The organism is Roseateles sp. P5_E8 (assembly GCF_054177665.1).
The window spans coordinates 54331-108836 of record NZ_JBGCUM010000004.1 but is presented as its reverse complement, the minus strand read 5'-3'; the positions used below and the strand labels follow the sequence as shown (position 1 = coordinate 108836).

Sequence of the window (54506 nt, the reverse complement as noted above, 5' to 3'; positions counted from 1 at the left end):
CCCTCGATCTTCATGCGGTTGACGAGGATGAGCTGGGGCGCCGCCATCGGGATGGGTTGGCCGTCGTAGCCGGAGATCATGCCGCACATGGCGATGCGGCTGAAGGCGTTGGCGCGCAGCAGCACGGCGTCCAGGATCATGCCGCCGACGTTCTCGAAGTAGCCGTCGATGCCGCTCGGGCACTCGGCCTTCAGCGCAGCGGAAAGGGACCGCACGTCGGCATGCTGCTTGTAATCGATGCAGGCGTCGAAGCCCAGTTCCTCGACAACATAACGGCACTTGTCCGCGCCGCCGGCCAGGCCCACCGCGCGGCAGCCGCGCGCCTTGGCGAGCTGGCCCACCACCGAGCCGACCGCACCGCTGGCGGCGCTGACGACGACCGTCTCGCCGGCCTTGGGATTGATGATCTTCACCAGGCCGTACCAGGCCGTCACGCCGGGCATGCCGACGGGGCCGAGATAGGCGGACAGGGGGATGTGGGTGGTGTCGACCTTCTGCAGCACGCCGCGCTGGTTGGCGTCGACGGTCTGGAACTCCTGCCAGCCGCCCATGCCGACGACTTTGTCGCCGACGGTGAAATGCGCGTTCTTCGACTCGACGACTTCACCGACCGTGCCGCCGATCATGACCTCGTCCAGCGGCTGCGACGCCGCGTAGCTCTTGCTCTCGTTCATGCGGCCGCGCATGTACGGGTCCAGGCTGAGGAAGTGGTTGCGCACGCGAACCTGGCCGTCGGCCAGGGGGCTCAGTTCTGCCTCGACGAGGCGGAAGTTGTCGGGCGTGACCTCGCCCTTGGGGCGGGCGGCGAGGACGATCTGGCGATTGGTCTGGGTCATGGCGGCTGCCTGTTTACACAACAGCCGGCATTGAAGCACCGCGAGCCGGGACGCGCGCGTCCCTGGGGCGACAGCGTTCTAGGGGCGCGGCTTCAGGCCACGTCTTTGATGGGGTAATTGGTGCAGCCCAGCTTCGCGGAGATGTCGCGACTGGCGGCCTGCAGCATCTTGACGTACTCCGGCGCCTTGGCGACGTCGAAGCGGAAGGTCGGGAAGGACACGCTCATGCCGGCGATGGGCTGGCCCAGGCGGTCGAAGATGGGCACGCCCAGGCAGCGGATGTGGTCGTCGAATTCCTCGCGGTCCTCGCCGAAGCCCTGCGCCTTGACCGTCGCCAGCTCGGCCAGGAAGGCCGGGCGCTCGGTGATGGTCTTGTCGCGAAAGCGCTTGAACTCGGCGCCGTCCAGGATGCGATCGCGGCGCTCGGGGTGTTCCCAGGCCAGCAGCACCTTGCCGATGGCCGTGCAGTGCAGCGGCGCACGGCGACCGACGCGCGAGTACATGCCCAGCATGTGGCGCGAGTCCACCTTGTGGATGTAGATGATCTCGCTGTCGATGAGGCTGCCCAGGTGGACCGTCTCGCCGGTGGCGTCGGCCAGCATCTGCATGGGGTGCTTGGCCAGGTCCACCAGGTCGGGCGAGGGCAGGGCCTTGGCACCGATCTCGAACATGCGCATGGCCAGGCCGTAGCGTTCGCTATCGGCCTCCTGGCGTACATAGCCCAGGCTTTTCATCGTCTGCAGGAAGCGGTAGACCGTTGCTTTGGGCATGGCCAGGCGCACGGACAGGTCCGTGATACCGATATCACTGCGTTCGCCCAGCGCATTCAGGATGGCGAACACCTTGAGTACCGCCGCAACCGATTCGGGTTGCTTTGAATCGCCAATGTCTTCGTCCATCGTTTTGATTCTTTCGGGCGCTTGTTTCGGGATTTCCAGAGGCGGATTCTGACTCAGGCCAGCCGTGGCCCTGCGGCAGTGCGGATTTGCTCAACAAGTCGATTGGGGTCGGCCGGTCGCAATGCGGTGGTGTCGTAGGCGTCCTCCGGCCGCCAGCCGACATCGGCCGACAGCCCTTGCTGCAGATCCACCGGGCGGCCGTTCAGGCGGCTGCCGCGGTCGACGAAGGTGCTGCCCTTGAGGACGCGTATCAGTTGCTGGGGCTGGATGCCGGCCGGCAGCTCCCAGCTGTTGGACTCGCTGACGATGCGCGACTGCATTCCTATGCCCAGCGAATAGCCGAAGTCCTCGGCGCGGTCGGCGCTGAACAGGTTGGCCACCACATGCACGCGGCCGAAGCGCACCCGTGGCGTGCGCTCCTTGCAGCCGTTGAAGTGGTTGTGGTGCAGCGTCACGCGCAGCTTGCCGTCGTCGCTGGTGCGGGTGTCGCTGCTGCCGATCAGCATGGTCTTGTCATGGGCCTGGAGGCGGCACCAGGACACGGTGACGAGGTCGCTGCCGTTGGTGATGTCGAGCAGGCCGTCGTGGTGCTGCACGCGCTGGCCCAGGCGGATGGGTTCGAGCTTGTCGGGGTGGCGGCCGTCGTCGAACAGGCAGTGGTCCACCCACACGCGGTCGGCGCCGCGCAGGGACAGCGCGTCGTATTCCGAGTTCCACTCGCCGTGCCCGTTGTCGCGCGGCTCCCAGGCGGGGAAGTGGTCGTATGCGTCGGAGAAGCGCAAGTCGCGGATGACGATGTTGCTGACCTTCTCCAGCAGCACCATGCCGTGCTCGAAGCCTGCGCCGGGTGCGGCGCCCAGCAGCGTCGTGTTGGAGGGCAGGCGCACGATGGACACCTCGGCCTGGCGCTTCTCCGAGCGCTTGCGGGCGTCTTCCAGCGGGCCCTTGGGGTCGTCGCGGCCCCAGGTGGCGGGATCGAACGCGCGGTCGAAGGCGTCGAAGCTGAACTCGGGGTCGCGGAAGGCCTCGACGCCGCCCGGGCAGAGGTCGATCAGCTTGTGGATGCGGATGATTTTGGGCTTGTCGCCCAGGCGCAGCGCTGCGTTCAGGCCGGCGCGGTCGTGCACGTCGAAGATGTGCTCGGGAATGGCCTTGGCGCCGCCGGTCGTGGCGCCGACAGCGGCCCAGCCCAGGGGGCTTTCCGTGGCGGGCGGCGTGGTGGTGGCGCAGCCGGTCAATGCCGGCAGGGTGGCGAGGGCGAGGAGGTCGCGGCGGGTGATGCTCATGGCTGGCGGTTGTTGAATTCGGTCAGGCGGGTGGCATCAGGCGGGCGGCGCGAGGTGCTGGCCGACCAGTTGCCCACATGCGCGCCGATCTCGCTGTCGCGCACGACGGCCATGCCGTCGGGGCTGGTGCCGGCGACCCAGGTGCCGGCCTTCACGCCGGCGTCCCAGGCGCGGCCCAGCGCCGTGCTGCCGGGAGCGATGCCGGGCTCGCCGACGATGCGGCTGTGCGTGACCAGGAAGCCTTGGGTCGAGGTGGGCAGGGTGCTGGGTGCGAGGATGATGCCGCCGTTGCCGGGCTTGCGGCGGTTGGCGCGGGTCAGGATGGTGCTGTGGTCGATGACCAGCGTGGCGCTGCCGAAGATGAAGTCCACGTCGCCGGCGATGAGGCTGTGGCGGATCAGCTGGCGGGCCGGTTGGTTCGGATTCGGACGCTTGACGTAGAGCGTGTCCTGGTGGCTCAGCAAACGCACGGTGTCGAGCTGGATGCGGTCGCCGGTCAGCGTCAGCGCCACGGCCTGCGCGCCGCCGCCTTCGCCCACGCCGGCCGGGTAGGCCTCGCCGCGGCGCACGCCGTCCATTGCATCGTTGGCGACGGTCAATGAGATGAGCTGCACGTCGTTGCTCTGCACCAGCATGCTGGTGCTGCCGCTGGTGCCGATGGTCGCCTTGCCCAGTTCGGGAAAGCAGGGGTGGGCGGGCTCGTTCTCGCCCTTGGGCTTGCCGGAGAAGCGGTTGTCCACCAGCACGACGGCGGCGGCGTCCAGGGCCGAGCCGATCAGCGACAGCGGTGCCTTGTCCTTGATGCACAGGGGGCCGCGGTAGGTGCCGGGCTGGATGTGGATGACCCAGCGTTTGGCTCCGTCAGCGGGCACCTTGTCGATGGCGGCCTGGACGGACTCGCCAGGTTTGACGACGAAGTCTGGCGGCGCGGCGCTGAGGTCGGCCAGCGGTGCCGGCTGCCAGTCGCCGAGGTAGGCGGCGATGGTGTGGGCCGCCGCCTGCACGGCGTTCAGTTGCGGGCGGGTCTGCGCCTGGCTCACGCACGTGGCCAGTCCGAGGGCCAGCGCGAGCAGGAGCTTCACAGGTCGGCCAAGTAGAGCGCGGGCTCGACGCCGTTCGCGCGCTCCTTGTCGCAGCTGAACAGCACCTGCTTGTTGTCCGGCGTGAAGCTGGGATGGGGGTGCGTGACCTGGCGGTCGTCCTTGTAGACGTCCCAGCCGCTGTCGTGCCTTGCGATGGTGCGGGTCGTGCCGGCCTTCAGGTCGAACAGGTGCAGGTAGGGGTCGCCCACCAGCATCGCGTTGCTGGCCGTGCTGTCATGGCTGACCTTGCCCACGCCATCGCCGACGATCAGCGTGCCGTCGTGGTTGCTCATCAGGTGCGAGCACTGCGGCATGGCCGTCAGCAGCTTGTTCTCCAGCGTGACCGGGTCCAGGCTGTAGATCCAGCGCTCGGGCGACTTCTCGTTGTAGCTGACGTAGATCATGGCGCTGCCATCCGGCACCCAGAACTCGTGCGTGCAGCTTTCGCCGTCCAGGTGTTCCTTGCCGCAGCGGCGGTTCGTGCCGTTCTCGTCGATGAACCACATGCGTGCGTCGATGAGGTCGTGCGGGCCTTCGTGGCAGTAGGCGACAGTGTTGTCGTCGAAGGGGCGGTACTGCGGGTGGCCCAGCCAGCCGCGCTGCTCCAGGATGACGGTGCGTTTGCCCGTCGCCAGGTCGACGCTGAACAGGCGGCACAGCGGCCGCTTGTGGAACATCTCGTTGAACTTCTGCCAGGTGTTCAGCGGGAACCAGTCGTCGGCCGCGATCTCGATGCCGACGATCTTGGTGCAGGCGCTGTTGCTCACCCAGGTGCCATAGCCCACCCAGGCGTCGGGCACGACGTAGAGGACTTCCTCCTGCAGTGTGGCCAGGTCCAGGCGGATGAACTTGCGCTTGTCACGCACGAAGTAGAGGTGCTTGTCGTCGGGGCTCAAGAAGCCGCCGAAGGTGTTCTCGCCCATGCCGTCGGTGAGCTGCACGCAGCGCTGGGTGTCGAGGTCCAGCAGGTGGTAGTTCCAGTTCGGGCTGGGGTTGGGGCCGAACTCGCCGCCGAAGATCAGCTTGCGGCCATCGTTCGTGAAGCACTTCTGATAGAAGTAGTTGCGATGGCAGGTGACATCGGGCGGCGTCAGGCGCGTGACGCGGGCGCCGGTGTCGGGGTCCTCACGGGTGAGGAATTCAAATTTGCGTTCAGTACTTTTCATCAGTGGATCCTCTGCAACAGGGCGTTGCCTTCATCGACGAGGCGGTGGGCCGCCTCGGCGTCGGTGGACTTGTTGTAGGCGACGGTCTCGAAGACCTCGCGCATGAATTTATGGAAGCGGGCGTGCTCGAACAAGGGCGCTGGGCGGATGAGCCGGCCGGCGTCGCGCTGGGCCTGGATCTGGGCGTGCGCAGCGAGTTCGAGCGGAGGCAGGCCGCCGGCCCTCTGCAGCACGGCGAGCGCACTCCTGGCGCTCGGCAGGCCGCGGGTGCGGCCAAGAATACGCGCGGCCTCGGCGTCGGTCAGCAGGAAGTTCATCAGCTTGGCGGCCAGCTCGGCCTGCTTGCTGTTGCGGCCAACGGCGTACATGACCGTGGGCCGGCCGAACAGGCCGCTGTCCTTGGCGCCGGCAAGCATTGGGAAGGGTCCCAGCGCCAGCTTCTCGCCCGGCGCCAGTGTGGAGCTGCGCAGGCCGATGATGGAGTCCCAGGTGTAGGTGCCCGCCCAGTGGCCGGCCACCCAGTCGGGCTGCTGCTCGGTGGGTTTCTCGGCACCGCCCAGGCTGGCGCGCAGCGGCAGCGGCGTGGCCACATGCTGAGCGATGAGGCGCTTGTAGAACTGCACCCATTCCAGCGTGGCGGCGGGGCTCATCGCCACTCGCGGCCTGGCGGGATCGACGAAGGGCATGCCGTGCTTCTGCTGGATGTAGCTCTGCGACAGCAGGATCATGTCGTAGAGCTCGCCGTCCATCGGGTAGGCGCCATCGCCCAGGCGGGCGCGGAAGGTGGGGCCGGTGGCGAAGAACTCGTCCCAGGTCTCGGGCAGCTTGATGCCGGCGCGGCCGAAGGCGGTCTGGTTCCACAGCAAGACGCGGGCGGTGAACGACGTGGGCAGCGCGTTGAGCTTGCCTTGCACACGGCCGTAAGCGAGGTCGTCCTCGGTGAACTGGTCGAGCGCCAGGTGCTGGGTCAGGCCGTTCAGATCGGTGAAGCCGTTGCCGCGCTTGCTAAACATGGCCATCCACGCCCAGTTGATCTGCATGAGGTCGGGCTCGGAGCGGCCGGCGATCTGCGTGGTCAGGCGCTCCAGATAGCCGGCGAAGCCCATGTACTCGGCCTTCACGCGCACGCCGTAGCGCTGCTCGAAGACCTTCAGCGCGGCCAGCGTGGCCTGGTGGCGGCCGGCACCACCCCACCAGGCGAAGCGCAGCACGGGCTGGCTCTGCGCATGGACGAAGGGCGCGGCCAGCGCGCTGGCGCTGGCGATGACGGCGCGGCGGCTCAGGCTCATGCCAGCAGGCTCGGGCCGTCGTCGCCCACGGCGAACAGATGGGCATGGCTCATCTGGAAGTGGAAGGTCAGCGAGGTACCGCGTCGCAACGTGGTCAGGGCGATGCCTTCTTCGGCCGGGACGCGCGCGCTGAAGGCCACGCCGCCGACATCGAAGTAGGTGAAGACTTCGGCGCCCATGTTCTCGCAGAACTTCAGCGTGCCCTGCACGGCGATGCTGCCCGGCTTGGCCGAGAGGCCGATGTGCTCGGGGCGCAGGCCGAACTGCACGCCGCCATTGGCCGTGGCCCTGAAGCGGCGGGCGGGCAAGGGCAGGCTCACATTGCCCAGCGTGACGGTGCCGTCGTTCAGCGTCGCGTTGGCGATGTTCATCTCCGGCGAGCCGATGAAGCTGGCGACGAAGGCATTGGCCGGGCGGTCGTACAGCGCGGTGGGCGTGTCGACCTGCTGGATGACGCCAGCCTTGAGCACGCAGATGCGTTCGCCCATGGTCATGGCTTCGGTCTGGTCGTGCGTGACGTAGATGGTGGTGGCCGGCTGGCCGGCGTCGCGCAGGGACCGGTGCAGCTCGGTCAGGCGCACGCGCATCGCCGCGCGCAGCTTGGCGTCGAGGTTGGACAGCGGCTCGTCGAACAGGAAGACCTCGGGCTTCTTGACGATGGCGCGGCCCACGGCCACGCGCTGGGCCTGGCCGCCGGACAGCTGCTTGGGGTAGCGCGTCAGCAGATGCTCCATCTCCAGCAGCTTGGCGGCATGCAGCACGCGTTGCTGCAGCTCCGCCTTCGGGGTCTTGGCCAACTTCAGCCCGAAGGCCAGGTTGTCGTAGACCGTCATGTGCGGGTAGAGGGCGTAGTTCTGGAACACCATCGCGATGCCGCGTGCCTTGGGCGGCAAGTCGTTGACGGTGCGGCCGCCGATCTCCAGCTCGCCGCCGCTGATGGACTCCAGGCCGGCGACCATGCGCAGCAGCGTGGACTTGGCACAGCCCGAGGGGCCGACAAAGACCATGAACTCACCGTCGCGCACGTCGAGGTCGACGCCGTGCACGGCCTTGAAACCATTGGGGTAGGTCTTTTCGATCTTGCGCAGGGATACCGCAGCCATATCTCAGCCTTTGACGCCACTGGACGTGGCGCCTTCGATGAAATGCTTCTGGGCGACGAAGAAGACCGTGATGGACGGGATCAGCGCGACGACCGAGATCGCGATGACATTGGCCCATTCGACCTCCTCGGTGGCGCCAATGCTCATCTTGAGCGCCAGGCTGACCGGGTATTTCTCGACCGAGGCGAGGTAGATCAGCGGGCCCATGAAGTCGTTCATCGTCCAGATGAACTGGAAGACGATGACGCTGATGATGGCGGGCTTGAGCAGCGGCACGATGATGTGCCAGAGCAGTTGCAGCGCGTTGCAGCCGTCGATCAGCGCGGCCTCTTCCATGTCGCGCGGGATGCCGCGCAGGAACTGCACGAGCATGAAGACGAAGAAGGTGTCGGTGGCGAAGGCCGACGGGACGATCAGCGGCAGATAGCTGTCCAGCCAACCCAGCTCGCGGAAGACGAGGTACTGCGGCAGGCGCAGCACGATCAGCGGCAGCATCATCGTGCCGACCATGATGCTGAACAGGATCTTCTTGCCCCAGAACTCGAAGCGCGCAAAGGCATAGGCCACCAGCACGCAGGAGATCACCGTGACGATGATGCGCGGGATGGTGATGAGGAAGCTGTTCAGGAAGTAGGTCGCGAACGTGTATTCGGTGCTGGTCTTCCAGCCCTTGGCGTAGGCATCGAACGAGAATTTGGACGGCCAGAAGCCGGCCGACGTGAAGATCTCGCTGTTGCTCTTGAAGGACGCGCCCACCAACCACAGCAGCGGGTAGAGCATGACGATGGCCGTGGCCGCCAGCAGCAGATAGCGCAGCCAGGGCGTGCGGCCGTCGCTGCCGACCGCCGGCTCATGGATCGCGACGGCCGCGCTCATTTCGTGGCTTCCTTCTCGCCGGCGTAGAAGACCCAGAACTTGCTGCTCCAGAACGAGATCGCAGCGAGGCCGGCCACCAGCGCGAACAGCACCCAGCTCAGTGCGGCGCCATAGCCCAGGTTGAAGAAGCGGAAGCTCTGGTCGTAGATGTACAGCGCCAGCACATAGGTGGAATGCAGCGGGCCGCCCTCGGTGATGAGGTAGGGGCCGTTGAACTCCTGGAAGGCATGCACCATCTGCATGATCAGGTTGAAGAAGATGACCGGCGTGATGAGGGGCACGGTGATCTTCCAGAACTGCTGGCCGGGGCTGGCGCCGTCGATCTCGGCGGCTTCGTAGAGCGACTTGGAGACGTTCTGCAGCGCGGCCAGGAAGATGACGCAGGCCGAGCCGAACTGCCAGGTGAAGAGCAGCACGATGGTCCACATCGAGTAGTGCTCATCGGCCAGCCAGGGGATGGGCTCGAAACCGAGCTTGCCCAGGATGATGTTGACCAGGCCGTACTTGGCGAACACGAAGCGCCACAGCACCGCCACGGCGATGGAGCCACCCAGGATGGACGGGATGTAGAAGGCCGCGCGGAAGGCGTTGATGCCCTTGAGCTTGAAGTTCAGCACCTGGGCCACGACCAGCGCGGAGCCCACGCGCAGCGGCACGGCCAGCAGCGCGAAGGTGAGCGTGACGCCCAGCGACTTCCTGAACAGAGGATCGCCCGTGAGCATCTCCTCGTAGTTGCGCATGCCGATCCACTCGGGTGGGTCGATCAGGTCGTACTGCGTGAAGCTGAGCGCAAAGCTCATCACGAAGGGGAAGAGCTTGAACAACAGCACGCCCAGCACGAATGGCAGGACGAACATGAAGCCAAGTCTCTTGTTCTCGTACATCGCCCGGTGTCTCCTCCGAGGCTTGGTTCTCGGGCCCGCATCGCCGCGCGGGCCTCATACTGCAGCTGCTTTTTAGCGCGCCAGCCAGCCGCCGTCGACAGCGATGGTGTAGCCGTTGACGTAGTCGGACGCCGTCGACGCCAGGAACACGACCGGGCCGGCCAGGTCTTCGGGCTTGCCCCAGCGGCCGGCCGGGATGCGCTCGAGGATGGCGCTGTTGCGTTGCTCGTCGGCGCGCAGAGCGGCGGTGTTGTTGGTGGCCATGTAGCCCGGGGCGATGGCGTTCACATTGATACCGTGCGCGGCCCACTCGTTGGCCATCAGGCGCGTGATGCCCATGACGCCGCTCTTGCTGGCCGTGTACGAGGGCACGCGCACGCCGCCCTGGAAGCTCAGCATCGACGCGATGTTGATGATCTTGCCGCCCTTGCCCTGGGCAATGAAGGCCTTGGCCACGGCCTGCGACAGGAAGAACACCGACTTCAGGTTCAGGTCCATGACGTCGTCCCAGTCCGCCTCGGAGAACTTGATGGCGTCCTCGCGGCGAATGATGCCGGCGTTGTTGACCAGGATGTGCACCTCGCCATTCAGCGCCTTGGCCTGGGCGACCAGGTCGGGGATGCAGCTGATGTCGCCCAGGTTGGCGCGCAGGTCCAGGAAGCGGCGGCCCAGGGCCTCGACGCCGGCCTTGGTCTCGTCAGGCTCGGAGACGTTGACGCCGACGACGTCGGCACCGGCTTGCGCCAGCGCCAGCGCCATGCCCTGGCCGAGGCCCGTGTTGCAGCCGGTCACGATGGCCGTCTTGCCGGCCAGATTGAAGTTCTGAAGAACCATGTCTTTGTCCAAGGTGCGTACGCACCAGTTGCGTCGAAGGAACACGACCTGACCGAATCACCCCCGCCGTGAACTTGTAGCGGAATGTGAAGGAGTCTTTCGGAGCGTTGCCGTGTTTGGATCGTTAGAGTTGAAACGCGGTTCCAAATTTCGGTTGAACGAAGCTTAGGTCACACGTCAGGTGTTGCGGAATCATGGTTTCTATTTAGTGAACCACTGTTCCGATTTTGCCATCTTCCGCCTATCATCGTCCACAAGCCACCCCCAAGAACACAGACGTGAGCCGCTTTTTCCTCATGATGAACATCGCGCAAAACGACGGCGCGACCTTGTCTGGCAAGTTTTTCCCTCGCTGCGGCGCCTGCTTGTAGGCGTCGAGGCACCGTCGGCGCTCGCACTGCAGCGAAGCCGGCTTAAGAAATTGAAGGGCGCCCTGCGTACGCCCCCGGTAACCCGCCCTACCCAAGACCCCCAGAGCTGCCAGCGCAGATGCGCCCAGGCGGCCTTGCACCAGGAGACTTTCATGCCCGCATTCCGTCCGTCCCACCGCCTGGCCCTGCGTCCGGTGGCCCTGGCCGTCACCCTCATTGCTGCGCCTGCCTGGGCCCAAGAGGCTGCAGCGCCCGCCGCTCAACTCGAGACCGTCACGGTCACCGGCATTCGCGCCTCTCTGGAAAGCGCGCTCAACGCCAAGCGCCAGGACAAGGGCATCGTCGATGTCATCAAGGCCGAGGACATGGGCAAGTTCCCGGACACCAACCTCGCCGAGTCCCTGCAGCGCATCCCGGGCGTCGTCATTGACCGCGATGCCGGCGAAGGCCGCAACATCACCGTGCGCGGCCTGGGCGGCGACTTCGCCCGCACCCGCATCAACGGCATCGAGGCCCTGGCCACCACCGGCGGCACCGACAGCTCCGGCGGCGCCAACCGCACCCGCGCCTTCGACTTCAACGTCTTCGCGGCCGACCTCTTCAACTCGCTGACCGTGCGCAAGAGCAGCTCGGCCGATGTGGATGAAGGCTCGCTGGGCGCCACCATCGACCTGCAGACCGCGCGCCCCTTCGACTTGAAGAAGTTCGCGGCCGCCGTGTCGGTCAAGGGCACCTACAACCAGCTCGCCGGCACGACCACGCCCAAGGCGGCGTTCCTGATCTCCAACACCTTCGCCGACAAGAAGATCGGTGTGCTGCTCTCAGGTGCCTACTCGGAGCGCAAGGTCTATGAAGAGGGCTTCAGCACCGTGCGTTGGGACAACGGTCCCTCGTCGAACACGACCACTGCCGGCGTGTCGACCACGGGCTGGTGCCCGCCGCAGGGCTACGTCCTGCCTGCTGGTACGGCCCTGCCGACCGGCTCCACTGCCACCACCTGCGGCCCGGCCGCCCAAGGCGTGGCCCGCCTGCCCAACACGCCGGAGAACCTGGCGGCCTTCAACACGGCGTCGCTGGCCACCAACTTCCACCCGCGCCTGCCGCGCTATGGCCGCCTCACGCATGACCAGCAACGCCTGGGCCTGACCGGCTCCATCCAGGTCCGTCCGTCCGACACGACGCTGATGACCTTCGACATGCTGTACAGCAAGCTGAAGGCCACCCGCCAGGAAGACTTCCTGGAAGCCATCTCCTTCAGCCGCGCGCTGTCAGCCGGCGGCAAGCAGCAGACCAGCGTGCTGGCGGCCGAATACAACACCGCCGGCCAGATGACCTACGGCAAGTTCAACGGCGTCGACGTCCGCGCCGAGTCGCGCTTCGACAAGCTCAGCACCGAGTTCAGCCAGCCCACGCTGACCATCGAGCAGGAAGTCGGCGAGTCCGTCAAGGTCACGCTGCGCGCCGGCCGTGCCAAGTCGCGCTTCAACAACCCCATCCAGACGACCACCACGCTGGACGCGCCCAATGTTGACGGCTATGTGTACGACGCCCGCGCAAGCAGTGGCGCCAGCGACCGCGCACCGCTGATCAGCTACGGCACCCTCAACCCCAGCGACGCCAGCGGCGGTTTCAAGATCTACGGCGTGCCGGTCGGCTCGACCGCCATCACCAACTTCACGCCCAGCGAAATCCGCATCCGCCCGAACGGCGTGACGAATCGCCAGGACGTGGCCACCGCCGATGTCGCCTGGGAAGCCATCCCTGACGTGCTGACCATCAAGGGCGGCGTCAGCTACAAGCAATTCACGTTCACGAGCTACGACTTCCGTCGCACCGTCGAGACGATGAACACGCTGCCGGCCAGCGTCATCCCCAACAGCCTGGTCACGACGCTGAGCGGCTTCGGCAAGGGCCAGGACCTGCCCGCCGGCTCGGTGACGTCCTGGGTCATCCCCAATCTGGACGCCATCTCCAGCGCCTACGACATCTATTGCAACTGCCTGAAGACCGGCCCTGCCGGCGGCCCGGGCGACTTCCGCCTGACCTCCATCACCAACGGCGCCGGCCGTGGCGGCAACCGCGCCATCACCGAAACCGACAGCGGCACCTGGCTGATGGCCGACTTCGAGACCAAGCTGGGCGGCCTGCCGGTGCGCGGCAACCTCGGCACGCGCTATGTGAAGACGGCCATCGTCGCCAGCGGCTACCTGGCCACCGGGGGCGGCAGCCTCGTCACTGCATCGCGTCAGTACAGCGACTGGCTGCCTTCCATCAACCTGGCGACCAATCTCAGCAAGGACTTCATCGTTCGCGCTGCGGCGGCCAAGGTCATGTCGCGCCCGCCGCTGCAGAACCTGAACCCCGGCGGCACGCTGAGCTCCACCGGCACGCTGAGCTACACCGGCGGCAACCCGGCGCTTGACCCCTTCCGCGCCACCACGCTGGACGCCAGCGCCGAGTGGTACCACTCCAAGAACGCCTTCATCGGCCTGGGCGTTTTCCAGAAGAACATCAAGAGCTATGTGCTGACGCAGGTTCGCAACATCCCGTACAACCAGACGGGGTTGCCGATGTCGTCGTTGCCGACCAACTTCACCGGCGACGAAATCTTTGCGGTCAGCGCGCCGGTCAACACGCCGGGCGGCAAGCTGCAGGGCTTCGAAGTCAATGTGCAGCAGCCCTTCACCTTCCTGCCGGGCTGGGGCAAGAACTTCGGCATGCTGGCCAACTTCACGCAGGTCAAGTCCAAGATGGACTACGTGCTGTCGGCGGCCATCGGTGCACCCACCGTGCGTGAAGACCTGGTCAACCTGTCGCCGCGCTCCTGGAACCTGTCGGTCTACTACGACGACGGCACCTTCAGCGGCCGCGTGTCCAGCTCGGCTCGCTCGGCCTTCCTGACCACCATCCCGGCCGGCAACAACCAGGACGTGGCGGGCAAGAACAAGACCTTCAACGTCGACCTGTCGATGAGCTACAAGATCAACAAGCAGATTGAAGTCACGTTCGAAGCCGCCAACCTGACCAACCAGGCGAACGACCAGTTCATCTCGCGCGCCATGAACAACGTGGTGGTGAACAACTACACCGGCCGCGAGTTCATCGTCGGCGGCCGCTACAAGTTCTAAGGCGGGTCAGCGCCCAGAAGAAAGCAAAGGGCGCAGACCTACGTCTGTGCCCTTTTTCGCTTGCGGAACCCTGCAGGTCTCCGCCCCCAAGAAGTGCCGGCTGCCGCCCATCGCGGCAGGCCAGGCCTCAGCCAACGGAGACAGCATGAAGACATCTCGGACCCTGGCGGTCATCGCCGCCGCATGCCTGGGCAGTGCCGCTGCCTGGGGCGCCGGCGGCCTGCCGGCCGGCACCATCATCACCGGACAGGTCAGCGGCGCCAGCACGACGCTGCTGGGCTTGGACCATCTCTTCGAGGATGAGGCCGGAAGCAACGTCACGGCGTTGGCGGCAACCGACCTGGAGTTCCTCACCGGCGACGCCAATGTCGGCATCGACTTCTTCACCGATGGCCGCGTGCAGGTCTGGAACAACAGCGGTGCGCCGCTCGCCGGCGCCTACACGTTCACCTTCAGCTTTGCCGGCCTGAGCCAGCCCATTGCCAGCTTTGTGCCGCTGGACCTGAGCAGCGTCAACGGGAGCGGCGTCAGCCTGGAGGTCGTCAACCCGCACACCGTCAGCCTCACTCTGACGAACCTGACGTTCACCGGCAACGACTACGCCAGCTTCACGACCCAGCTGAACGTCACCGCCGTGCCCGAGCCGGCCAGCCTTGTGCTGATGGGCGCCGGCCTCGGCCTGCTGGCCCTGCGCCGCACGAAGAGAGTCGCCGCATGAAGGCCGCCCAAGGCCTGAGCGCCATCGCTGCGTTGCTGGCGCTGAGCCTGCCAGCCTTTGCCGTTGACGTCGCGCAGCAGACGGCCCCGGCCGACGGCTGGGGCGCCGGCACTGTCGGCGGCAGCGCCGCCACTCCCGAGCACATCTACACCGTGCACAACCGCGCCGAGCTGCTGAACGCGCTGGCCAACGGCGGCAATGCGGCCAAGATCATCAAGGTGGCCGGCACCATCGACATGACCGAGGGCACGCCCTTCGCTACGACCGCCGACCAGAAAGTGCGCGCCCGTGTGCGCCTGCCCAGCAACACCACGCTGATCGGCGAGGGCCCCGGCGCCGGCTTCGTCAACGCCTGGCTGGACATCACCAGCGTCAGCCAGGTCATCGTGCGCAACCTGCACCTCGTCGCGCCCTGCGATGTCGGCCCCGTCTGGGACCCGACCGACGGCGCGCTTGGCAACTGGAACTCCGCCTACGACGCCATCGGCATCGTCACGGCGACGCAGGTCTGGATCGACCGCAACACCATCACCGACGCACCCTTCACCGACGACACGCTGCCCGTCGAGAACGGCAAGACCAAGCAGTGCCACGACGGCGCCATCGACATCACCAAGGGCGCGGACCTCATCACGGTCTCCTACAACGTCGTCACCGCGCATGACAAGAGCATGCTGATCGGCGGCTCCGACAGCCTGACCAGCGATGCCGGCAAGCTGCGCATCACCATTGCCAACAACGTCTTCAACGGCGTGACCCAGCGCGTGCCGCGCGTGCGCTTCGGCCAGGTCCACGTCTTCAACAACTACTTCGTCGGCAGCAAGACGGCCAGCCCCTACGCGCACTCGTACAGCATCGGCGTGGGCAAGGCGGGCAACATCGTGTCGCAGGCCAATGTCTTCGCCATTGACGGCGCGGCGGGCTGTGACAGCGTCGTCGTCTACGCCAGCTCCGACCACACCGGCGTCTTCCAGGACAGCGGCTCCACCGTCAACGGCGCGCCGCTGGGCGCCTGCACCGTGGCGGCGGGCACGGCCTTCACGCCGGGCTATGTCTTCAAGCCGCGGCCGGTGGCCCTCGTCAAGGCCAACGCGCTGGCCCAGGCCGGCGCCGGCAAGCTGACGACGCAGATCAGTGGCAGCGGCAATGTCTACGACGTGGCAGGCACCAAGGTGCCGGCCGCCAACGAGAGCGGCGTACACACCGACACGCGCCTGTCGCTGTCCTTCGACGCGCCACCCGCCATAGGCACGGCCGGCAAGATCAGCGTCTGGCGCGCCAGCGACGACGTGCTCGTCGACAGCATCGACGTCAGCAACGCGCCGTCCGCCAGCGACACGCAGACGGTGCTCGCACGCAGCAACCTCGAGATCGACGCGCTGGGCCTGGGGGCCATGCCCGACGGCGCCACCTTCGCGCGCTACGTCTGGTACAGGCCGGTCTCGGTCAAGGGCAGCACGGCCTCGGTCAAGCTGCACAGCAACAAGCTGGACTTCGGCACCACCTACTACGTGACCGTGGACGCCGCCGTGCTGGCCGGCACCATCAAGGGCGCGAACTTCGCCGGCATAGCCAAGGCCGACAACTGGAAGTTCACGACCCGCGCGGCGCCGGGCAGCTTCACGCAGGTCAGCGTGGACGACAACGGCTCGGCCGCCCACTTCCGCACGCTGCAGGGCGCGCTGAACTGGGTCATGAAGAACTGCTCGACCAACAGCCCGGCCGCCAACGGCTGCAACACCGTGGCCACGGCCAAGGTCATCACGCTGGGCAACGGCAGCTATCCCGAGCTGAACATCCTGCGCAAGGTGTCCAACCTCAGCATCGTCGGCGAGAGCCGCGACGGCGTGGTGGTGGGCGACGTGAACTTCGAGTCGCTCAACTCGGGCAGCGGCGCCAGCTCGGCCACGGCCGGCACTGCGCTCAGCACCTCGGGCAAGACGGTGGGCCACCGCGTGCTCGGCGGCGGCCGCGCGGCCTTCCTCATCGAGACGGCCGACCTGCTGAAGCTGCAGAACTTCACGCTGAAGAACCCGCACGAGCGCAGCACCAGCTGGGACAACCAGGCCGAGACGATCTACTTCAACACCAGCACCACCGCCGCAGCGGCGCGGCTGGTTGCGAAGCAGATGGCCTTCTTCAGCCAGCAGGACACGCTGCAGCTCAAGGGCTACAACTGGTTCTACCAGTCGCTGATCGCCGGCAATGTCGACTTCATCTGGGGCAGCGTCATGGCCAGCCTGTTCGAGGACTGCGAGATCCGCTCCGTCGTCGACACGGGCGGCAGCTCGCCCGGCTACGTGCTGCAGTCGCGCGCCACGGCTGGCGACAAGGGCTTCGTCTTCCTGAACAGCACGCTGACCGCCGAGCCCGGCGTGCAGGCCTACCTGGCTCGCAGCGGCGGCACCACGGCCACGACCTACACCGACAACATCGCTTTCGTGAACACCAAGATGGGCGCGCACGTCCTGCCTGTGGGCTGGTGCGTCGGCAACGGCACGAGCAAGACCGGCGTGGGTACGGGCAGCTGCGGCAGCAACCCGCCGCCCTGGTCCGGCACGGCCGACGGCGCGGCGACCGATGCGGCCGGCTGGCGCGAGTTCGGCAGCATGGACCTGAATGGTTCGCCGCTGGACGTCAGCGCGCGCCTGGGCCTGGCGTCGGTCAAGGTCAACAACGTGGCGACCAACCTGCAGCTCGCCAAGCCGCTGGCCTCGGCCGCCGGCCTGACGACGCGGGCCGACGTCTTCCAGAAATCGACCATCGCCACCGGCGCGCCCGGCGGCTGGGTGCCCGCACCCTGATTCCCCATTGAAGCGAGTGCGAGGCCGGGCACAGACCCGGCCGGCGCGACCCCACAGAACCAGCCAACAAGTTACCAAGGAGACAAGAACGATGACCCTGCAACGCCAACCCTCGCGCGCCCGACTCAGCCTCTGCGCTGCCGCCGTGCTCACCCTCGTCAACAGCGCCCAGGCGCAGAGCGAGACGCCCACGCCGACGGCGGTCATCGAGCGCATCCAGGTGACAGGCTCGTCCATCAAGCGCCTGGCCGGCGAGACGGCGCTGCCGGTCTCGACGATCAAGTCGGAGGAGCTGGACGCGCGCGGCCACACCGAGCTGAAGGACCTGGTGCTGGAGATGCCGCAGTCGCTGTCGCTGGGCACCAACTCCGGCGCGGCCGGCCCGGTGCTGAACCTGCGCGGCCTGGGCCCCATGCGCACGCTGACGCTGCTGAATGGCCRCCGCATGGCCAACGAGCCGCTGCAGGACCAGTACATCTCGGTCAACGTGATCCCGCGCATGGCGATGCAGCGCGCCGAGACGCTGCGTGACGGTGCCTCGTCCATCTACGGCTCCGACGCCATCGGTGGCGTGCAGAACTTCCTGACCTACAACACCTACAAGGGCGCCAAGATCAAGTTCGAGCAGAACTCGCCCGAGCGCGGCAGCCACGGCGCGACCCATGCGCTGGGCTTGATCGGCGGCATCGGCGACCTGGCCGCCGACGGCTGGAACGTCTACGGCGCGTTCGACTACCAGACCAAGTCAGCCTTGTTCCAGGGCGACCGCCCCGAGCTCTATGACGGCTCGGCGCTGAACCAGTTGGCCCTGCTGCTGGTGCCCAGCAACAAGAACCAGAGCCCTGCCGCCAACTTCGGCTTCACCCCCACCGCCAACGCCAACTTCAGCCCCGCCTATGCCTCCGGCTGCGTGGCGCCGTCCTCGCTGCCGACACTGGGTGCCAACAGCGTCGCGGCGACGCCGACCTACGCGCCCGGCTGCTACCGTGACCCGAACTTCTTCACCGCTGTCACCGACGGCAGCGTGATCAGGAACCTGTACGGCAAGGCGACGATGAACCTGGGCAAGGGCCACCGCGTGAGCGCGGAGCTGGTGCATGCCGACTTCACGGTCCAGAAGTACCGCGGCATGCAACTGCCCAGCTCCAACGAGCCGTTCACCTACTACACGATCCCGTCCACCAGCAAGTTCTACCCCGGCAAGGGCATCACGCCCTTGCCCCTGGTGACTGGCAGCAATACCGGCAGCAACACGCCGACGCAACAGTTCGTTGACGCCACCAAGACCCCCGGCACGGTCACGCCGCTGAACATGAACAACCGGCTGGCCTACTTCCAGTGGGGCCCGGGCGAACTGGGCAATGCCTACCGCAACGACCAGCAGCTCAGCGATCGCCTGGTGCTGAGCGCCGAAGGCACGGTCTTCAACTGGGACTACCGCGTCGGCCTGAACTACGGCCACTCCACGCGCAACACCGCCACCGGCGGCGGCTACATCCTCTACAGCAAGGCACAGGAGGGCTTCACCAACGGCATCCTGAACCCCTTCGGCAAGCAGGACGCCGCCGGCCTCGAATACCTGAAGAGCATCGAGCTGCCCGACTACGTCTACCGCAAGAACGAGGCCTTCAACAAGGCCGTCGACGCGACGCTGACCCGCGAGCTGATGGACCTGGGCGGCGGCCCGCTGACCGTGGCCATCTCCGGCGAACTGCGCCGCGACCAAGCCCGGGTGAGCGCAGCGCCGCTGGACTACGTCGCCAAGCTGCCCAACGGCAGCTACAACATCAGCAGCGCTGGTGTCGTCAACAAGGACGACATCGTCGGCGAGAACCCGACTGGCGTCGCCGCCGGCCTGCATCGCGACATCAAGTCCGCCGTCATCGAGCTGGACGCGCCGCTGACCAAGGTCTGGAGCATCAACGGCGCCGTGCGCTCCGACACCTACAGCGACCTCAAGACCACGACGGTCAACCCCAAGCTGTCGGTGCGCTTCCAGCCCACGGCAGAGGTGATGCTGCGCGCGTCGGCCAACACGGGCTTCCGTGCGCCGTCCATCATGGACATCCAGAACCCGACGCCGGAAGTGCGCCAGGTCGCGATGGACGACCCGGTGCTGTGCCCGAGCCCCACGCCGACCATCTCCGGCACCGGCACACCTGTTGCGGCCTGGGCCTCCAAGGCCAATCTGGTCTGCGCCTTCACCGGCGACTACTGGACGAAGTCGCCCGACAACAGCTTCCTGAAGCCCGAGAAGTCCAAGGGCTGGGCCGTGGGTGGCGCCTTCGAGCCGGTGCGCGGCCTGCTGGTGACGGTGGACTACTGGAGCGTCAAGCTCAAGGACGTGCTGGGTGCGCTGACGCTGGCCGAAGTGCAGCAGCAGCCGGTCAAGTACGGCATCAACATCCTGCGCAAGGCCGATGGCACCATCGACCACATCCTGACCAGCCAGGCCAACCGCGGCGACATGGACATGCGCGGCCTCGACGTCGCCGCCACCTATCAGCTGCGCACCACCGACTTCGGCATCTTCAACTTCAAGCTGGACGGCACCTACTACGACAAGTACGCCTTCTCGGTGGAGAAGGGCGGCGACATGCTGGACAACATCGGTATCCTGACCGGTGACGGCAAGTTCACCGGCCCCAACGCCGGCCTGGCCACCATGCAGCAGATCGTCTACCGCTGGAAGCACACGGCGTCGGTGAACTGGCGTATGGGCAAGCTGTCGACCCAGCTGTCGCAGCGCTACAGCAGCGGCCTGACCGACCTGACCCCGCGCGCCGGCTCCACCTACACCGAGGTCAAGGCCTACAAGCAGTACAACCTGAGCGTGGCCTACACCCTCGGTGACATCAAGCTGATGGTGGGCATCAACAACCTCACCAACGTGAACCCGCCGCTGACGGCCAACACGACCTATGGCGGTGGGTACCTCACCAGCGGTGCTGACGTGCTCGGCCGCACCTACCGCTTCAGCGGCGAGTACACCTTCTAAGCCAACAACCCATGACGGCGCGCAACAGGTCAACCGGCCCTTGCGCGCCCTTTTCGTTTGACGCAGTACACACCATGACCCTCAAGACCCTTGCCCTGTCCACGCTGGCCCTGGCCAGCGCGCTGGCGGGCTTCAACGCCCGTGCCGCCGACCCGGCGCCGTCGGCTTCCGCCGGCATTGCCACCGGTGGCTGGACCCAGACCCAGGGCGGCCGCGGCGGCCGCATCATCAAGGTTACGACGCTGGCGGCCGCCGGCCCCGGCAGCCTCAAGGAAGCCATCGAGGCGACCGGCCCGCGCATCGTCGTCTTCGAGGTCGGTGGCGTCATCGACATGGGCGGCCAGCCGCTCAAGATCACCCAGCCCTTCCTGACGCTGGCCGGCCAGACGGCGCCCGACCCGGGCATCCACATCCTCAAGGCCGAGACGACCATCTCCACGCATGACGTCGTCATCCAGCACCTGAGCTTCCGCCCCGGCGAGTTTGGCCGGCCCAAGAAGGGCGGCGGCGACCAGGACGGCATCTCCGGCATCGGCGGCGCGCACGACGTCATCGTCGACCACTGCAGCTTCTCCTGGGCCACCGACGAGAACCTGTCGGCCAGCGGCCCGCGCTTCGAGGGCAAGACGCCCGAGGACTGGCGCCAGGCCACGTCTCACCGCATGACCTACAGCCACAACCTCATCTACGAGGGGCTGGGCAACTCGGTGCACGAGAAGGGCGAGCACAGCAAGGGCTCGCTGATCCACGACAACACCAGCGGCGTGCTGATCTACGGCAACGTCTATGCCTCCAACCGCCAGCGCAACGCGCTCTTCAAGGGCGGCGCGCAGGGGGCGATGGTCAACAACTACATCTTCAACCCCGGCGACCGCGCGGTGCACTACAACCTGCTCGCCAACGAGTGGACGGGCCAGCCCTGGCAGATCGGCAAGCTCACGCTGGTCGGCAACGCGCTGCGCCACGGCCCGAGCACGGTGGCGGGCACGCCCTTCTTCATGATGCTGGGTCAGGGCGACCTGGAGCTCTTCCTGGCCGACAACATCGCGCAGGACGCGCAGGGCAAGCCGGTCGGGTTGATGGGCAGCAACGCGCAGACGACGGGCAAGGTCATCGCCGTGTCGCAGCCGACGTTGCCGCCCAACCTGCCGGCGCTGCGCCCCGCCGCCGCGCTCGCGCAGGAGCTGCCGCCGCTGGTCGGCGCCCGGCCGTGGGCGCGCGACCCGCTGGACGCGAAGCTGCTGGCCGACCTGGCACAGGGCAAGGGCAAATTGATCGACTCCGAAGTGGAGAACGCGCTGGGCTACCCGCGCCATGCGCAGACCCGCCGTGCCTTCCAGCCCGAGACCTGGAACCTCGACGACATGAGCCCCAAGGCCGGCTGGCCATCCCTCGCCAAACCCTGACATCGCCATGAAGTACCTGCTGCCTTCCCTTCTCGCGACGCTGATCGCCGGCACCGTTGCAGCCCAAACTGCGCCCGCGCCAGCAGCCTCCGCCCCCAAGGCCGGCGAAACCACCGCCAACGTCGCCACCGGCCCGCGCCTCATCCTGGTGGGCGACTCGACGATGGCGCCGCGCAGCGGCTATGGCAACGCGCTGTGTGCGCGTGTCCAGCAGGTCGCCTGCATCAACCTCGCGCGCGGCGGCCGCTCCAGCAAGAGCTTCCGCGCCGAAGGCCTGTGGGACACCGTGCTGGCGCTGTTGAACGAAGGCGGTGCAGCGAAGCAGAAGACGCTGGTGCTGATCCAGTTCGGCCACAACGACCAGCCCGGCAAGCCCGGCCGCTCCACCGACTTCGCCACCGAGTTCAGCCCCAACATGGCCGGCTACGTGAAGGAAGTGAAAGCCGCTGGCGGTGAGGTCGTGCTCGTCACGCCGCTGACGCGCCGCACTTTCAAGGAGGGCGAACTTCCCAACGACCTGCGCCCCTGGGCCGAGTCCATCCTCAAGGTCGGCGCCGAGCAGGGCGTGCAGGTGTTGGACCTGAACGCCGTCAGCCACGCCGCCGTTGCCGCCATGGGCCAGGCGGCCGCCGACACGCTGGCCGAGGCGCCACCGCGCTTCGACCGCACCCACCTAGGCCCCAAGGGCGCAGCGCTGTTCTCGGAGCAGGTGCTGGAGGGCTTGCTGAAGATCAAGCCGGAGTTGGCGGGCGCGAAGACGCTGGCTCCCTAGGGCGACAGGAATTTCCCGCTGTCGGGGAAGTCGCCTGACAGCAACTGCTCATCCGTCAGCGCGGGCCCTTGCCAAATCTGGACGCCAGAGGCACCCAGGCCGAGGGCAAGTTCCTGAAGTGCACGGATTTCCACCTGCGTCAGCCCGCCGGCATGTTCGCCCAGCGGATGGATGACGATCGCGGGGCTCGGCGCCCAGCGCAAACGGCCTTGGACCACGCGTCTGGCGAATGCCTTCAGCAACTGCTCGGCCAGCGTGAAGTCGGACACCAACGAACGCGGATGGGCGAAGGGGTTGTGGACAAGCGTGCCCGCCAGCGCCGCCGCGCTGCGCGCATCGGCACCCACGGCCAGGATGGTGGCTTTCCCGCCTGGTGGTCGTTGAATGGTGATCTCTGGCACCTCATGCACGTTTCGGCCCGTCTTCGGGTCACGCACGAGCACGCGCTCAGGCGACAGCTGGATGTAGAGGCGCTGGGTGAAGAAGTCTTTGAGCATTAAAAGTCTCGCGGCACGTCGCCAGCAACGTTGCGTTTCTTCATTGTTCGCCGTCCAGCCAGCGCTGCGAGCACGGCAAACGCCAGGGCGCCGGCCGGTGTTTCAAGCTCGCTGAAGCGTCGTTCCGCCACGAAGAAGCTGGCAATGGTCAAGGCGAGGATGAGAAAAAGAACGGCGACGAAGAACCAGAGTCCTGGCGTCAGCAGGGAGCCGTACCGGTTCGGCCGGTTCAGCGCCATTCGCCAGCCGACGGTGACAAAGAACGCCGTGAGCACACCGATGACCGCGAGGAAGATCAGCGCAAACGTCTCGCCGGCGCTGCGCAGGGACGCCAGCTTGAAAACGCCGGAGACGAACAGCCCTGCAAGGGCGAGCCCCACGAGCAGCGCAACGACGCCCACGGTGCGCTGAATCCAGAGGCCGCCGGGTTCAGTCGCGAGGGGAGCATTGGGGTTGTTAGACATCGAGGCTCAAGCGTTCGCAAAGAAGAAGGCGTGGTGGCGAGTGATCAGGGCATGGCCTTGCAAGGCACGCCGAAATCGACGTGATAGTGCTCATCGTGCCGCACCCAGGGCTTGCCCTGCATGAAGTTCATGTGTTGCTTCAGATAGGGGCCGCGCGACGTCGCGAAGAGCAGCGGCAGATACGGCTTGTCGACGATAACCAGCGCCAGGCCGACGCCGCGCCCCGCCGCCACGCGGTGCAACTGGTAGAGGTGCTCGGCCATCGCCGCAAAGTCGATGCGGTACTCGCCCCAGCGGCCGCTGTCGTCGAACTCGATGTCGTAGCCGAAGCGCTCGCCCACCGGCGTCGGCAGGGGCACGGACTTGCCGCTCGCGTCGCGCACCGGTACGAAGAAGTCGACCGACAGGCCGTTCTGGTGCGAGCGATGCGGCCTGAACCTCCCACCCGACGGCCAGCCCGTCTCGCCGTAGACGTAGCGCACCTCGGGCGTCTGCTTCGCCAGTTCGGCATAGGCCGCGGTGACGATGCCCGCAACCTGGGCGTGCACATGCGTGCGGCCCAGTGACACGCCGAAGCGGCTGTAGGGCGAGAAGTTGGGCCCGCTGGCCGGCAGGGCGACGCTGGCTTCGATGCGGCCCTTGCTGGTGGTGCCAAAGCATTGGCTGTCGGCCGCTTGGGCCGCTGTGGCGATTGCCATCAATGAGAGGGCCGCGATGCCCAGGCGCTTCACCAAAGCTGCCACCTCGAATTCAGCGACGGCGCTGGCTCTTCCACGCGCGTCAATGCTCCGGCAATGCCGTGTGCTCGGTCAGCGGTGCTGCCAGCTTGGCCCACGGCGGGCGCTGGCCGGCGAACAAGGCGGCCGTGGGCGAGAACGCGGTCGGGTCGTCGAGGCTGCCGGCATAGAGGGTGACCATCTCGGGCGCCGACTCCGGCGTGCCGAAGAGCAGGCTGCCGCAGTCGCTACAGAAGTTGCGCACCGCCGACTGCCCGCTGCCGCCGGTGACGCGCGACTGCTTCACCGGGCCGGTGCAGGCGAAGGAGGGTTTAGGCACGCCGAGCACCGGCACGCCACCGCTGCCGGAGGCACGCTGGCAGTCGCGGCAGTGGCAGACGACGGAGAACAGGACCGGGCCGCTTGACTGGTAGCGGACGGCTCCGCAGAGACATTGGCCGGTCAGCATGGGAGCTTGCGGCATCACGTCTTTGCCGCCGGACGGCGGATCAGCGTGCGCTGGAACCAGGCCTCGTTCATGCGCGCCAGGAAGTTGGCGTTGATGGCGAAGCCGCAGGCGTCGCCCAGCACGGCCTCGGAGCCGCAGCGCGGGCACATGGCCGTCTGCTGCGCGACGGCGGCGCTGTCGTTCATGTTCTCCATCGTCAGACCCGTCCAGCCGACGATCTCGTCGGGCTTGAACATCTCGACGCAGTTGCAGCAGCCGCACTGTTGGCTGGCCTCGATCTGTGCCCAGTTGTTGGAGGTGTAGCGGTAGGCGGCGAGGAGTTCGTTCATGGGGAGTCGCTGGCAGTCGGTTTGCGGCAGTGTGACGCGGCGCCGGCCGGAACACCATCGCGTCTCACCCGGCCTCGCCCGCTCGCGGGGCGGTTCATCCTCAACCTTGTTGGCCGGCCGTGCCGGCCAGCGCAAACGTCGCCGGGCCATGCGCCTGCGCCTGGGCAACAGCGGCCTGCAGCGCGGCGAGCGAGGCGCGGATGGCCTGCACCACGGCCGGCGTCTCGGCCATCGCCGCCTCGTCGAGCTTGGCTCCCAGCAGCGCAATGCTGAGCGACGCCGGCTCGACGATGACGGCCGACATGGTCCGCAGCGTTTCGCGCAGCGCCGCGTCGGCGTGATGGGCGCGCGGCGAGGCGTTCATCACGGCCACGGGCTTGTTCACGAAGGGCTCGAAGCTGACCAGCCAGTCCAGCAGGTTCTTGATGGCGCCGGTCACGCCGTGGGCGTACTCGGGGCTGGCGATCAGCAGCGCGTCGGCCGCCGCGACCTGCATCTGCAGCGCCATCACGCTCATGGGCAGGTCGGCTTCCAGGTCGGGGTTGAACAGCGGCAGGTCGCCGACGAAAGTGCACAGCTGGATCTCGACGCCGGCCGGCGCCAGGCGCTGGAAGGTGCGCAGCAGCGCCGAGTTGAGGGAGGCGGCGCGCAGGCTGCCGGAGATGGCGAGGATCTTCATCTAACGACTCAACGGCGACGTGCACCACTGCTGCTCACAAGGGACGCCGTCATGGTTGCCATCCATTTCGGCGCCTGGGCAGTTCTTCAGGAAGTAGGTAGCCTCGGCGCAGGACGTCATCTGCGAGCAATGGCGGCGGCCATCGCATCGGAAGGTGCTGGCGGGTTCAACGGCCTCGGGCGGCGTAGCAGCCGGCAGCGGCGCAGTGGCGGGGACAGGCGCGCGGAGCTTGGTGTGGGCGAGCAGGGCCACCACGACCAGCGCGGCGATGCCGGCCGACACGGGCAGGCGACTGCGCCGCTTCGCCGGTTTGTCCTGCTGGCGGGGTGACGTGGGGCCCACCGCGAGCCGCATCACCTTGACTGCCTGCGGTTCACCGTTCTTGCCGCGACCGAGTTCGTAGCGGAGCTGCTCCCCCTGTGTGGGCCGACTGCCGTCGCGCTGGAAGGCGCTGATGTGCACGAAGACCTCGGCGCCGCCGTGGGTCGGTGCGATGAAGCCGAAGCCGCGGTCGTCGTGCCAGGTGCGGAGGATGCCGGTCGGTGGCATTGAGAAGTTTGAGATGGTGTGTCGGCGGCGCCGACTATGCCAAACAAGTGCTTCGGCTCAGCCGCCTTGCCGCTTGAGCCATGCCACGGCGGCCGCTTGCTGCGCCAGGTCGAAACGGTGTCCGCTCGGCGTGGCCTGTGTGCCGAATCCGTCGCCGCCAGGCCAGGCGCGGGCCAGCCGGCTCCAGGCCGCCTGCGCCGCATCCCACGGAAACAGCTTGTCCTCCGGCGAGCCGAACAGCAGCAAGGGCCGGGGCGCGATCAGCGCGGCCACATCCGGGTGGTCCAACTCGGCCGCCAGGCCCGGGTGGCCCATGCTGAAGGCTGATTGGCCCTGCAGCGTGTGTTCTCCCGCCCGCAGCAGGCCTTCGCGCGTGCACATCCAATGCGCGGCGACGCAGGCCGAGACTTCGTCGCAGACGGCGGCCAGCTGCCAGGCGCGAAAGGCACCCATCGAGAAGCCCAGCACCGCCACGCGTCGGGCGTCTATCCCGGGTTGTTCGCGCAGCCAGCGGTGGCTGCGCAGGTCGTCGCTGGCAATGACGCCGGCCCAGCTGTGGCCCAGCTGCAGCAGGTGGTTCATCAGCGCCTGCTGGTCGTCCTTGGCAAAGCCGGGCCGGCCGCGTTCGCCCCAGGCGAGGGCGTCGATGGCCAGCACCGCGAAGCCGGCATTCACCAAGGTGTCGCCGACAAACGTGCCGCCGAAGTAGCGCTGCGCCCAGGCCTCGGCCGACGGGTTGGGTGCCAGCGGGCGGATGAGCTTTTCCTTGCCGATGTCGAAGCGCGCGCCGTGGTCGTGCAGCACGAGCACGGCCGGATGCGGACCGGGGCCCTTGGGGCGCAAGAAGAGGGCGGGCACGCGGTCGCCGAGGGCGCCGCGCAGCGTCAGGGAATGGGCGACGTGGCCGCCGCGGTCCAGTTCGGCCAGCATTTCGGTCGCGAAGGTGCTGTCGTCGTCGCCGGGCCGCAGCATGAGCCTGCGCGCCGTGGCCAGGGCCTCGGTGCGCCAGGCGGGGTCAGGCCGCCAGGTGAGACGAGGGCGCCAGCGGCGTTGCAGGGCGGCCAGCGTGTCGTCCAGCGTCTCGGCGCGGGCCAGCAACGGCCAAGCGGCCAGCCCGGCGAGCAAGCGGCGGCGTGCGCTTGTCATGGTCGCCACGGGCTGCCAAGCCGCCGGCGCTGTGACAGAGTCAGGCGATGCGACTGCGCCGCCGTGATGCCTGCCTGTTTCCACTGGCTTTGCCGGCTGGCTGGGCGCAGGCCGACGAGAAGGCACCGCTGCGCATCGGCTGGAGCGACTACCCGCCTTTCCAGTTCCGGAACGCGGCCGGTCAGCCGCAGGGGCTGGACGTGGAGCTGCTGGAGCTGATGGCCCAGGTCTGCGGCGAGCGGCTGCAGTGGTCGCGCCGGCCGTGGGCGCGGCAGATCCCGGATATCGCGCAGGGCGAGCTGGACCTGATGTCGTCGGCCACGCACACGCCGGAGCGGCTGGCGTTTGGCGATTTCACGCAGGCCTATCGCAATGAGCGGGTGGCGCTGTTGGGGCTGGTGGGCGATACCCAGCCGCCACGCCGGCTGGCCGACCTGAAGGGCCGCGCGGTCAAGGTGGGCATGATCCGCGGCGTGTCCTTCCCGCTGGCCGTGCGCCGCGAGCTGGACGACCCCGAGCTGGCCGGCCTGCTGGTGCCGCTGCATGCCAACGACCTGACGCTGTCGGCCTTGCGCGGGCGGCGCGTGGACTACGTCATCGACGACCCCGCCACGCTGCTTTACCGCGCTGCGCGCGAGCCCGGTGAGGCAGTGGAAGTGGTGCTGGAGCTGGCCGTCAGCCCCGTGCATGTGTATGTGAGCCGGCGCACCATCGAGCGCCGGCCGGACCTGATGCAGCGCCTCAACGCCGGCCTGCAGCGTGCACGGCAGCAACCCGAATGGCATCGGGTACTCGCCCGGTACCCGGGGTATTAGCCGCCCACCCATTTCGGCAGTGCCAGCGACAGCATCGGGATGTAGGTCGCCGCCAGCAGCGTGACCAGCAGGGCACCATAGAACGGCGCGATCGAGCGCATGACCTGGCCGACCGACACACCGCCGATCGCGCAACCCACGAACTGCACGCTGCCCACCGGCGGCGTGTTCAGGCCGAGTGCGCAGTTCAGCAGCATGACGACGCCGAACTGCGTCGGGTCCATGCCGGCCTTCATGCAGATGGGCAAAAAGATGGGCGTGCAGATCAGGATGGTGGCCGCCATGTCCAGGAAGGTGCCCAGCACGAACAGCAGCACGTTGACCCACAGGAAGATCAGCCAGGCGTTGTTGCCGCTCATCTGCTCCAGCCATTCGCCGGTCTTCTGCGGCACCTCGTACAGCGCCATGAAGTAGCCGAAGGCCGACGAGATGCCGATCAGCAGCAGCACCACGCCGGTGGTCTTGCAGGCCTTGGCGCAGGCGGTCAGGAAGCCCTTCCAGCTCAAGCTCCGGTAGACGACGCCGGTGACCAGCAGCGCCCAGCAGACGGCGGTGGCGGCCGACTCGGTGGCCGTGAACACGCCGCTCAGGATGCCGCCCAGGATGATGACGATGACCAGCAGCCCCGGCAGCGCCGCCAGGAAGGCCGAGAACACCGCCACCCAGCCGGGGAAGGCGCCGTGAGTCGGGTAGCCGCGCTTGCGGGCGACGGCGTAGGCGGCGACGAGGTTGGACACGGTCAGCAGCACCGCCGGGATCAGGCAGGCGAGGATCAGGTTGAAGACGCTGACTGCCGCAATGCCGGCCGTGGCCAGCACGTAGATGATGAGGTTGTGCGAGGTGGGCATCAGCGCGCCGACGAGGGCTGCATGCGTCGTCACGTTGACCGCGTAGTCGGCGTCGTAGCCCTCGCGCTTCATCAGCGGGATCATCACCGAGCCCATCGCCGACACGTCGGCCAGCGGCGAGCCGGCCACGCCGCCGAACAGCGTGCAGCCCAGCACATTGCTCATCCCTAAGCCGCCGCGCACGTGGCCCACCAGCCGGTTGGCGAAGTTGACGATGCGCTCGGCGATGCCGCCGTGCAGCATCAGCTCGCCCGCGAAGATGAAGAAGGGGATCGCGAGGAAGGAGAAGATCTGCATGCCACCGACCATCTTCTGGAAGACGATGGCCATCGGCAGATCAGCGGCCAGGGCGGTGGCGACGGACGACAGCCCGATGGCGAAGGCGACCGGCACGCCCAGCAGAAGCAGCAGCACGAAGCTGCCGCACATGACCCAAAGTTCCATGCCTTCCACGTCAGACCCCAGCTTCTTCGACCGACACGCCGCGCCACAGCGCGAGCAGATGTTCGATGCAGAACAACACGATGAGCACGCCGGAGATGACCAGCGGCAGATAGTCCAGCCCCTCGGACACGCCCAGCATGGGCTTGGGCTCGGCCCACTTCAGCGTCAGCCACTCCCAGCCGGCCACGGCCATCAGGATGGCGAAGACCAGCACGCAGACATGGATGGCCGCCTCCGCCACGCGCTGCGCGCCCTTGGGCAGCAGCACGACGATGGACTCCATGCCGAGGTGGCCCGCGTCGCGCACGCCCACCGCCACGGCCAGCGCCGTGATGTAGAGCACCAGCATCAGCGCGAAGGGCTCCGTCCACGTCGGTGAGTCGTTGAGCAGGTAGCGGCCGATCACCTGCCATTGCACGCAGACGATGAGCACGACCAGTCCGAGCACGGCCAGGCGCAGCGACCAGCGCGACAGGGCCGCGCAGAGCTTGGTGTAGCCGCTCATTTGATGTCTTGGATAGCCTTGACCAGCTTTTGCAGGTCCGGCGTGCTGGCGAACTTCGCCATCACCGGCTGCATGGCCTGGCGGAAGGGCTCACGGTCGACGACGACGATCTCGGTGCCGGCGGCCTTGACGGCGGCCAGGGCCTTGGCTTCCTGCGCATCCCACAGCTGGCGCTGCACGACGACCGACGCCTTGGCGGCTTCGCGCAGCAGCGCCTGCTGCTCGGGCTTGAGCTTGTCCCAGACCTTCTTGCTGATGAAGAGGGCGTCGGGCGTCATCGCATGCTCGGTGCGGCTGTAGAACTTGGCCGCCTCGAAATGGCGAAAGCCTTCGTAGCTGGGGATGTTGTTCTCGGCCGCGTCGATCAGGCCGGTCTTCAGGCCGGTGTAGACCTCGCCCGGCGGCATCGGCGAGGGGTTCGCACCGAGGGCCGTCATCGCGGCCACGGACAGGTCGCTCTGCTGCACGCGGATCTTCAGGCCCTTGGTGTCGGCCAGCGTGCGCACGGGCTTGCGCGCGTAGATGGAGCGCGAGCCGGAGTCGTACAGCGCCAGGCCCACCATGCCCTGGTGCTCGCAGGCCTTGAGGATCTCTTCGCCCGGTGCGCCGTCATAGGCCTTGCGCATGTGCGCCGTGTCGCGGAACAGGAAGGGCAGGGACGGCACGAGAGTCTTCGGGCACATGGCGGCCAGCGGCGCCAGGTTCACGCGCGTCATCGCGAGAGCCCCGAGCTTGACCTGGTCGATGGTCTCCTTCTCGCTGCCCAGGGCGCCCTTGTTGAAGACCTTGACGGTCAGCGTGCCGCCGCTGCTCTTGGCCAGCGTCTGGCCGAGCTGCCTGACGGCGGCGACGGTGGGGTAGTCGTCGCTGTTGTGGACGTCGGCGGACTTCAGTTCCAGCGCGTGCAGGGCAGGGCTGATGAGCAGTGCTGCGATGAGAGTGAGTCGGGTCTTCATGGTTTGTCTCCTTGCTTATTCGATGGCGCGATAGCGCAGGTTCGAGAACCGCGCCTCGCCGTTGCCGGCAGCGTAGATCGCTGGCCGCAGGCTGGCAAAGCCGCCCGCCGTGTTGTGGTGGTAGCCGCTGACGTCCATCTGCACCGGGAACTTGCTCCACGGCTGGCTGGCATCGGCGCGGCTGAAGAGCGTCAGCACATGGCGGGCGCAGCGCAGCTTGAGTTGCATGCGGCGTGCAATGCCAACGGGCTTGGGCACGGCGCGGATGTCCTGGCCGTAGCGGTGCAGCTGGAAGCTCTTCGCGTTGGCGCCCATGCCGGCGTAGAGCCGCGAGCTGTAGAACATGACGACGCCGGCCTGCACGCCTTCGTCGATGTCCAGGTCGAACTCGACCTCGAAGGCCGGGTCGCCCTGGATGAAGCCTAGCGGCGCGCTGTCGCCGGGGCCTTTGCCGGGCGTGGCGCGCAGATGCAACTTGCCATCGGCCACGCGCACGCGCGGCATCTGGCCGCTGCCACTGAGGAACTGCCAGTGGGGCTTCAGCGTCTTGCCGGCGAAGTCGTCGGACAGCGGCAGGCCGTGCGGCAAGGCCTTGCCCCCGGCAGGCATCGGAAGAGGCACGCCATCGTCCACGTCGACGTGGAACCAGCCATCGGCGCTGAAGCGCGCTGGCGCCAGCAGCATCTGCCGGCCCAGCGTGTGGAAACTGTTCTCGTAGCCGTGGTACAGCATCCACCAGTCACCGCGCGGCCCTTGCACCAGGCTGCCGTGGCCGCGCGACCACCAGCGCTCGCGGGACGACTTGGTGCGCATCAACGGGTTGTGTGGTGCCTGCTCCCAGGGGCCTTCGAGCGTTCGGCTGCGCGCGGCGATGACCATGTGGCCGGTCGGCGGCCCGGCCGTGCCGCCCACGGCCAGCAGCATGTGCCACCAGCCGCCGTGGCGCAGCATCTTGGGGCCCTCGGGCGAGAAGCTCTCGACGTCCCAGTCGTCGGGGTAGCGCCAGGGGTCGTAGATGTGTTCGATGGCCCCGACCGTCTTCAGCCCGTCGGCGCTGAGACGCACGCGGTCACCACCGCTGAGGAACAGCCAGCGCTGGCCGTTTTCATCAGCGACGTGGGTGGGGTCGATGTGCTTGGACAGGCCCATCGCCTGCGGTTTGGACCACGGGCCCTCGATGCGGTCGGCCCAGCTGACAAGGATGTCGTTGGGCTGCGCCTTGACCGGCAGGTAGAGGTAGTAGCGCTTGCCGTGCTTGCACAGGTCAGGCGCCCAGACACTGCCGACGGCCTCGGTCAGCGCGTTGGCGACCGGCTGCCAGTTGACGAGGTCGCGCGAGTGCCAGATCAAGAGGCCCGGCACGGCCTCGAAGCTGGAGTGCGTCAGGTAATAGTCGTCGCCGTCCTTCAGCACCGAAGGGTCGGGGTGGTCGCCGGCCAGGACCGGGTTCAGGTAGCGGCCATCGCCCTGGTCGGCCTTGCGCTGGCCTTCGATGCCCTGAGGCCAGGGCTTGCAGGGCGGCAGATAGGGCAGGCCGGGTTCCGCAGCGCAGTCCGCCGCAGCCCAGGCTGGCAGGGTTTCGGACAGCGCCAGCAGTGCCAGCAGGCTGCGGCGGTCCACGGTCACTTCGAGACCAGCGTGAACAGCGACTGCCAGCCCGCCTTCGGCGCCATGTCGGCCAGGTTCCAGTCGGCCTCGACGAAGGCGCGCTGCGTGGGCTTGCGCGTGGGCAGGCCGCCGGGGTTGTTGTCGGTCTCGTCGTTGATGTGCGTGCCGCGGTCCTCGGCGATGTCGGACAGTTGCTTGAAGTCCAGCGGGTCGCGCGCCCAGGGCCGCGAGCCGACGTACAGCGGCAGCAGCCGCTCCAGCTCGCGCGGCGCCAGCCACTTCAGGCCGGCCGGCAGGTAGGGCTCGCGCGCGGGCACGATCTGCGCGGGGCTGCTGGTGTAGCGGCCGGTCATCGGCAGCGGCTGGCCCTGGCGGTCCTGCGCGAGGTTGTCCTGCTCGAAGAGCTGCACATCGCCCACACCGCCCAGCGTGAACAGCGGCAGGTTGCGTTCGGTGTTCGGGCCGGCGCGGTAGACGTTGCCGGCCAGCGTGATCTTGCCGGTCTGGTAGTCGCGGCCGACCCACTCATGGGCGATCAGGTTGTAGTGAACCGCGCGCCAGCCGGGGTTGTAGATCAGGTTGTTGACCATCGCGCCCCACGCACCGCCCTTGAACAGCGCGTTGCGCTCGCGGTTGGAGGCGTAGACATTGCCCAGCAGCAGCAACTGCGTGACGTTGTCGTGGATGAGGCTGCCCTTGCTGTGCTCGCCCTTGATGTGGACCGACTCGTTCAGACCCTCGTAGATGAGGTTGTGGCTGTAGGTGAGGGCGTGGGAGGTGTGGGCGCGCCAGTCGTCGGGCGTCTTGCCCTCGAAGCGGTGGCCGCTGGCCGAAATGTTCTCGTCCGTCGCCCAGGAGAAGGTGCAGTGGTCGACGATGACGCGCTCGGCGCCATCGCCAGTGGACAGGCCGTCATGGTCGTTGCCGCTGCGCTTGCCGCGGCCGTAGGCGCCGGGGCGGATGCTGATGTGCTGCAGGATCACGTCCTTGGCGAACACCTCCAGCTCGCCCTTCACGAGCGTGATGCCGGGGTCCGGCGCGGTCTGGCCGGCGATGGTGACCTTGCCCTCGCGCAGCTTCACGCTCTTGCCGCCCAGGTCGATGACGCCGCCGACCTCGAAGACGATGACGCGCGGCCCGCGCGCCTCCAGCGCTGCCGTCAGGCTGCCGGGGCCTTCGGCCGCCAGCGTCGTCACGCGGATGATCTTGCCGCCCTGGCCGCCCGTCGTCTGTGCCCAGCCGGCGTGGACGTAGGTGGCGGGGTGCAGCGGGGCGGTGTTCTGGGCGTGGCACAGGCCGGCGGTGACCGCGAGGGCCAAAGTGCAGAGCAGCTTCATTCGGTCAGTTTCCGATCAGGTCTTGCATGGCATCGATGGGGATCAACGCGCCGGGATGCTGGATGACGCGCGCCGCCAGCCGGTTGCCGAAGGCCGCAGCCTCTGCCGGTGCGGCGCCACGCAGGCGGCGGCTCAGGTAGCCGGCCGCAAATGAGTCGCCCGCAGCGGTGGTGTCGACGACGCGCGGCACCACCTCGGCGGCCACCTCCTGCCAGCCGCCGGTGCCCCCTTGGCCGCCGACGATGGCCGGCAGCGCGCCCCGCTTGATGGCGATCTCGTCCACCGGCAGGGCCTGGGCGGCCGTCACCGCAGAGGCCAGGTCGAGCATGCCGTGCAGGGCCTGGTGATCGTCGGCGGTGATGAGGGCGATGGAGGCTGACGCGAAGGCGCGGCCGTACCAGTAGCGCGCATCGGCCAGCGAGTCCCACAGCCGCGGGCGGAAGTTGTTGTCGAAGGCGACGACCTTGCCATTGGCCCGCATGCGCGCCATCAGCGCCAGCACGCGCTCGCGGCCGGCCTGGGGCAGGATGGCCAGGCTGATGCCCGACAGATAGAGCGCGTCCAGCGCCTCGGCCTGCTCTTCCAGCGCCGTCGTGGCCGCGTCGAAATAGGAACGCGCCGCCGCTTGGCCGCGCCAGTAGTGGAAGCGCCGCTCGCCGCCTTCGTCCAGCTCGATCAGGTAGAGCCCCGGCACACGGCCGGGCAGGCGCTGTACCAGGCCGGTCAGCACGCCTTCGGCCTGCCAGCGCTCCAGCATGCCGGTGCTGAGGCTGTCGTCACCCAGGGCCGTCGCGTAATTCACGCGCAGGTCCGGGCCGCCGCAGCGGGCCAGGTAGACGGCGGTGTTCAGCGTGTCGCCGCCAAAGGTCTGGCGCAGGTTGCCGAAGGCCTGCCCTTGCAGTTCCAGCATGCATTCGCCCAGAGCGGCAATGGACACGGGCCGCGTTGCGGCCGAGGTGGAGAGGTTCACGATCAAAAAATGAAACAGCGGTTCAATAAAGATAACTTACCCGGTCCACTCCGGGGCTTCTGGTTTACCCAGGCCCCATGGTGGGGCGGTGAAGCGGTCAGAGCGGGCAGGTGGGATTTCCTCTCACCCTCTCAGGCTGCGCACTTGGTTAGAGTGCCGCCGCTGCCGCAAGAGCGGCTGTCAGGGAGATAAAAGATGAATGCAAATGGYAAGCACTGGGGGCGCTGGTGCGCCGCATGGGTGGCAGTGCTGATCGCCGCGCCAGCGGCTGCGGCCGGCTGCAAACTGAGCGAGCTGGAGATTCCGGTCCGCATCGTCAATCAGCGGCCCGTCGGCACGCTGACCTTGAATGGCACCGAGGTGCCCATGCTGATCGACAGCGGCGCCTTCTTCAGCATGCTGCCGATGTCGACCGCGACACAGCTGGGTCTGCCCCTGCGCAACTTGCCCTTCGGCTTTCGCATCGAAGGCTACACGGGCAGCATCGAGGCGCGGATGACCAAGGTGGAGAAGGTTGGCCTGCGTGGCAACGAACTGCGCAACATCGACTTCATCGTTGGCGGCAACGAGATCGGTTCCGGCATCATGGGCGTGCTGGGGCGCAACTTCCTGTCCATCGCCGACACCGAATACGACCTCGCCCATGGCATCGTGCGCCTCATGTTCCCCAAGGGCGACTGCGACAAGGTGAGCTTTGCCTACTGGGCCGGCGAGGCGCCCGTCATCGAGACGGAGTTGCAGAACAACTACCGCGAGAACAACAACGACATCCGCGTGGCCGTCAAGGTCAACGGCGTGAAGATGCGCGCCATCATGGACACCGGCGCGCCAGGCACGTCCCTCAAGATGCGCTCCGCAAAACGCGCCGGCGTCAAGGAAAGCGATCTCACGGAAGTCGGCAGGGTCGGCGGTGCCGGCGAAGGCCGGGTGCGCTCCTGGACGGCCCAGCTCTCGGCCTTCGAGCTGGGCGGGGAGAAGATCGTCAACAACTTCCTGCAGGTCGACGAGACCGACCACCTGCAAGAGGACATGCTGATCGGCCTGGACTATTTCCTGTCCCATCGCATCTATGTGTCGCGCCTGCAAAGCAAGGTCTATGCGACCTGGAATGGCGGGCCTGTGTTCGCGCGTAGCCCGACGGACGGCCAGTACGACTCGCGCTATGCGGCGCTGCCCGCCGACATCGCGCCCGACGATGCCGGTGCCCTGGCCCGGCGCGGCGAGGCCGCTGCCGCCCGTGGCGAGTTCAGCAAGGCCCTGGCCGACCTGGACCGCGCCTGCGAGCTGGCGCCCAAGGCCGAGGCCAACTTCCTCGCCCGGGCGCGCGTGCATCTGGCGATGCGGGACTTTGCCAAGGCGCGGCTCGACCTCGACCAGGCGCTGAGCCTGCATCCCGGCCTGCACGAGGCCCTCGCCGTGCGCGGATCCATGCGTGCTGCCACAGGCGATCGCGACGGGGCGCTGGCGGACCTGGCGACGCTCGACGCCGGGCTGCCGCCATCCGCCCACCTGCGCGAGCGCATGGCCGATATCTATGTCGCCCTGGACCTCGTGCCCGAGGCGCTGCGCCAGTGGGAGCTGTGGGTACCCACGCATCGCGCCGATGCCGGCCTGGCCAGAGTGCTCAACGAGCGCTGCTGGCTGCGCGCCCGCCTCAACCGCGACCTGAAGCTGGCGCTGGAGGACTGCAAGGCCGCCGTGGACAAGGACGGCGGTGAGTCCGCCTACCGCGACAGCCTGGGCTGGACCTGGCTGCGGCTGGACGATGCCCGCCGCGCCGTCGAGGCCTTTGACGCCGCCATCAAGATCAAGCCAGGCGCCTTCTCGCACTACGGCCGCGCGCTCGCCCGGCAGTGCCTGGGCGAGGCCGACGCCGCCCGGCGCGACCTGGCGGCGGCCCGCCAGCTCGACGCGGACATCGACGGCCGGGTCGGCAAAGCGGGCTTTCCGGTGGCCGCCATGCCCGACTGAAACCTGCCGTTACTCCGCACGCCGCGCCGTCTGCGTGGATGATTGCGCCAGCCCATCTCAGGAGAGTTCTGCATGTCCTTCCTGGACCCGCTGGACCGGCAGTCGCTGGAAGTCAGCATTTCCGAACTGCTCGTCGCCACCGCCGACAGCTACGACACGGCGCTGGACCGGCGCATCACCGACGTGCTGCTGATGCTGCGCAAGCAGTTGCGCATGGACGTGGTCTTCGTCTCCGAGTTCGTCGACGGCGAGCGGGTTTTCCGCTTCGTCCATGGCGGCGAGGCGCTGGGCATCCAGGCCGGCGACGCCGCGCCACTGGAGCAGAGCTACTGCCAGCGCGTCGTGCAGGGCCGCATGCCCGAACTGGTGCCCGACGCGCAGGTGCTGGTTGCAAGCGGCGAACTGTTCGACCCCGGCATCGCCGTCGGCGCCCATCTGAGCACGCCGGTCGTGCTGGAAGACGGCCGCGTCTACGGCACGGTCTGCTGCTTCAGCAGCTCGGCCCAGCCCGACCTGCAGGCCAGCGCGCTGGCCTGCCTGCGCCAATGCGCCCGCCTCGTCGCCCGCAAGGTCGACGTGCAGCAGCGACTGCAGTTCCCGTCCGTCCCGGCCGCCGAGCCGGACTGGTCGGCCACCGAGCCGATGCCGCTTGAGAAAACATGAGGAGGTCCCATGAATGACGGTTTTGGCCATGAAGTACCGCCCCGGCACGCCCAGCAGACGCACCGCCAGGTGTCGCGCTTCCTCGTCGTGATCGGCTCCAACGACGGCGGCGTTGCCCGCCTGTTTCTGGCCGACCACAGCCAGGTCGGTGAGTTCGACGCCGGCAGCGAGGAGGTGGTCGAGCTGATCAAGACGGCGGTCGCCAGCCGTGGCGCCAGCGGCCCCGAGTGGGACCGCGCACTGGGCGGCCACACGGCGGCCGAGCGCGCGAGCGCGACGGTCTACGTGCTGGACGTCTGAGCCTCGTAGGCGGCCGTCAGCTGCTCCAGGTCGCCGCTGTCGCGCATGCGGCGGATCACGTCGGCGATGCGCGGCGCCACGTCCTTGTGGCGCACATGAAGGTAGTGGTACAGGTCAAAGCGCGCCAGGTCGGGTGACACGTCCAGCTCCTTGATGCCCAGGTCGGCCATGGCCGACTGGGCCGACAGCGTCGTGCAGATCGCCACGTCGAGCCGGCCGGCCGTCAGCATGCGAAAGAGCTGCGGCGGGCTTTGCGTCAGCGTCAGCGCCGGGTGGTTCTCGGTCAGGTCCTGCGCATAGACCATGCCGCGGATGGCGCCCACCGAGTAGTGCCGCAGGTCGTCGCGCGACTGCACGCTGGCGGCGCGAGCGGGCATGGAGTAAGCGCGCACGCTGACGCGGTAGTAGGGCGGGTCCACGCGCAGCAGCTGCGGGTAGGTCTGGCCGTAGCTGGCAATGCGCACGAGCTCGCCGTCGGCCTTGTCGCTCAGCGTCATCAGGCTGGCGCGCTGCGGCGGCAGCACGTCGATCTGCAGGCCCAGGCCGGCGCGGCGGTAGATCTCGGTCAGCAGCCGGGCCGCTACCGCGCTGCTGCCGGTCTTGTTGACGGCGGTGACGACGAAGGTCTGCAACGCCAGGGCCGGTGAGGCGGCCAGGCCCGCCAGCGCGGCGGCTACCAGCCGGCGGCGGCTGGCGGATTCTGGAGACGCCGCCATGCGCAGGTTCATGTCTCACCCCATGGCGCGTGATGCGCTCGGTCACGAAGGTAGCGCATAGCGCCGTGGCTGTACAACTCAGCGCAGGTGAATCATGCCTCGGTCGTCAGGCTCAGCGGCCCGTCGGCCATCAGCCGGTACTGGCCGCGGCCCGCCCGCTCGATGTGCAGGCCGAAGTCCTTCTCGGCCAGGCGGCGCTCCAGCAGCAGCAGGCGCACGCCGAGGTTGTCTTGCACCTCGGGCAGGCGCAGGTCGCCGCCGGCCAGGCGCAGCTCGCGGGTGCTGAAGGCCTCGCGGCCGCTGTCGATCTGGTCGCGCACGAGCTTGGCAATGATGGCGCCGGCCACGCCCTTGATGAGGTACTCGTCGTTGACGAAGACGCTGTGGTCGCGCGGGTAGTGGCGCACGCGCAGCGGCGTGCCGGCGGCGGCCTGCACGGCGGCCGGGGGTGCTGTTGCAGGCTCTTCCACCAGTTCCGTCGTGCGCAGCGACGCCAGGCCTTGCGCGAGCTGGGCGCCCACGGCCGTCAGCGCGTCCTCGTCGTCGTAGCTGAAGAACTGGTCGCTCTCGCTCTCCACCAGCAGCGCGCCCACCGTGCGGCCACGCGCGCGCAGCGGCACGGCGAGTTGGCTGCGCGGCGCGGCCAGGCCGGGCAGCGGGATGGTGTCGGCCATGGCGGCCTGCAGGCCGAGCTGCTCGGCCTTGGCACGCCAGGACATGCCGTAGCTGTACATCTGGCTCATGTGGCCGCTGCGGATGGGCACRTTCTCGCGCAACGCCACGCTGGCGAGGCCCGCTTCCGCCACCGGCAGCTCGGCACCGGTGCCGCTCTGCTCGTAGCCGATGCTGGCCAGCGTGTAGAGACCTTGGCGCTGCTCGTCCAGCAGCCAGACGATGGCGTGGCTGATGCACAGGTCGCGCTGCAGGCCGGCGGTGAAGGCCAGCAGCAGGCTGCGCAGGTCGGCGGCCTCCGCGAGCTGCTCGCTCATGCGGCGCACGCCGGTGGCGAGGTCACAGCGCGGCGCCAGCGCGGGCAGCGGGTGCACCGGGTCCAGCTTGCGCAGGGACTCGACGCGGTAGACATCGGCGCCGCGCAGATGGAAAACCTTCTCCATGCCCGTCTGCGCGGCGATGCCGGCGAGCTTGGCGCGCAGGCGCTCGARCACGGGCCCCTCGGTGTCGGTGCGCAGGTAGCGCAGCTGCAGCAGCACGGACACGCCGGTGAAGGGGTCCTCCACGCTGAGGGCCACGCGGCCGGTGGCCAGGATGTTGGCGCGGCTGCGGTTGAGGAACTGGTAGGTCAGCGCGACATGGTCGTCGTCGACGTACTCGGCATGCGAGAGGTAGTTGACGTGGGGCATGCCATCGGCGGCCACTGTGCACATGGCCGGCGGGATGATGCCTTCCAGCAGGCGGCGCACGTCGCGCAGCTTGAGCGCGCGGCGCTCGGCTTGAGGGGTGGTGGTGTCGTTCATGGCAACAGGTCGATGGCTTGGCCCGCGCCGGGGCCGGGGGTCTGGTCCCAGGCGGCCAGCGGCGTGAAGCGCACGCAGCTGAGGTCGGCCAGGGTGAGGTCGCCAAGCACGGCGTTGACCTGCCGGCGGTCGGCGCCGAACAGCTCGATCTGTCGCAGCCAGGCCTCGAAGCAATGCGCGAACTTCGGGCCTTGTTCGGCATGGGGCGGCAGCACTTCGGCGTCAACGCCCTTCACGTGCAGCACGCGGCAGGTGCTGGGCAGGCCGGCGGAAACGGCGACGCGGCCGGTGGCGCGGATCGCCTCCAGCAACTCGGCGCCTGCCTCGCTGCGCGCCAGCAGTTCGATGCGGCCGTCCGGCAGCGCCCAGGCGGCGTGGGCGAAGGCCAGCTCGGGCTGCCCCTCGGGCGTGCTGGAGCCCACGCGCAGCGTGACCCCCTGCTGCAGGTGCTCGACCCAGGTGTCGGGCAGGCGGGCCATCAGCGCAGCAGCTCCACGGGGCTGCCGGCGCCGGGGCCGGGCGTCTGGTCCCAGGCGGCGATGGGCGTGAAGCGCACGCCGGCCAGGCTTTGCACGTCGAGGTCGTACCAGATCGCCATGATGATCTCGCGCGTGAAGCCGAAGGGCTCGACCTGGGCGATGAAGCTTTCGCGGCAGCGCTCGAACACCGGTGAGTGCGCCGGCGTGGCAGCGAATATCTCGGCGTCCAGCCCTTTCACGTGCAGCGTGCGAAAGCTGCCCGGCTGCGCGGCCACGTACGAGATGCGCCCGCTGGCTTGCGCGGCTGCCAGCAGCCGGTCGCCGGTCTTGGCCAGCAGCAGCACCTCGACGCGTCCGTCCGGCAGCGCCTGCGCGGCAAGCCCGCGGCAGATCTCGGGCTGGCCGTCGGCATGGCTGCCGCCAAGGCGGTGGGAGACGCCGCTCTGCAGATGGGCGACCCAGTCGGGTGGGAGTCGAGACACGGGGCGAGGTCGGGTTTGAAGGCCTCGAATGATAGGCAGGCCACCGCGCCCGGCCCGGTTAGCAAAGACTTAACAAACCCTTAGCCGACAACTAGCAGCGCGCAGAAGCCGGGCCGACCAAAGTAGAGCCCACGCCGGCCAGACACCGGCACGAGACACATCCACCCCCGAGCCACCGACCGGCCGGAGCCCCCCAAGGCACCGGTACGGCGGAGCTTTGCCCAGACACCACGAAACGAGACACCCGACCATGACCGCAAGTCCCACCCCCTTGCTGAGCGGCTTGCCCGCCGCCGCCCTGCCGTCGCACAACGAGTTCCCCTGGCCCATCGCGCCCGACAGCGCGCACCGGCCCATGCCCTGCGATGTGTTCTGCACCGTCGAACGCCACCCCGGCCTGGCCCGGCCGCAGGGCTCGGTCATGAGCCTGGCCGGTTGAAGGAGAGCGTCATGACCGCTATCGACCCTACGCTGGCTCGCCTGGACGCCATGCTGCTGATCCGCGCCTACGAGCAGCGGCTCATTGACGCCGCCTCGCCCACCAACCCTGGCAGCTGCACATCGGTCGGCCAGGAGGCCTGCGCCGTCGGCGTCGTCGGCGCCCTGGGCCCGCAGGACAAGCTGCTCACCAACCACCGCAGCGCCGGCCACCTGCTGGCCCGCGGCGCCGACCCCGAGCGCCTGTTCGCCGAGGTGCTGGGCCGCGCCACGGGCTACTGCGGCGGGCACTCGGGCTCGCTGCACATCTCGGCGAAATCGCTGGGCGTGGTGCTCACGTCCACCATTGTCGGCGGCGGGCTGTCACTGGCGCCGGGCGTCGCGCTGGCGCAGAAGCTGGGCGCGCAGCCGGACGGCATCACGGCCGTGTTCTTCGGCGATGGCGCGGCCTGCCAGGGCATCTTCCACGAGGCCGTCAACCTGGCCGCGACCTGGCGCCTGCCCATCCTGTTCGTCTGCGAGAACAACCAGTGGCAGGCCTATGTGCACCGCCGCGAGACCATGCCCGGCGAGTTCGTCTCCGACTGGGTACAGGGCCATGGCCTGGCCGTCGAAGTCGTGGATGGCAATGACGTCGAGGCCGTGCATGCCGCCGCCACGCAGGCGGTGGCCGCCATCCGCGACGACGGCCGGCCGCGCCTGCTGGAGCTGATGACCTACCGCCAGCGCGGCCACTTCGAGCCCGACGACCAGGCCTATGTCTGCGCCACCGAGCACGCGCAATGGCTGGCGCGCGACCCCATCCGGCGCCAGGCCGACCGGCTGGGCTTGGACGCCGACAGCCTCGCCCTGCGCGAAGCCGAGGTGCGAGGCCTCATGGAACACGCCTACGCCGCCGCGCTGACCGCGCCCTGGCCCCAGGTCGCATGAAGGAGCATGAGATGCAGACGATGACTTCCCAACAGGCGCTGATCGCCGCGCTGCACCGCGCCATGGCGGCCGACGAGCGCGTGATTTTTCTTGGCGAGGGCGTGGCCACCAAGAACCCCGAGCTGCTGGCCGCCTTTGGCGCCGAGCGCGTGCGCAACACGCCGCTGGCCGAGGCCAGCATCGTCGGCTGCGCCGTGGGCGCAGCGGCCATGGGCCTGCGGCCCGTGGTGGACTTGCTGTTCACGCCCTTCCTGATGCTGGCCATGGATGCGCTGGTCAACAGCGCCGGCAAGCTCGGGGCCTTGAGTGGCGGCCAGTTCGAGTTCCCGATGGTGGTGCTGGCCCAGACCGGCGCCGGCTGGTCCATCGGCGGCCAGCACAACCACAACCTCGAGGCGCTGTTCGCCCATGTGCCCGGCCTGCAGGTGCTGATGGCCAGCACGCCGGCCGACACCGCCGGCCTGCTGACCGGCGCATTGGGCCAGCCCCGGCCCAGCCTGCTGTTCAGCGACATCGGCCTGGCCCATGCGTCGGGCGACGTGAACGGCGACGAGCTGCTGCTGCCCGGCCGCGCCGCCGTGCGCCGCCGTGGTGACGCGCTGACGCTGGTGGGCTATGGCAAGACCGTGGGCCATTGCCTCACCGCCGCGCAGACGCTGCAGGCCGAGGGTGTGGAGGCCGAGGTCATCGACCTGCGCAGCCTCAAGCCCCTGGACACGGCCACCGTGCTGGCCTCGGTGCGCAAGACCGGCCGCCTGCTGTGCGTGACCGAGGCCAGCGGGCTGTGCGGCCTGGCGGCCGAGCTGTGCGCTGTGGTCGGCGAGCAGGCCTGGGCCCACCTCAAGGCCGCGCCGCAGCGCCTGACCGGCCCCGACGCCCCGGCACTGGCCAGCTGGCCACTGGAGCAGGCCGCCGTGCCGCAGCCCGAGCAGATCGTCGGCCGGGCCCGTGCGCTGCTTCAACCCTTTCTCGTCTGACCCATGAACCAGTCTGACTGCATGACCACGGGCGCGCCCGGACCGTCGACCTGGATGATGGCCGGCGCTGGCGTGTTGCTGCTCGGCCGACTGGGACGCCGCCGGCGCCTGTCTTGAGTCAGCGCAGCGCCGCCAGCGCCTCGGCCATGGCCTGTCGGTAGGCCGGCAGTTCCTGCAGGTCGTTGTGCCCGCCGCCTTCGATGCGCACCAGCCGTGCCTGCGGCACCACCGCCTTCAGCTTGTTGCTTTCGCTGAAAGGGATGATCTCGTCCCGGTCGCCATGCACCAGCAGCAACTGGCCGCGGATGCGCGCGATGGCGAGGTCGGTGCGCAGCGGGTAGCGCAACACCTGCGGCGGCAGCCACGGGTAGTGCTCGCGCGCCAGGCYGGCGATGCTGGCGTAGGGCGACACCAGCACCGTCAGGTCAGGCTGCACGGCCGCCGCCAGCTCGGCCGCCAGGCCGGTGCCGATGGAGCGACCGACGATGACGACGCGCTTGCCGGCATAGCGCGGCGCCACCTCGCGCCACACGGCCATCACGTCGGCATGCAGCTGCGCCTCGTTCTCGATGCGGCCCGTGCTCTTGCCGTAGCCGCGGTAGTCGGGCATGACCAGGTCGAAGCCGGCGCGGCGGTAGAAGTCTGTGTCGGTGAACCAGCTCCGGAGGTTGCCGGCGTTGCCGTGCAGGAAGAACACGACGCCTTTTGGCTCGGGCAGGCGCAACTCCAAAACGGACAGCCGCGCGCCGGGCACGTCGACGAAGCGCTCGTGCACGTCAGGTTCGACGGCAAGCCGCGCGTCGGCCGGCAGCGGCTCGGGGTGGAAGAGCAGGCTCTCCTGCTTCCACCACAGCGCCGCCGTGACGGCCGCCCAGGCGAGCGCGGGCAGTAGCAGCAGCGCCAGCGCGATGCGGGTGGCGCTCAACGGCAGCTCGCGGCCAGCCAAGCGCCCAACTGCGGCAGCCAGGCGTCCACCGTCTGCGCCAGTGCGCGCACGGCGCCCGGCGCGTCGGCCGAGGCGGGGCGCTCGATGCGCCAGTGCTGCTGCAGGGCTGCGCCGGCGCCGCCGGGCCAGAGCGTGGCGTGAACGCGCAGCACGGCCTGGCTGCTCGTGGCGCTGCTGAACTGCTGCTCGAACTCGTCCAGGTGGATGGCGAGCAGGCTGGCGGGCTTGCCCGCGCAACCCGGCGTGGCGGCGAGCTGTTCGCGCAGACGTTGCGTCAGCAGCGCGGCCGGCGGCGCAGCCCAGACGCTGTCGCGGTAGTGCTCCAGGCGCTGGGCCTGCTGGAAGTTCAGGCGGTAGGCAATGCCCTCGGCGGCCAGCCAGGGCGGGGCCGTCACGTCGGCGAGGCGCCAGGCCAGCGTGCTGCCCGCAGCGGTGGTGGTCGGCGCGGGGCCGAGGTCGTAGACGGCGCGGGAAGGTGCGGTCGGCGCGAGGGAGCAGGCGCTCAGGCTCAATGCGGCGAGCAGGGTGATGGCAAGTCTCATTTGCTGGCACCCGTCAGGCGGTCGGCAAAGCCGGCTTCACCCGGCCCGGGCGGGCGGGCGCCGCGGCCGAAGAGCAGGCTTTGCGGCTGGTCGCCCAGGTCGGTGGCGGCGCGCTCGACGCTGCGGCTGGCGGCGGCGATGTCGCCCAGCAGCGGGCGGCTGCGCGGCGGCTGGTCGCCCACCAGCGCGAGTTCGAGGTTGCGTGTGGTCGCCTGCACCTGCACGGCGGCGCCGTCGAGGCGGTCCAGCACGGCGACGCGGGTCTTGAGTTCTTGCGTGAGCTGGCGGCTGTCGGCGGCCAGGGCCTGGATCTCGCGCAGCGCGGCGCTGGCACGCTGGGCCGTGGCGTCGGCGTCCTTCAGGAAGCCGGGCAGCTCACGGGCGCCGGGCTGCAGCGCGGCCATCAGCCGGCTGGTGTCACCGGCGGCCTGCTCCAGTTGCACGAGGCTGCGGTTGAGCTGGTTGCGGTTGGTCTCGCTGAGGAGCGCATTGAGCCGATCGGCCGTCTCGGCAAAGCCGGCGAGCAGCAGCGGCCCGCTTTCGGCCAGGCGGTCCAGCAGTGTCGGCTTGAGCGTGAGGCGGGCGCCGGGTGCGGCGCGCTTCAGTGCTGCCTTGGTGTCGGCCTCTTCCAGGCTGACGAAGGACAGGCCGGTGACGCCCTGCAGGCCGAGCTGGGCATGGGTGCTGGCGGACACCGGTGCGGCGGCGTCGACGGTGATGCCGACGAGGATCTGGCGCGGGTCTTCGGGGTCGAAGCCGATGCTGTCCACCCAGCCGACCTCCACCCCGCGCAGCTTGACCGGCGCCTTCAGGTTCAGCCCCGGCACGCCGCTGCGCGCAACCACGGTGTAGCGCACGCGCTCCGTGCGGTCGCCTTGGAACCAGGCGACGCTGGCGGCCAGCGCTAGGCCCAGCAGCAGCAAGAAAAGGCCGGCGGCGAGGGCGTGGGCTTTGTTTTCCATAACGTGKCGTTCAGACGGTTTGTTCTTCTCTCAGGACTGCGGGTATGCCGCCTTCATCGCTGGTGTCGTCCAGGCTGAGGCGGAAGCGCTTCAGGTCCTCTTCCGCACAGCGCTCCACATGGCCGAGGAAGAAGTTGCGCACGAAGTGATGCGGCAGCCGCGCCACCTCGGCCAGTGGCCCGCAGGCCAGGATGCGCTGCTCGGCCAGCACGGCCACGCGGTCGACGACGGCGAACAGCGTGTCGACATCGTGCGTCACCATCACCACCGTCAGCCCCAGCTCCTGGCGCAGCTTGCGCAGCAGCCTGACGAACTGCTTGGCGCTGTCGGGGTCCAGGCCGGCGGTGGGCTCGTCCAGGAACAGCAGCTGCGGGTCCAGGATCAGCGCCCGCGCCAGCGACACCCGCTTGACCATGCCGCCCGACAGCTCCGCCGGCCGCTTGAGCGCGTCGTCGGGCTTGAGGCCGACCTGGGCCAGCTTCAGCATGACCAGCGGCTTGACGAGACCGGCCGGCACGCTCTTGAGCTCGCGCAGCGGCAGGGCGACGTTGTCGAACACGCTCAGCGCCGAGAACAGCGCGCCGGCCTGGAAGAGCACGCCCCAGCGGTAGCGCACCCGCTCCAGGTCGCGCACGGCGCAGCGGCCCAGCGGGTGGCCAAAGATCTTCACGCTGCCGGCCTGCGGCACTTCCAGGCCGAGCAGCAGGCGCAGCAGCGTCGTCTTGCCCGAGCCTGAGCCGCCGATCAGCGCCATGACCTCGCCACGGTGCACGGTGAGGTTGAGGTTGCGGTGGATGACGTGGCCGCCGAAGGCGGTGGTCACGTTGTCGACTTCGATGATGGCTTCCATGTCAGTTGTCCATGCCGTCATTGCGTTTCCGGCCGAGCGCCGGGCCGCTCCCAAGCCGGCCCGTCATGGCGATGTGCTTGTGGCTCCAGGCCGCAAGCATCGCCGTCCCCGCTGGGGACCGGCCAAGGTACTCCTTGGACGAGGGGTCTCATATGCCCACGTTGGAGAACAGCACGGCAAACACCGCGTCAACGACGATGACCAGCGTGATGGCCGTCACCACGGATTGCGTGACGCTCAGGCCCAGGCTCTCGGTGTTGGGCTTCACGCGCAGTCCGAAATGGCAGGCCAGCAGCGCGATGAGGCCGCCGAACAGGATGGACTTGATCCAGCCCAGCCACAGGTTGACCGGCTCGACGACGCCGGGCAACAGGTGCAGGAACTGCACCGGGTCGAGCTTGAGCTGCGCGCCTGCAGCGACCATGCCGCCCAGCAGCATCAGCGCGCTCGTCCACAGCGCCACCAGCGGCAGCGAGATGGCCAGCGCAATCACCTTGGGCAGCACCAGGCGAACGGTGTGCGAGATGCCCATGACGGACAGCGCGTCCAGCTCCTGCGTGACGCGCATGACGCCGATCTGCGCCGTCATCGCCGAGCCCGAGCGGCCCGCCACGATGATGGCCGCCAGCAGCGGGCCCAGCTCGCGCAGCACGGCCAGGCCGAGGATGTTGACGACGAAGATGTCGGCGCCATAGGTCTTGAGCTGGCGCGAGATCAGGTAGGACAGCGTCAGGCCGACGAGGAAGCCGACCAGCGCCGTGATCGGCAGCGCCTGCGCGCCGGTGCGGTAGACATTGGCCGAGATCTCGCGCCAGCCGATCAGCGAGGGGTGGCGCAGCACGGCCACCAGGTCCAGCAGCAGGCGGCCGGTCAGCGCGACGATGTCGACGCCGTGGCGGGCGAAGGCGAGCAGGCTGAGGCTGGCCCGCTCCAGCCCCGGGCCGAGGCGACGCGGTCGCTTGGGGCTTGCGCTGGGCTGCATGAACTGGGCGAACAGCGTCACATGCTCGGGCAACCACAGCAGGCGCGACGGCGGCTTCTGGCCCCAGCCCTGCCACAGTGTCAGCGCGCCGGCCGTGTCCAGGCGGCCCAGGCCGCGCAGGTCCCAGAGCGCATCGCCGGCGTCGGCCACGGCGCTGGCAATGCGCTGGCGGAACTCGTCGTAGCGCCCGCGCAGGGCCAGCAGCGTCCAGTCCCCGCTGACCCGCCATTCGCGCGGGCCGCTGGACAGCAGCTGCGGTTCGGCGTCGGGCGAGCCGGCCGCCCAGGCCTGGGGCTGGTCGGGGAGGTTGTGCGTGGACAAGGCGCCGGCATCGCTCATGGACGCGACGATACCGTGCGATCAGACCCTAGGATGCCGTTTTGAACCTCCGGGCGCCGGCAGGGAACTCACGCGCATGTCCATCTGGCCCAGCATCCGAAAGAAACGCGAGGCCGCCGCGCCGCCAGCGCGCGGGGCGGCCTCGGAAGCGCTCGAACTGGCCCTGCTGGCCGGCGTCAAGCTGGGCCGGCGGGCAGACTTCGATGCGCTCTACCGCGTCTACCACCCGCGGCTGTGGCGCTTCCTGACGCATCTGATGCGCCAGCCCGAGGCCATCGAGGAGGCGCTGAACGACACCATGCTGGTCGTCTGGCAGCGTGCCGACAGCTTCGACGGGCGCAGCAAGCTGTCCACCTGGATCTTCGGCATCGCCTACCGCAAGGGCTTGAAGGCACTGAGCCGGCAGGACCTGCCCATGGACGAGAGCGAGCAGCCCGAGGCGGCCGACAACGGCCCCGGGCCGGAGCAGCAACTCGGCCTGCTGCAGATGCGCGGGCGGCTGCGCGAGGCCATGGCCGAGCTGTCGCCGGAGCACCGGGCCGTGGTGGAGCTGTGCTACTTCCACGACATGGCCTACGGCGAGATCGCCGAGGTGGTGGGCTGCCCCCCCGAGACCGTGAAGACACGGATGTTTTACGCGCGGCGCCGGCTGCGCCTGCTGCTCGACGACCTTGCCGGGCAGCCAGGAGAACTGTGATGAGTACGGTGATTCCCATGGAACACGATGAGCATGTGGCCGTGCAGGCCCTGCTGCCCTGGTATGCGCGCGGCCAGCTCGGCAATGACGAGACCGCGCAGGTGCAAGGCCATCTGCTGCACTGCCAGCTGTGCCGCAACGAACTGGCCGCCGAACGGCCCATGCAGACGCTGCTGAACGTGGCCGGTGCGCCGCCCGAGGGTGGCGATGCCGAAGCCGGCCTGGCCAGGCTGCATGCCCGCATGCAACCCCCGGCAGCCCAACCGGCGCGGCGCTGGATGCCCTGGGCGCTGGGGGCGCAGGGCGCTGCCTGCGCGCTGCTGCTGGGCCTGTGGCTGCAGGCGCGGCAGGACGTGCCGAGCTACGAGGGCTTATCGGCCGCAGCTGGCGCCCCAGTGGCGGCGGACGCCCTCGTCATGTTCAAGCCCGGCACCAGCGAGCAGGCGCTGCGCGAGCTGCTGCAGGCTGAAGGAGCAAGCGTCGTCGCCGGGCCGACCGAGACCGGCGCCTGGTTGCTGCGCGTCGATGCGCGCGGCCTGGCGGCGCTGCGCGGGGCGCCCATCGTCACGCTGGCCGAGCCACTGCAACCCGGGCCGGCGCGATGAAGCGAACACGGCTCTGGCTGCACCTGCTGGTGCTGCTGGCCTGCTGCATCGCCGGCCGGCCCGCGGCGGCCCAGGCCGAGGAGGCGCAGCGCCAGGTGCTCGTCATGCTGCAGCTGCCCAAGGCGCACTACCGGCCCGACGGCAGCTATGCCGGCAACTACGGCGCCGGCGTGGGCCGGCAGTCGCGCCAGCAGGTCGCGCAAGACCTGGCCCAGCGCCACGGCCTGGAGATGCGCAGCGAATGGCCCATGCCGCTGGCCGGGGTGGACTGCTTCGTCATGCGCCTGCCCGAGGGCGACCGGCGCTCGTCCGCCGACGCGGCCCGCGCCGTCGCCGAGGACCGCCGCGTGGCCTGGGCTCAAGCCGTTGGCATCTATCAGGCCGAGGGCAGCGCGCAAGAGCCGCTCTACGCCGCCCAGCCGGCCGCCAGGCAATGGCAGCTGGCCGAGCTGCACCAGCTCGCCACCGGCCGCGGCGTGCGCGTGGCGGTGGTGGACAGCGGCATCGAGGCCGGCCACCCCGACCTGGCCGGGCAGGTCGCGTTCAACCAGAACTTCGTCGACGACAGGCCCTCACCTGCGGAGAACCACGGCACCGCCGTGGCCGGCATCATTGCGGCGCGGGCCGACAACGGCGCCGGCATTGCCGGCATCGCCCCCCAGGCGCGGCTGCTGGCCCTGCGCGCCTGCTGGCAGGCGGCAAATGCGCAGACGGTGTGCACGGGCCTGGGCTTGGCCAAAGCCTTGTACGCCGCCATCCAGCAGGGCGCTCACATCATCAACATGAGCCTGGGCGGGCCAGATGACCGGTTGCTGGGCCTGCTGCTGGACCAGGCGCAGGCGCGCGGTGCCACCATCGTCGCCGCGCTGCCGGGCAGGGGTGGGCCTCAAAACCAGTTTCCGGCCAACCACCCCGGCGTGCTGGTCGTCGGCAGCGGGCCGCCGCTGCCTACCGGCGCCGTGTTCGCGCCGGGGCGGGACGTGCCGAGCGCGGCAGTGGGCGGCGGCTGGACCGTCGTGACGGGCTCGTCCTTCGCGGCCGCGCATGCCACAGGCCTGCTGGCGCTGCTGCGCGAGCTGGACGCGCGGGCCGTGCCGGCTTCGGCACTCGTGACGGCCGCGCAAGGCCGCATCGACAGCTGCGCCACGCTGGCCCGCCACGCCGGCATGCGCACGGCCTGCAAGCCGCTGGGGCAAACTGCGGACTGATGCTCCGCGCGCCGCCACTCACCACGCTGCTGTTTCCATTCCTGCTGGCTGGCGTGGCGCATGCCGACGTCGGCGCCACGCTGTCCGTGCAGACCGATGCGCGCGAGCGCGGCGTCTCCTACACCGACAACCGGCCCGGCGCCCAGCTGGGCCTGAGCTGGGACGGCGGGGCGGGCTGGTATGCCGGCCTGTCGCTGGCGCGGGTGCGCTTTGATGCCGACCGGCGCGGCGGCTGGCTGCGCGCCTACGGCGGGCGCGTGTTCGAGCTGCGGCCCGGGCTCGACGCCGAGGCGGGTCTGGTGCTGCACCGCTACGAGAGCCTGTCGCGCTACGACTACGCCGAAGCCTATGCGGGCCTGCTGGGCGAGGGCTGGAGCCTGCGCCTGCACCACGCGCCGGACTACTACGGCAGCGCCCAGCGCACGCTCTACGCCGAAGCCAACCTGCGCTGGCCGGCGACGGCCCCGCTGGCGGCGGTGGGCCATGTCGGCGTGCTGCGCAGCCAGGGCGCTTCGCGCTGGGTCAACCAGCCCTACAACCCGAACGGGCCGACGCGCATCGACCTGCGCGCTGGCGCGTCGTGGCAGCTGGGCGAGGGATTCGAGCTGCAGCTCGCCTGGGTATCGGCCGGCCGTGGCGGGCCGGTCATGTGGGCGGGCGCGACGCGGCGCAACACGGCGCTGCTGTCGATGAGCGCTGCGCTCTAGGCGCGATCCCCCGGGACCGTACGGCTTCAGTCCGGCGCTAGCTTGCGCAGTGCCTGCGCCAGATCATGAGCATCTGGGCGGCAGTCAAGGGGGGCTCGCAGGCAGGCTTGCGCTAGCGCCGACGTCGCCTCCAGCGGCGGTGTGGCCTCCTCGCAGCAGGCCACCAGCTCTTTCATCAGATAGCCCAGGGCGCGCACATCCAGCGCTCGCAGCCGCGCCGCCTGATGCGCCGGCACGCTGCTCAGGAAGGATGCCGCGCCGAAGTCGCCCAGCCGGGCCTGCCCGTGGCCGTCGTGCAGGATGTTGTGCGCATACAGGTCGCCGTGCGAGAGCCCGCGTGCATGCAGATGCGCCAGCGCGCTGGCGATGCCGGCGGCCAGCGTCAACGCGGCTCTGGGAGTCAGCCGCAACGCGGGGTCGTAGACGTCGCGCGTGCAGGACGCCAGGCTGGGTGGCCCGGCCAGCGTGCGGAACTCGGGGCCGACCAGCGGCATCAGCAGGCCGCTGGCGCCGGCCGGGTGGTCGCTGAGGCGGCCGATCGCCGGGATCAGATGCGGGTGCTCGCCCGCCTGCAGGCTGGCCGCCAGCTCCGTGCGGGGCAGGCCGTCGCTGGTCACCTCGCCCTTGAAGACCTTCAGCGCGACGGCCTCGCTGCCGGCGCGCGCCGCCCGGTAGATGTGGCCGGACGCGCCTTCGCCCAGCAGCGCCTGCACGTCGAGCTGGCCCCAGGGCACGCGGGGCATGGGCGCGTGTTCGAGCGCATCCGCCTCGTGCGCCGTGCTGAAGGGATTGCCGCCGTGGGCCAGCCAGGTTAGCCGTGGCAGCGCCAGCAGCCAGTCGGGCAGGCCGTCGAGCTGGTTGGCCGAGATGCGCAGCAGCTCCAACCGCTCGCAGGCCGCGAGGCTCTCGGGCAGGGCGCGCAGCCGGTTGCCGGCCAGCATCACTTTCTGCAGCCTGGGCCTATGGCCCAACTCGTCGGGTAGTTCGGCAATGCGGTTGGCGGTCAGAGTCAACCAGCGCAGTTGCGGCGGCAGTGCGGCGGCTGGCACGTCGGTGATCTGGTTGGCCTTGAAGCCCACCATCTCCAGCGCCGCGCAACGGCCCAACACCTCGGGCAGCCGTGTGAAGCGGTTGTTTGAGCAGAAGATGACGCGCAGCCGGTGCAGCCGGGCCAGGTCTCTCGGCAGATCGTCAAGTTCGTTGCCGGACAGGTCCAGCTCTTCCAGCGTGTCGGCCAGCGCGTAGATCTCTTGCGGCAGTTCGCGCAGGCCGGCGCGCAGTGTCAGGCGCTGCGTGCCCTGCAGAGTGCCGGCGCGAAGTTGGTCCAGGGTGTTCAAGCGCGATGGTTCCTGTTGCGGCGAGAAAACCCGACAGGGTATCTCGTGTGAGATCCGCCTCGGATCGCCGGGCCAGCCGTTGCCGACGTGGCATTCGCTTTTTGAAGACGAAGCGCGGGCCATTAGCATTGCGCCATCCTTCGCGAGGTATCCCGTGAAACTCAACGACCTGCTTGCTACCGATGCCTTGATCCCGTCATTGCCGGAGGCGGTCAACCGAATTCTTGGCGAACTCCAGAATGAGGAACCCGATCTGCGCCGGGTCAATCAGCTGTTGTCCGGCGAAGTCGGCTTGACGGTGCGCATCCTGAGGCTGGTGAATTCGGCACGCTACAGCGCGGGCGGTCCCCGCATTGGCACGATCGAGGCGGCCACGGCCATGCTGGGGTTGAAGGCCACGCGCCAACTGGTGCAGGCAGCGGCCGTTGGCGGGGCGTTCAAGGGCGTGCCCGGCGTGGACATGACCGAGTTCTGGCGCCACAGCCTGGACGTCGCCAAGATCGCCCAGTCCCTGGCCGAAGAATTCAGGCTGGACAAGGGCATCGCGTTCACCGCAGGGCTGCTGCACGGCACGGGCGACCTGGTGCTCAAGATGGCGATGCCCGAGCGCGCGAGCCTGCAGCCGGACTTTGCCAGCGATGACAACCGCTACGAGGCCCAGATCGCCGATCTGGGCTATGCCTACCCGGAAGTCGGTGCCGCCTTCGCGTCGCGATGGCTGTTTCCGGAGAGCATCGTCGACGCCATTCGCCATCAATGCGACCCGCAGGAAGGCGACGACCAGACACTGTCCAGCCTGCTGTACCTGTCCTGCTGGAGTGCGCGTGCCCATGAACTGGATATCGAAGGCACCGCGCTGTTCGACACCTTCCCGCGCGGTGTGGCTCAGGCCATCGGCATGACTGACACGGAGCGTCTGTGCGACGACAAGCTCATCGCGTGGACGCCGGCGGACGAAGCGCGCGATTTTTCGTGACTAATGGACCTTAGGCCAAGAAAGAAGCCTCACACGCTTTCGCATGTGAGGCTTTGATTTGGCTCCCCGTTCACTCCACGCTTAGAACCATTTCGATGACGCTGCCGATGCCGCCTCTGAGGCGCGCGGCATAGCGCCGGGCCCTGCAAATGTCAGGGCGGGTGAGGCGCAATCACCCCAGCAAGACAGCTGGAGTGACTCATGGCCAAGGAATTTGTTGAGAACACAGGCAAGAGCGCCAGGGTCATTTATGGCCGCTTGCTGCAGCCTGGCGAGGGCTTCTGGCTGGAGCGCGTCGGTGATCCAACGCCCAAGACCACTCAGCCGGTCTTTGTCGATGCCAACGACCAGCTGGTGGACGATGACGGGGGGCTCTTGGTGTCAGGGGCTGGGACTGGCCACACCAGGCGCGGTGCGCGGCAACAGCCCGCTGTCGAGCGACCTGGCGCCCCAGTGGGGCTTCTCGCGCTTCGCGGCGCCCGGTGATGTTCACGCCGCCGCAGACCATCGTGACAACGGGCGGAACCGGCTTCCAACTGTTGATCCGTCAGCAATGGAGCGCAGCCGCGGTCACGTCGAGCCTCGATATCTACGGCGTGTCGGTCCGCATCGACTGATTCCCGTACCCTCAAATCTCTGAAGGCCGTACTTTCGATCTTTTGATCATCAGAGCGAGAAGCCCTCCGGCCATGAGCCAGATAGCTGGCGGATTCGGCACCGCGCTGGCGTACAGGTTCGTGGTGGGACTGGCCGATGCAGTGAAATATAGGTAGTCACCATTGAGCACAGGCACGTTGATCGTCACGGTGCCGAAGCCCTGGAACTCGCCAATTTGCGGAGGCGCGAGCAGTTGGACGCTGGCCTGCTGCTGATCGCTGCGGTTGCCGCCGCCGCGAGGGTCGTAGCGCGTTTCGGCGCGCAGCGAGACGTAGGCATACGCGAAGCTGTCCCACATTCGGGCGTCGTCCGTCGGGTGCAAGGCTGCAGCCCACGAGTAGTCGACCGAGATCTGCACGGTACCGCTGCCGATGACGGAGAACTCGCCCTCTCGCAGAGCCCAAATGCTGCCAGAAGTGTCGCCGCCGCTGTCGGTGTCGATGCTGTAGGCGTGCATTTCCGACGCGCTCACACTCGCGGTGG

General features: G+C 68.6%; 56 protein-coding genes (2 of these 56 only partly in view). 21 read left to right on the top strand and 35 right to left on the bottom strand.

What is annotated here, in order from left to right:
* The 10 genes from ACXRVZ_RS03905 to kduD all read right to left on the bottom strand — a co-directional run.
* Positions 1-836 carry the 5' portion of an NADP-dependent oxidoreductase gene (locus tag ACXRVZ_RS03905; RefSeq protein ID WP_457419725.1) on the bottom strand. Its footprint begins 184 nt before the window's first position, so only the first 836 of its 1020 coding nucleotides appear in the window; it begins with the start codon at positions 834-836; the stop codon falls past the left edge of the window.
* Positions 837-928: 92 nt separating this feature from the next.
* On the bottom strand, positions 929-1735 hold the full coding sequence (gene kdgR, locus ACXRVZ_RS03900) for a DNA-binding transcriptional regulator KdgR (RefSeq protein WP_457419723.1): 807 nt from the start codon (positions 1733-1735) through the stop codon (positions 929-931).
* A 53-nt stretch (positions 1736-1788) separates the two neighbouring features.
* Positions 1789-3021, bottom strand: coding sequence for a pectate lyase family protein (locus ACXRVZ_RS03895; RefSeq protein WP_457419721.1), 1233 nt, complete (start codon positions 3019-3021; stop codon positions 1789-1791).
* A complete protein-coding gene (locus ACXRVZ_RS03890) occupies positions 3018-4103 on the bottom strand; it encodes a pectinesterase family protein (RefSeq protein ID WP_457419719.1) in 1086 nt (361 codons plus the stop codon). Before ACXRVZ_RS03890 ends, ACXRVZ_RS03895 begins: the two co-directional genes overlap by 4 nt.
* Positions 4100-5269 carry an oligogalacturonate lyase family protein gene (locus tag ACXRVZ_RS03885; RefSeq protein WP_457419717.1) on the bottom strand — a complete coding sequence of 390 codons (1170 nt, stop codon included), beginning with the start codon at positions 5267-5269 and terminating at the stop codon, positions 4100-4102. Before ACXRVZ_RS03885 ends, ACXRVZ_RS03890 begins: the two co-directional genes overlap by 4 nt.
* Complete coding sequence (locus tag ACXRVZ_RS03880; protein WP_457419715.1) at positions 5269-6558, bottom strand: ABC transporter substrate-binding protein; 1290 nt, start codon at positions 6556-6558, stop codon at positions 5269-5271. Before ACXRVZ_RS03880 ends, ACXRVZ_RS03885 begins: the two co-directional genes overlap by 1 nt.
* The gene (locus ACXRVZ_RS03875) at positions 6555-7661 is read right to left on the bottom strand and encodes an ABC transporter ATP-binding protein (protein WP_457419713.1); all 1107 of its coding nucleotides are present in this window, start codon (positions 7659-7661) and stop codon (positions 6555-6557) included. Before ACXRVZ_RS03875 ends, ACXRVZ_RS03880 begins: the two co-directional genes overlap by 4 nt.
* 3 nt (positions 7662-7664) lie before the next feature.
* Entirely contained in the window at positions 7665-8537 is an 873-nt protein-coding gene (locus tag ACXRVZ_RS03870) for a carbohydrate ABC transporter permease (protein WP_457419711.1), read from the bottom strand.
* Positions 8534-9394, bottom strand: a complete 861-nt coding sequence (locus ACXRVZ_RS03865; protein ID WP_457419709.1) for a carbohydrate ABC transporter permease — start codon at positions 9392-9394, stop codon at positions 8534-8536. Before ACXRVZ_RS03865 ends, ACXRVZ_RS03870 begins: the two co-directional genes overlap by 4 nt.
* Positions 9395-9493: 99 nt before the next feature.
* A complete protein-coding gene (gene kduD, locus ACXRVZ_RS03860) occupies positions 9494-10255 on the bottom strand; it encodes a 2-dehydro-3-deoxy-D-gluconate 5-dehydrogenase KduD (protein ID WP_457419707.1) in 762 nt (253 codons plus the stop codon).
* 523 nt (positions 10256-10778) lie between these two features.
* Here kduD and ACXRVZ_RS03855 point away from each other — a divergent pair.
* From ACXRVZ_RS03855 to ACXRVZ_RS03830, 6 genes are all read left to right on the top strand, one after another.
* Entirely contained in the window at positions 10779-13754 is a 2976-nt protein-coding gene (locus tag ACXRVZ_RS03855) for a TonB-dependent receptor (RefSeq protein WP_457419705.1), read from the top strand.
* Between the two features lie 145 nt (positions 13755-13899).
* Positions 13900-14472, top strand: a complete 573-nt coding sequence (locus ACXRVZ_RS03850) for a PEP-CTERM sorting domain-containing protein (RefSeq protein WP_457419703.1) — start codon at positions 13900-13902, stop codon at positions 14470-14472.
* Positions 14469-17276: a pectinesterase family protein gene (locus ACXRVZ_RS03845; protein ID WP_457419701.1), complete on the top strand. Its 2808-nt coding sequence runs from the start codon at positions 14469-14471 to the stop codon at positions 17274-17276. Before ACXRVZ_RS03850 ends, ACXRVZ_RS03845 begins: the two co-directional genes overlap by 4 nt.
* Before the next feature lie 91 nt (positions 17277-17367).
* Entirely contained in the window at positions 17368-20274 is a 2907-nt protein-coding gene (locus ACXRVZ_RS03840) for a TonB-dependent receptor domain-containing protein (RefSeq protein WP_458232191.1), read from the top strand.
* Positions 20275-20348: 74 nt separating this feature from the next.
* Positions 20349-21680, top strand: a complete 1332-nt coding sequence (locus tag ACXRVZ_RS03835) for a pectate lyase family protein (protein ID WP_457419697.1) — start codon at positions 20349-20351, stop codon at positions 21678-21680.
* A gap of 7 nt (positions 21681-21687) precedes the next feature.
* On the top strand, positions 21688-22452 hold the full coding sequence (locus ACXRVZ_RS03830) for a rhamnogalacturonan acetylesterase (RefSeq protein WP_457419695.1): 765 nt from the start codon (positions 21688-21690) through the stop codon (positions 22450-22452).
* Here ACXRVZ_RS03830 and ACXRVZ_RS03825 read toward each other — a convergent pair.
* From ACXRVZ_RS03825 to ACXRVZ_RS03790, 8 genes are all read right to left on the bottom strand, one after another.
* Positions 22449-22949: a rod shape-determining protein gene (locus ACXRVZ_RS03825; RefSeq protein WP_457419693.1), complete on the bottom strand. Its 501-nt coding sequence runs from the start codon at positions 22947-22949 to the stop codon at positions 22449-22451. The two genes, ACXRVZ_RS03830 and ACXRVZ_RS03825, sit on opposite strands and share 4 nt — an antisense overlap.
* The gene (locus tag ACXRVZ_RS03820; RefSeq protein ID WP_457419691.1) at positions 22949-23413 is read right to left on the bottom strand and encodes a hypothetical protein; all 465 of its coding nucleotides are present in this window, start codon (positions 23411-23413) and stop codon (positions 22949-22951) included. The genes ACXRVZ_RS03825 and ACXRVZ_RS03820 overlap by 1 nt, the downstream gene beginning before the upstream one ends.
* Positions 23414-23457: 44 nt before the next feature.
* Complete coding sequence (locus ACXRVZ_RS03815) at positions 23458-24111, bottom strand: penicillin-insensitive murein endopeptidase (RefSeq protein WP_457419689.1); 654 nt, start codon at positions 24109-24111, stop codon at positions 23458-23460.
* 82 nt (positions 24112-24193) lie between these two features.
* Positions 24194-24613: a GFA family protein gene (locus ACXRVZ_RS03810; RefSeq protein ID WP_457419687.1), complete on the bottom strand. Its 420-nt coding sequence runs from the start codon at positions 24611-24613 to the stop codon at positions 24194-24196.
* Complete coding sequence (locus ACXRVZ_RS03805) at positions 24613-24927, bottom strand: hypothetical protein (protein WP_457419685.1); 315 nt, start codon at positions 24925-24927, stop codon at positions 24613-24615. Before ACXRVZ_RS03805 ends, ACXRVZ_RS03810 begins: the two co-directional genes overlap by 1 nt.
* 100 nt (positions 24928-25027) lie before the next feature.
* A complete protein-coding gene (locus ACXRVZ_RS03800; protein ID WP_457419683.1) occupies positions 25028-25606 on the bottom strand; it encodes an NADPH-dependent FMN reductase in 579 nt (192 codons plus the stop codon).
* Entirely contained in the window at positions 25607-26155 is a 549-nt protein-coding gene (locus ACXRVZ_RS03795) for a cold shock domain-containing protein (RefSeq protein WP_457419681.1), read from the bottom strand. It lies immediately after the preceding gene.
* Positions 26156-26212: 57 nt separating this feature from the next.
* The gene (locus ACXRVZ_RS03790) at positions 26213-27301 is read right to left on the bottom strand and encodes a dienelactone hydrolase family protein (protein ID WP_457419679.1); all 1089 of its coding nucleotides are present in this window, start codon (positions 27299-27301) and stop codon (positions 26213-26215) included.
* Positions 27302-27348: 47 nt separating this feature from the next.
* Between ACXRVZ_RS03790 and ACXRVZ_RS03785 the strand changes: the two genes are divergently transcribed.
* On the top strand, positions 27349-28116 hold the full coding sequence (locus ACXRVZ_RS03785; RefSeq protein ID WP_457419677.1) for a substrate-binding periplasmic protein: 768 nt from the start codon (positions 27349-27351) through the stop codon (positions 28114-28116).
* Here ACXRVZ_RS03785 and ACXRVZ_RS03780 read toward each other — a convergent pair.
* Genes ACXRVZ_RS03780 through ACXRVZ_RS03755 form a run of 6 tightly spaced genes read right to left on the bottom strand, consistent with a single transcriptional unit; the run spans position 28113 to position 34784 of the window.
* Positions 28113-29408 carry a TRAP transporter large permease gene (locus tag ACXRVZ_RS03780; protein ID WP_457419675.1) on the bottom strand — a complete coding sequence of 432 codons (1296 nt, stop codon included), beginning with the start codon at positions 29406-29408 and terminating at the stop codon, positions 28113-28115. The two genes, ACXRVZ_RS03785 and ACXRVZ_RS03780, sit on opposite strands and share 4 nt — an antisense overlap.
* 10 nt (positions 29409-29418) lie before the next feature.
* Entirely contained in the window at positions 29419-29913 is a 495-nt protein-coding gene (locus tag ACXRVZ_RS03775; protein ID WP_457419673.1) for a TRAP transporter small permease, read from the bottom strand.
* Positions 29910-30869, bottom strand: a complete 960-nt coding sequence (locus ACXRVZ_RS03770; RefSeq protein WP_457419671.1) for a TRAP transporter substrate-binding protein — start codon at positions 30867-30869, stop codon at positions 29910-29912. Before ACXRVZ_RS03770 ends, ACXRVZ_RS03775 begins: the two co-directional genes overlap by 4 nt.
* Before the next feature lie 15 nt (positions 30870-30884).
* Positions 30885-32489: a family 43 glycosylhydrolase gene (locus ACXRVZ_RS03765; protein WP_457419669.1), complete on the bottom strand. Its 1605-nt coding sequence runs from the start codon at positions 32487-32489 to the stop codon at positions 30885-30887.
* Positions 32490-32491: 2 nt separating this feature from the next.
* Positions 32492-33814, bottom strand: coding sequence for a pectate lyase family protein (locus ACXRVZ_RS03760; protein WP_457419667.1), 1323 nt, complete (start codon positions 33812-33814; stop codon positions 32492-32494).
* A gap of 4 nt (positions 33815-33818) precedes the next feature.
* A complete protein-coding gene (locus ACXRVZ_RS03755; RefSeq protein ID WP_457419665.1) occupies positions 33819-34784 on the bottom strand; it encodes a sugar kinase in 966 nt (321 codons plus the stop codon).
* A gap of 195 nt (positions 34785-34979) precedes the next feature.
* Here ACXRVZ_RS03755 and ACXRVZ_RS03750 point away from each other — a divergent pair, with 195 nt between their 5' ends.
* The 3 genes from ACXRVZ_RS03750 to ACXRVZ_RS03740 all read left to right on the top strand — a co-directional run bounded on the left by ACXRVZ_RS03750 (position 34980) and on the right by ACXRVZ_RS03740 (position 37718).
* Positions 34980-36755, top strand: coding sequence for an aspartyl protease family protein (locus ACXRVZ_RS03750; protein ID WP_457419663.1), 1776 nt, complete (start codon positions 34980-34982; stop codon positions 36753-36755).
* Between the two features lie 72 nt (positions 36756-36827).
* Positions 36828-37418, top strand: a complete 591-nt coding sequence (locus ACXRVZ_RS03745; protein ID WP_457419661.1) for a GAF domain-containing protein — start codon at positions 36828-36830, stop codon at positions 37416-37418.
* 9 nt (positions 37419-37427) lie between these two features.
* A complete protein-coding gene (locus tag ACXRVZ_RS03740; RefSeq protein ID WP_457419659.1) occupies positions 37428-37718 on the top strand; it encodes a hypothetical protein in 291 nt (96 codons plus the stop codon).
* On the opposite strand, the gene ACXRVZ_RS03735 is transcribed toward ACXRVZ_RS03740, so the two are convergent.
* The 4 genes from ACXRVZ_RS03735 to ACXRVZ_RS03720 all read right to left on the bottom strand — a co-directional run bounded on the left by ACXRVZ_RS03735 (position 37700) and on the right by ACXRVZ_RS03720 (position 40870).
* Positions 37700-38446 carry a substrate-binding periplasmic protein gene (locus tag ACXRVZ_RS03735; RefSeq protein WP_458232190.1) on the bottom strand — a complete coding sequence of 249 codons (747 nt, stop codon included), beginning with the start codon at positions 38444-38446 and terminating at the stop codon, positions 37700-37702. The two genes, ACXRVZ_RS03740 and ACXRVZ_RS03735, sit on opposite strands and share 19 nt — an antisense overlap.
* Positions 38447-38526: 80 nt before the next feature.
* Positions 38527-39909 carry a GAF domain-containing protein gene (locus tag ACXRVZ_RS03730; protein WP_458232189.1) on the bottom strand — a complete coding sequence of 461 codons (1383 nt, stop codon included), beginning with the start codon at positions 39907-39909 and terminating at the stop codon, positions 38527-38529.
* A complete protein-coding gene (locus tag ACXRVZ_RS03725; RefSeq protein ID WP_457419653.1) occupies positions 39906-40388 on the bottom strand; it encodes a hypothetical protein in 483 nt (160 codons plus the stop codon). Before ACXRVZ_RS03725 ends, ACXRVZ_RS03730 begins: the two co-directional genes overlap by 4 nt.
* Positions 40388-40870: a hypothetical protein gene (locus ACXRVZ_RS03720; RefSeq protein ID WP_457419651.1), complete on the bottom strand. Its 483-nt coding sequence runs from the start codon at positions 40868-40870 to the stop codon at positions 40388-40390. The genes ACXRVZ_RS03725 and ACXRVZ_RS03720 overlap by 1 nt, the downstream gene beginning before the upstream one ends.
* Positions 40871-41120: 250 nt before the next feature.
* Between ACXRVZ_RS03720 and ACXRVZ_RS03715 the strand changes: the two genes are divergently transcribed.
* From ACXRVZ_RS03715 to ACXRVZ_RS03700, 4 genes are read left to right on the top strand one after another with little or no spacing between them, the layout of a single operon-like run.
* Positions 41121-41309 carry a hypothetical protein gene (locus ACXRVZ_RS03715; protein ID WP_457419649.1) on the top strand — a complete coding sequence of 63 codons (189 nt, stop codon included), beginning with the start codon at positions 41121-41123 and terminating at the stop codon, positions 41307-41309.
* A gap of 11 nt (positions 41310-41320) precedes the next feature.
* Complete coding sequence (locus tag ACXRVZ_RS03710) at positions 41321-42238, top strand: thiamine pyrophosphate-dependent dehydrogenase E1 component subunit alpha (protein WP_457419647.1); 918 nt, start codon at positions 41321-41323, stop codon at positions 42236-42238.
* Between the two features lie 20 nt (positions 42239-42258).
* A complete protein-coding gene (locus ACXRVZ_RS03705; RefSeq protein WP_457419645.1) occupies positions 42259-43215 on the top strand; it encodes an alpha-ketoacid dehydrogenase subunit beta in 957 nt (318 codons plus the stop codon).
* A gap of 3 nt (positions 43216-43218) precedes the next feature.
* The gene (locus ACXRVZ_RS03700) at positions 43219-43332 is read left to right on the top strand and encodes an MYXO-CTERM sorting domain-containing protein (protein ID WP_457419643.1); all 114 of its coding nucleotides are present in this window, start codon (positions 43219-43221) and stop codon (positions 43330-43332) included.
* 1 nt (position 43333) lies between these two features.
* Here ACXRVZ_RS03700 and ACXRVZ_RS03695 read toward each other — a convergent pair whose 3' ends face one another.
* The 5 genes from ACXRVZ_RS03695 to ACXRVZ_RS03675 form a co-directional block, all read right to left on the bottom strand.
* Positions 43334-44140, bottom strand: coding sequence for an alpha/beta hydrolase (locus ACXRVZ_RS03695; protein ID WP_458232188.1), 807 nt, complete (start codon positions 44138-44140; stop codon positions 43334-43336).
* Positions 44137-44703: an ABC-type transport auxiliary lipoprotein family protein gene (locus tag ACXRVZ_RS03690; RefSeq protein WP_457419639.1), complete on the bottom strand. Its 567-nt coding sequence runs from the start codon at positions 44701-44703 to the stop codon at positions 44137-44139. Before ACXRVZ_RS03690 ends, ACXRVZ_RS03695 begins: the two co-directional genes overlap by 4 nt.
* A complete protein-coding gene (locus ACXRVZ_RS03685; RefSeq protein ID WP_457419637.1) occupies positions 44700-45665 on the bottom strand; it encodes an MlaD family protein in 966 nt (321 codons plus the stop codon). The genes ACXRVZ_RS03690 and ACXRVZ_RS03685 overlap by 4 nt, the downstream gene beginning before the upstream one ends.
* Positions 45666-45675: 10 nt before the next feature.
* Complete coding sequence (locus ACXRVZ_RS03680) at positions 45676-46515, bottom strand: ABC transporter ATP-binding protein (RefSeq protein WP_457419635.1); 840 nt, start codon at positions 46513-46515, stop codon at positions 45676-45678.
* 148 nt (positions 46516-46663) lie between these two features.
* A complete protein-coding gene (locus tag ACXRVZ_RS03675; protein ID WP_457419633.1) occupies positions 46664-47836 on the bottom strand; it encodes an ABC transporter permease in 1173 nt (390 codons plus the stop codon).
* 76 nt (positions 47837-47912) lie between these two features.
* Between ACXRVZ_RS03675 and ACXRVZ_RS03670 the strand changes: the two genes are divergently transcribed.
* Genes ACXRVZ_RS03670 through ACXRVZ_RS03655 form a run of 4 tightly spaced genes read left to right on the top strand, consistent with a single transcriptional unit; the run spans position 47913 to position 51053 of the window.
* A complete protein-coding gene (locus ACXRVZ_RS03670; protein ID WP_457419631.1) occupies positions 47913-48533 on the top strand; it encodes an RNA polymerase sigma factor in 621 nt (206 codons plus the stop codon).
* Complete coding sequence (locus tag ACXRVZ_RS03665) at positions 48533-49138, top strand: zf-HC2 domain-containing protein (RefSeq protein ID WP_457419629.1); 606 nt, start codon at positions 48533-48535, stop codon at positions 49136-49138. The genes ACXRVZ_RS03670 and ACXRVZ_RS03665 overlap by 1 nt, the downstream gene beginning before the upstream one ends.
* Entirely contained in the window at positions 49135-50346 is a 1212-nt protein-coding gene (locus ACXRVZ_RS03660; RefSeq protein ID WP_457419627.1) for a S8 family peptidase, read from the top strand. Before ACXRVZ_RS03665 ends, ACXRVZ_RS03660 begins: the two co-directional genes overlap by 4 nt.
* Positions 50346-51053 carry a TorF family putative porin gene (locus tag ACXRVZ_RS03655; RefSeq protein ID WP_457419625.1) on the top strand — a complete coding sequence of 236 codons (708 nt, stop codon included), beginning with the start codon at positions 50346-50348 and terminating at the stop codon, positions 51051-51053. Before ACXRVZ_RS03660 ends, ACXRVZ_RS03655 begins: the two co-directional genes overlap by 1 nt.
* A gap of 26 nt (positions 51054-51079) precedes the next feature.
* On the opposite strand, the gene ACXRVZ_RS03650 is transcribed toward ACXRVZ_RS03655, so the two are convergent.
* Positions 51080-52390, bottom strand: a complete 1311-nt coding sequence (locus ACXRVZ_RS03650) for a leucine-rich repeat-containing protein kinase family protein (protein ID WP_457419623.1) — start codon at positions 52388-52390, stop codon at positions 51080-51082.
* A 154-nt stretch (positions 52391-52544) separates the two neighbouring features.
* Here ACXRVZ_RS03650 and ACXRVZ_RS03645 point away from each other — a divergent pair, with 154 nt between their 5' ends.
* The 3 genes from ACXRVZ_RS03645 (at position 52545) to ACXRVZ_RS03635 (ending at position 53983) form a co-directional block, all read left to right on the top strand.
* Positions 52545-53366 (top strand): HDOD domain-containing protein, encoded by an 822-nt coding sequence (locus ACXRVZ_RS03645; RefSeq protein ID WP_457419621.1) that lies wholly within the window; start codon positions 52545-52547, stop codon positions 53364-53366.
* 201 nt (positions 53367-53567) lie between these two features.
* Positions 53568-53852, top strand: a complete 285-nt coding sequence (locus ACXRVZ_RS03640) for a hypothetical protein (RefSeq protein ID WP_457419619.1) — start codon at positions 53568-53570, stop codon at positions 53850-53852.
* Positions 53852-53983 carry a hypothetical protein gene (locus ACXRVZ_RS03635; protein ID WP_457419617.1) on the top strand — a complete coding sequence of 44 codons (132 nt, stop codon included), beginning with the start codon at positions 53852-53854 and terminating at the stop codon, positions 53981-53983. Before ACXRVZ_RS03640 ends, ACXRVZ_RS03635 begins: the two co-directional genes overlap by 1 nt.
* An 11-nt stretch (positions 53984-53994) precedes the next feature.
* Here the strand turns inward: ACXRVZ_RS03635 and ACXRVZ_RS03630 are convergent, their stop codons facing one another.
* Positions 53995-54506, bottom strand: the 3' portion of a protein-coding gene (locus ACXRVZ_RS03630; protein ID WP_457419615.1) for a hypothetical protein. The gene runs 271 nt beyond the window's last position; only the last 512 of its 783 coding nucleotides appear in the window; the start codon falls outside the window, past its right edge; it ends in the stop codon at positions 53995-53997.

Bases quoted from the DNA above. Each gene is read 5' to 3' on its own strand.
- ACXRVZ_RS03715 (WP_457419649.1), top strand. From the start codon at position 41,121: ATGACCGCAAGTCCCACCCCCTTGCTGAGCGGCTTGCCCGCCGCCGCC.
- ACXRVZ_RS03760 (WP_457419667.1), bottom strand. From the start codon at position 33,814: ATGAAGCTGCTCTGCACTTTGGCCCTCGCGGTCACCGCCGGCCTGTGC.
- kduD (WP_457419707.1), bottom strand. From the start codon at position 10,255: ATGGTTCTTCAGAACTTCAATCTGGCCGGCAAGACGGCCATCGTGACC.
- ACXRVZ_RS03725 (WP_457419653.1), bottom strand. From the start codon at position 40,388: ATGGCCCGCCTGCCCGACACCTGGGTCGAGCACCTGCAGCAGGGGGTC.
- ACXRVZ_RS03800 (WP_457419683.1), bottom strand. From the start codon at position 25,606: ATGAAGATCCTCGCCATCTCCGGCAGCCTGCGCGCCGCCTCCCTCAAC.
- ACXRVZ_RS03820 (WP_457419691.1), bottom strand. From the start codon at position 23,413: ATGTCTAACAACCCCAATGCTCCCCTCGCGACTGAACCCGGCGGCCTC.
- ACXRVZ_RS03665 (WP_457419629.1), top strand. From the start codon at position 48,533: ATGAGTACGGTGATTCCCATGGAACACGATGAGCATGTGGCCGTGCAG.
- ACXRVZ_RS03795 (WP_457419681.1), bottom strand. From the start codon at position 26,155: ATGCCACCGACCGGCATCCTCCGCACCTGGCACGACGACCGCGGCTTC.
- ACXRVZ_RS03685 (WP_457419637.1), bottom strand. From the start codon at position 45,665: ATGGAAAACAAAGCCCACGCCCTCGCCGCCGGCCTTTTCTTGCTGCTG.
- ACXRVZ_RS03770 (WP_457419671.1), bottom strand. From the start codon at position 30,869: ATGAAGACCCGACTCACTCTCATCGCAGCACTGCTCATCAGCCCTGCC.
- ACXRVZ_RS03875 (WP_457419713.1), bottom strand. From the start codon at position 7,661: ATGGCTGCGGTATCCCTGCGCAAGATCGAAAAGACCTACCCCAATGGT.
- ACXRVZ_RS03845 (WP_457419701.1), top strand. From the start codon at position 14,469: ATGAAGGCCGCCCAAGGCCTGAGCGCCATCGCTGCGTTGCTGGCGCTG.
- ACXRVZ_RS03825 (WP_457419693.1), bottom strand. From the start codon at position 22,949: ATGCTCAAAGACTTCTTCACCCAGCGCCTCTACATCCAGCTGTCGCCT.
- ACXRVZ_RS03850 (WP_457419703.1), top strand. From the start codon at position 13,900: ATGAAGACATCTCGGACCCTGGCGGTCATCGCCGCCGCATGCCTGGGC.
- ACXRVZ_RS03660 (WP_457419627.1), top strand. From the start codon at position 49,135: ATGAAGCGAACACGGCTCTGGCTGCACCTGCTGGTGCTGCTGGCCTGC.
- ACXRVZ_RS03805 (WP_457419685.1), bottom strand. From the start codon at position 24,927: ATGAACGAACTCCTCGCCGCCTACCGCTACACCTCCAACAACTGGGCA.
- ACXRVZ_RS03790 (WP_457419679.1), bottom strand. From the start codon at position 27,301: ATGACAAGCGCACGCCGCCGCTTGCTCGCCGGGCTGGCCGCTTGGCCG.
- ACXRVZ_RS03870 (WP_457419711.1), bottom strand. From the start codon at position 8,537: ATGAGCGCGGCCGTCGCGATCCATGAGCCGGCGGTCGGCAGCGACGGC.
- ACXRVZ_RS03670 (WP_457419631.1), top strand. From the start codon at position 47,913: ATGTCCATCTGGCCCAGCATCCGAAAGAAACGCGAGGCCGCCGCGCCG.
- ACXRVZ_RS03745 (WP_457419661.1), top strand. From the start codon at position 36,828: ATGTCCTTCCTGGACCCGCTGGACCGGCAGTCGCTGGAAGTCAGCATT.
- ACXRVZ_RS03810 (WP_457419687.1), bottom strand. From the start codon at position 24,613: ATGCCGCAAGCTCCCATGCTGACCGGCCAATGTCTCTGCGGAGCCGTC.
- ACXRVZ_RS03735 (WP_458232190.1), bottom strand. From the start codon at position 38,446: ATGAACCTGCGCATGGCGGCGTCTCCAGAATCCGCCAGCCGCCGCCGG.
- ACXRVZ_RS03885 (WP_457419717.1), bottom strand. From the start codon at position 5,269: ATGAAAAGTACTGAACGCAAATTTGAATTCCTCACCCGTGAGGACCCC.
- kdgR (WP_457419723.1), bottom strand. From the start codon at position 1,735: ATGGACGAAGACATTGGCGATTCAAAGCAACCCGAATCGGTTGCGGCG.
- ACXRVZ_RS03835 (WP_457419697.1), top strand. From the start codon at position 20,349: ATGACCCTCAAGACCCTTGCCCTGTCCACGCTGGCCCTGGCCAGCGCG.
- ACXRVZ_RS03705 (WP_457419645.1), top strand. From the start codon at position 42,259: ATGACTTCCCAACAGGCGCTGATCGCCGCGCTGCACCGCGCCATGGCG.
- ACXRVZ_RS03815 (WP_457419689.1), bottom strand. From the start codon at position 24,111: ATGGCAATCGCCACAGCGGCCCAAGCGGCCGACAGCCAATGCTTTGGC.
- ACXRVZ_RS03775 (WP_457419673.1), bottom strand. From the start codon at position 29,913: ATGAGCGGCTACACCAAGCTCTGCGCGGCCCTGTCGCGCTGGTCGCTG.
- ACXRVZ_RS03830 (WP_457419695.1), top strand. From the start codon at position 21,688: ATGAAGTACCTGCTGCCTTCCCTTCTCGCGACGCTGATCGCCGGCACC.
- ACXRVZ_RS03680 (WP_457419635.1), bottom strand. From the start codon at position 46,515: ATGGAAGCCATCATCGAAGTCGACAACGTGACCACCGCCTTCGGCGGC.
- ACXRVZ_RS03690 (WP_457419639.1), bottom strand. From the start codon at position 44,703: ATGAGACTTGCCATCACCCTGCTCGCCGCATTGAGCCTGAGCGCCTGC.
- ACXRVZ_RS03865 (WP_457419709.1), bottom strand. From the start codon at position 9,394: ATGTTCGTCCTGCCATTCGTGCTGGGCGTGCTGTTGTTCAAGCTCTTC.
- ACXRVZ_RS03700 (WP_457419643.1), top strand. From the start codon at position 43,219: ATGAACCAGTCTGACTGCATGACCACGGGCGCGCCCGGACCGTCGACC.
- ACXRVZ_RS03655 (WP_457419625.1), top strand. From the start codon at position 50,346: ATGCTCCGCGCGCCGCCACTCACCACGCTGCTGTTTCCATTCCTGCTG.
- ACXRVZ_RS03855 (WP_457419705.1), top strand. From the start codon at position 10,779: ATGCCCGCATTCCGTCCGTCCCACCGCCTGGCCCTGCGTCCGGTGGCC.
- ACXRVZ_RS03780 (WP_457419675.1), bottom strand. From the start codon at position 29,408: ATGGAACTTTGGGTCATGTGCGGCAGCTTCGTGCTGCTGCTTCTGCTG.
- ACXRVZ_RS03675 (WP_457419633.1), bottom strand. From the start codon at position 47,836: ATGAGCGATGCCGGCGCCTTGTCCACGCACAACCTCCCCGACCAGCCC.
- ACXRVZ_RS03880 (WP_457419715.1), bottom strand. From the start codon at position 6,558: ATGAGCCTGAGCCGCCGCGCCGTCATCGCCAGCGCCAGCGCGCTGGCC.
- ACXRVZ_RS03635 (WP_457419617.1), top strand. From the start codon at position 53,852: ATGTTCACGCCGCCGCAGACCATCGTGACAACGGGCGGAACCGGCTTC.
- ACXRVZ_RS03895 (WP_457419721.1), bottom strand. From the start codon at position 3,021: ATGAGCATCACCCGCCGCGACCTCCTCGCCCTCGCCACCCTGCCGGCA.
- ACXRVZ_RS03740 (WP_457419659.1), top strand. From the start codon at position 37,428: ATGAATGACGGTTTTGGCCATGAAGTACCGCCCCGGCACGCCCAGCAG.
- ACXRVZ_RS03710 (WP_457419647.1), top strand. From the start codon at position 41,321: ATGACCGCTATCGACCCTACGCTGGCTCGCCTGGACGCCATGCTGCTG.
- ACXRVZ_RS03640 (WP_457419619.1), top strand. From the start codon at position 53,568: ATGGCCAAGGAATTTGTTGAGAACACAGGCAAGAGCGCCAGGGTCATT.
- ACXRVZ_RS03785 (WP_457419677.1), top strand. From the start codon at position 27,349: ATGCGACTGCGCCGCCGTGATGCCTGCCTGTTTCCACTGGCTTTGCCG.